Genomic DNA, 54,544 nt, shown 5'->3' on the forward strand with positions numbered 1-54,544 from the left:
GGCGGGGTCAGCTCGACCGGTGCCTGGCGCGCGCTGCCGGAGCAGGACTTCGACCTCACCGTCGGCGAGCAGGACGGCTTCGTGGTCTACACCTGGGTGCTCAAGGCGGGCCGTACGGTCCCCAAGGGTGAGTGGGTCTTCGCCGCGCAGTACAACCACAAGAGCGGCAGCCGGGACACCAAGAACGACAGCTACACGATCAGGGCCACGGCCGACAAGGAGCAGCGCTCGGTGGGCGGCGGCTTCGCGGCTCACGCGGACGACGAGAGTGACTCGTAGGAAATTTCCGCCGCCGCGGCAACCCTTTCCTCACCGGCGGCGACCATGGGGCACAAGGTTTCACGACCATGCCGACCATGTCCCCGTCAGCAGCCAACCTGACGTCCGTTTTCAACGTCACTACCAGTACGTGGCACACGGACGCCTCCTGAACCTGCCGGTCTGAGCCCCCCTCGTCCGGCAGCCGCCGACTGAGCCCCCTCGTCGGCGACAGAGCGCCCCCGCCGGCGACGGCCGGCGGGGGCGCTTCGATGTCCGGTCAGTTCATGGTGGATCCGATCGTGGTGGAACCCGTCGTCAGGAACGTCGTCGCGGGCAGCGAGCCGTCCGGCTTCCGCGCCCCGTACGCGCTCGTCGCGTCCTTCGACCGGAAGTCCGGCGTACTCACCCCGCTGTCCCAGTTGTTCGCGGCGGAGACGGCGGACGGACTCAGCTTGTCCGGGCCGCCCTTGTCGCCCACGGCGGGGTTTCGCGCGAGGCGCGCCCTGCCCGTGGCGAAGTAGAAGCCGGCACCGGTGTCGGCGTACGCGGTGTTGCGGTTCAGCACGATCGCCCCGGTGTTGGAGTTCTCGGTGAGACCGTTCAGCGTGTTGCCCCAGGCGGCGTCGTTGTTGACGACATGCGCGACCGTGACGCCCCCGCCGCCCAGTTTGAAGCCGTTGCCGTTGCCCTCGAAGGCGGAGTCGTTCCAGCGGTTCCTGCCGTTGCCGAAGGCCCAGGAGTGCTCGACGGTGACCGGCGACGAGAACTGCCACAGGTCGAGGCCGTCGTCGGAGTTGTCGTACAGGCGCGCGCCACGGGTACGTCGTGCCAATGAACGACGACATGGTGTCGTACGACGCGACGAAGGTGAAGGACATCACCCCGGACAACTTCCGCGAGGGATCCTTCGTGATCAAGCGCAGGGGCACGTACTACTTCATGTGGTCCGAGGACGACACCCGCAGCGAGAACTACCAGGTCGCCTACGCGACGGGACCGTCCCCCGCTCGGCCCGTGGACCGAGCGGGGGACGATCCTCTCGAAGCGGCCCGAGTACGGGATCCTCGGGACCGGCCACCACTCCGTGGTGAACACCCCCGGCACCGACGACTGGTACATCGTCTATCACCGGTTCGCCCTGAACGGCCCCGGAAGGCCCGGCGGTGACGGCATGCACCGCGAGACGACCGTCGACCGCCTGACGTTCGCGGCGGACGGCACCATCGAGCCGGTGCTGCCGACCCTGGAGTCGGTCGGACCGGTGCGCTCTAGCTGACGAAGTACGTCGGGTTCGGGATCTTGTACGTCCGGTCGGCGTAGCCGCCGTCCAGGTCCGAGTACTGGTCCCCGAAGTTGGCGACGATCTCGTACCCGAGGTCCTTCTCGATGTGCTTGCGCGTGCCGGACTTGTACTGCACGGTCGTGCAGGTCCAGGTGCCCGGAGTGGCGCAGGCGCTCAGGTAGGACGGCGGGTTCGCGGCATCCTTGAGGAACATGTGGCCGGCGTCGAGGTTCACGTCGGCGCCGGTCTTCTTCAGGTTCTCGACCGCCGCGGTGCGCTGCGCCTCGCTGAGGCCGGAGTTGTAGAAGACCTCGACGCCTTTCTTCTGCGCGTACTGGACGAGCCCGGCGCTGCCGAAGACGCCCGGACGGTCCGCCTTGTTGACGTACGCCGCCCAAGTGGCGGAGTTGTACGTGTAGTTGTAGCGCTTCTCGTAGTCGAGGCTGAGCAGCAGGGTGTCGTCGATGTCAAAGACGACCGCGGGCTTCTCACCCCGGTGGTGGGCCTTGCGGGCCGCCTGGTCGATGTACTTGCGGGCGGCGGAGTCGATACGCGCCAGGTCCTTGGCGTACGGGCTGTACTGGGACGCCTGGTACACGCCGTCCGCGTCCGCCGTGGTGCCGTAGTAGGTGTCGATGTCCTTCACCAGGAGCCCGATGTTGTAGGGCTCGTGGGTGGAGTTGGCCGTGGACTGTCCGGCCGTGGCCGCACCGGCGCCGTAGAGAGCAGCGCCGGTGAGGGCACACGCTGCGGTGATCGCCGCGATACGCAGTGGCTTATGCATGACAGGTTTCTACGCGCGTCACCCTCATGTGCGCGAGACCCGTTGCCCGATCGATATCTCTTCCACAGGCAAAAAACGGGTCAAGCGCTCTGGACGGAACGGTTCCGGATCGATACCCGGTCAGTTCATCGTCGCCCCGATGGTCGTGCTGCCCGTCGTCAGGAACGTGGTGGTGGGCAGGGTGCCGCTGGAGCTGCGGGCGTTGTACGTGCTGCTCGCGTCCGTCGACTTGAAGGCGGGCGTCGAGATCCCGGAGTCCCAGTTGTCGCCGGCCGAGGTGACCGAGGAGCCCTTGCTGACGAGGTCGGTCGAGTTGCTGACGACCACGGTCGCGGCCTGCGCCCGGGTGGGGAGGACGGCGAGGCCGGCGCCCAGGGTCAGGGCCGCCAGGGTGGCGAGTGCGGTACGACGAGACATGGAGAGCGGTTCCCTTCTCGTGCGTGCGGGTGGGGGATGGTTCGCAGGGTGGTTCACAGGGTGCGGTTCACAGGACCGTGTCCAGCCGGCTGAAGACCTCGTCCTGCATGCGGTCGACGAAGACGTGGCCCAGGTCGGGCCACGTCTTGAGGTGCAACCGCTCCTCGGCGTGGCGGGGGCGCCAGATCCACGTCGTCCACGGCTGCCCGGCCGGAGTCACCTGGGCGCACGTGCAGAACATGGCGGGCTCCGGCGAAGGCGGAGGCGGGGAGGGAGCGGTGCCGACGGCGACGAGACCGCCGACGATGCCGGTGAGGAGGGTGCGCCGGGCCGGCATCTCAGCAGCCCTCCTGCCATGGCGCCCAGTCGCCGAGGTAGACCGCGCGCGTCGCCGACTCGGCCTGCTCCGCGGTGAGTCGGGGCCTGTTCTCGGAGACGGTGATCACGGCCCCGGGGCCGCCGTTGCGGTACTCGGCGAACCGCTGGCTCTGCCACGGATAGGTGTCCGACATGTTGGTGTAGGGCGCGACCGCGTCGATGCCGGGGCCGAGGCGGGTGTCCCGGACGGTGAGCATCGGGCGGGCGGTGGTGTCCGAGCCGGGCACCCAGGGTCGGGCCAACTTGTAGAAGGCGTCCGGGGCTTCACTGCTCACCCGGCTCCGTGACACCAGGAAACCGAGCGGGTTGACGACCGCCGTTGAGGGCGCGAAGACGAAGCCGTACGGGGCGGCGGCCAGGTCGGTGCGGTTCAGGGTGCGGAAGTGGCACTGCTCGTAGACCGCGGTCGCCCTGCCGAAGACGAAGTCGCCCTCGACATAGCAGTGCGAGTAGTACTGGCGGGCGAAGGTGCCGAGCGCGATCGAGTCGGAGTACAGCGTGTCCTGGTGGCCGAGGAAGCGGCAGTGGGTGAACGCGCTCCGGTCTCCCTGCACCTTGATGGCCACCGCCTGGGTGCCGGTGATGTCCGGGTGGTCGGCACGCAGCCAGTCGTTGGCGAAGGTGATCCAGCGGGCGGTGAAGCCGTCCGCCTGCACGGTCGTGGTGGCGGAACCGGTGGTGCCGTAGGTGCCACCGCCGGGCTTGGAGGTGCCCGCGGCGTTGTCGTAGACGATCACGACGTCCCGCGGGTCCTCCGAGGCTCCGATCCAGGTCGCCTCCGTACGGCTGATGTCGACGGCCACCGTCTCCCGGTAGGTGCCGGGCGCGAGGACCAGTGTCCAGCCGCTGCCTTCCGCCGCGGTCACGGCGGCCTGGACGGTGGTGAAGTCGCCGCGGCCGTACGGGTCGACGTAGAGGGTCCTGAGGTTCGGGCGCGCGGCCGGTGTTCCGTACCGGCCGAACGGGCGGGGGCCGCCGGCAGCGGCCCGTGCGGGGACGGAGGTGAGGCCGAGCGTGGCGGCCGCCCCGGCGCCCGTCAGGAGGAAACCCCTTCTGGACAGGGGGAGTCGGTGGTGGGGCGAGGGCATGCGGCTGCTCCTTCGGGGTTGCGGCTCGGGTGGGTCGTGCGGGTACTTCCTCGGCGTGGGGGTGCGGCCGGGACGAGGTCGGTCGTCCCGGCCCGTTGCGAAGGGGTCGTGTCAGCGCAGGTTGCCCGCGCCGGCGCGGTGGTCGACGATTCCGGGCACCGCCTTGGCCGGATCGACCTTGGTGCGCAGGGTGGGTGTCCAGCCGGCGCCCGACCGCAGGACCTCGGTGGGTACTTCGGCGTTGTGGACGGCGATCAGATCGGTCCTCTCACCGTTGACGTAGTTGTCGTCGGCGGTGAGCGGCGACTCGTTCCACCGCTTGAGGATCCTTCCGGCACCGGCCCCGCCCGGCAGCGTGAACGCGTTGTGCTCCGCGACGAGTTGGGACTCGATGCCGATGCCGTAGCTGTAGGAGTAGCCGTCCTTGGCCACGAAGTGGTTGTTGTACGAGTCGACCTGCCCGAAGCGCACGCGCGGAGCCCGCTCCACCAGGTTCGAGAACAGGTTGTGGTGGAAGGTGACCTTGAGGTGGCCACGGTCGACGGCGGCCGTGGAGGCGCTGTCGCTGTTGCCGATGAGGATCGTCTTGTCGTGGTCCTCGAAGACGTTCCAGGACGCGGTGACGTAGTCGGCGCCCTTGACGACGTCGAGCTCACCGTCGTGCTGTTCGTAGATCCGCCCGTAGTAGGACGGCAGCGTGCTGTCGGGGTGGTCGCCGTCCGTGAACGTGTCGTGGTCCATCCACACATGCGTCGCCCCGTACACGACCGCACTGTCGTACTCGGAGTTCCAGTTGCCGTCGGCGGTGTCGGTCGGGTCCCACTGCGGGAAGCAGTCGAGGGGGCTCTCGAAGGTCAGGTTGCGGACGATGACGTTGTCGACACCCTTGATCTGCAGGCTGGCGCCGTTGAAGCCCGCGTTCCCGCCGACGCCGATGATGGTGGTGTTGGCGGGCACGGTGGCCTTGATGTACGTGTCCTGGTTGGCGGCGGAGGCACGGCGCAGGCCCTCGGGGCTGTCGTCGGGCTCGTCGTCCAGGGTCTTGTCGTGCCCCCAGACGGCGGGGTCGTACTGTGCGAGATAGGCGTCGAAGTCGTATCCGGGCACCTGGAACGACTCACAGCTCGGGCCGTCGGCGTCGATGACGCCCTTCACCTTGATGATCTTCGGTGCGCTGCCGCCGGCGGCGAGGGCGGCCTTGAAGCCGGCCCAGTCGGTGACGGTGTAGAGGTGCGCGGCGTCGGCGGCCGCGCCACCGGTGGTGCCGGTGCCGTGGGCCCCCCAGCCGTCCTGCGCGCCGAGTACCTGCCGGCCGAGGTCCCGGGACCGGGCCTGCGCGGCGGACGTCCCCGTGACACCGAGCACGAGGGCGGTGCAGCCCACAAGGGATGCTATGACGCGTCCATGACATTTCTGTATACGCACTGTGCGGCTCTCCTTGGTTACGCGACCGAGGCGTCGGTCGCCTCGGGCCAGGTGATCCAGGACGTCGGAATGTCGTCGTGCAGCCGGACGACGTCCCGCGGCGCGAGCAGCCGTGCGCGCAGCAGTTCCCGCGCCACGAGCCGCGCCACGGCGATGGCGCCCGGCGGATTGAAGTGCGTGTTGTCCTGCTCGGTCGCGGTCCAGTTGAAATAGACCTTCGTCTTCTCGACGCCGAGCTCCTGCCACAGCGCCAGCGACAACGCCTCGACGTCGAGCAGCGCCACCCGCTCCTCCTCGGCGAGCGCGCGCATCGCCGCCGGATAGTCGCCGTGGGTCGGCACGGCGTTGCCGTCCGCGTCGAATCTGCGGCGCTCGACGGGTGTCGCGAGCACCGGCCGGGCACCGTGCGCGCGGGCGCCGTCGATGTACTGCCGCAGATAGTCCTGGTACGTCGTCCAGGGCTCGGTGTACCGGGTGGGGTCGTCGCTCTTCTCGTCGTTGTGCGCGAACTGGATGAGGAGCAGGTCCCCCGGCCGGATCAGTCCGAGGATGGCATCGAGCCTGCCTTCGTCGATGAAACTCTTCGAACTGCGCCCGTTCACCGCGTGATTGGCGACGGGAAGATCCTTGTGCAGGAAGAACGGCAATGCCATGCCCCACCCGGTCTCGGGAGCGGCGTCGGCGTATTTCTGGGCCGCGGTGGAATCACCGGCGATGTAAAGCGTGCGATGGCGTTGCGTTGCTTGTGCGGTACCGATGCCTGTGAAAGCGAGAGGAACGGCGGCAAGCGCAGCCGCGGTCACCCGTCTGCGGGTTAGTGACAAGACCGTGCACCTTTCAGGCTTTTAGTCTTTTGAGGGCGCGGGGAACCGCACGACCGGCCCCGACCGGCCGGCAGTCCCCCACAACGGAATCCACCCGAGTTCAGTGGTTTTTCTTCCAGTCGGCCTGAGCAGCGTCGAGCTGATCGGCCAACGTGTCCAAGAATTCCTTCGCGCTCATCTTTCCGAGCAGCACCTTCTGGAAGTTCGGCTCGTTGTCGGCCTTGGAAATGGTGTTCCAGTCCGGCAGGTAGTAGGGCAGCTGCACGATCTTGGTGTCGGCCCCGTTCAGCGCGGCAGCGGCGAGCTTCGTGGGCTCGGCCTTCTGGATCCACGCATCCTTCGCGGCTTCCGTGTTCGCCGGAATCTGCCCCGCGGACTCGTTGTACTTGGAGTTCTCCTCGTGCGAGACGGCGAACTCGATGAACTTCCAGGCGGCCGCCTTGTTCTTGCTGGACTTGAACAGGCTCATCCCGTCGACCGGGTTGGAGATCTGCACCCGCGTGCCGTCGTCCTGCGCCGGATTGGGCAGCCCCCGGAACTTGTCGGCGCCCAGCGCCTTCAGATGGTCCTGATACGACCCGAGGTTGTGGCTCAGCATGCCGATCGTGCCGCTGTCCCACTGGGCGACCATCTTGGTGAAGTCGTTGTTGACGTCGGCGGACGGGGTGTCCTTCTTGTAGAGCGCGACGTACTTCTCCAACGCGGCGACGTTCTTCGGGTCGTTGACCGTGGTCTTGTCGCCGTTCCAGAACGAGGTGATGCCGCTCTGGCCGTACGCCGCGTCCAGGGCCGGCGCGATGGAGCCCTCACCGCCGCGGATGGTGAACCCGAACTGGTTCTTGCCCTTGTCCGTGAGCTTGTCGGCGGCCGTGTAGAACTTCGACCAGGTCGTCGGCGCGTCCAGACCCGCCTTCTTGAACAGGTCGGTGCGGTACCACAGGGTGCCGTTGTTGACCGAGGTCGGGATCTGGTACAGCTGGTCGCCGCCGCCCGCGGCCTTGCTGCTGTCCACCAGGTTCTGGCTCAGCTTGCCGTTCAGCGAGCTCTTGCCCAGCCGGCTGCCCAACGGCTCCAGCGCGCCCTGGACCCCGACCTCGGCGAGCATCGCGGTGCCCACGCCGCCGACGTCCGGCAGTCCGCCGCCCTGGATCGCGGTGTCGTACTTGGACTGGGCGCTCGCGGCGGGAATGCCGACGTAGTTGACCTTGATGTCCGGGTTCTTCTTCTCGAAGTCGGCGATGATCTCCTTCCATATGTCGGTACGGACACCACCGTTGTTGTCCCAGAAGGTGATCTCGCCTTTGCCGGACCCCTCGTTGCCCTTGTCCCCCGCGCTTCCGCTGCCGTCGTCGCCGCAGGCGGTGGCGGTCAGCGCGAGCACGGAGCCCAGGGCGACGGCGAGGGCCGCGCGCCTGCTTCTGCGGATGCTGCTCTTCATTGGTCGGCTCTCTTCTTCTGGATCAGGGCGGAGATGTGGAGTTGTGGGGGATCAGTGACTGGCCCAGGGCGCCCAGTTGTCGTTGCCCTTGAGGCAGTTGGCGACGGTGTACGTCTTCGCGTCGGCGCCACTCATCTGTGGCCGGCGGGCCGTCACACCCGCACCCGGCACTGAGTCCAGTACTCGGTGAACCGCGCGTCCTTCCACGAGAACCCGCTCATGTCGCTCCACGGCGACGTCCTGACCGCGGCCGGCAGCTCGGTGTCCCGGATCAGCACCTGTGCGACGGCCTCCGGTTCACCGCCCGGATGCCACGGCCGCCCCAGGTGAAACGACTGCTCCGGCGCATCGCTCACGACCTTCGACCGGCTCCCGGTCTCGGCAAGCGCTTGCTATGAAGGTGCTGCGTCATTGCGGATCCCAACAGGCATACGGGTGCGGTGGGTTACAAGGAGTCGATCCTGAAGTGCGTGAAGGTTGCCGTGCCGGCGGGACCCGAACCGACGGGCGCGAGCGCGAACAGGCCGAGCAGGGCGCCGACCCAGCGCCAGGGCGTGGCGGCGAAGACGGGACCGGAGGGCCGGAAGCCGTCACCGATGTCGTAGCGGAACCGGCAGCGCGCCCCCGTGCCGATCTCGATCCGCAGCCTTACCCGACCCTCGGGTGCGAGCCGCGGAGGGTCGGTGTCCCTTTCGCGTTCGGCGACCCTCTCGGCGAAGCGGTGCACGAGATGGACCGTCCCGTCGGCTTCCCGCTGGAGGCCGATCCAGCTGAACGCGTCCCCGAGCACCGCCAGCCCGGCCCGCGCTCCGGGTTCATCGCTGTGCAGCTTCAGCTCCACCTCGACGGCGGACGGCGTACCCGGCAGCCGCTGGGTGAGCACGTTCGCGAGTCGGCGCAGGTCGTGCGCGTCGGCCGAGCGGACGCAGGTCATCCGCAGGCCGTCGCCGGAGTGCTGGGTGGCCCAGCCGTCCTGGGGGTTGGCGGTCCATGACCACTGGCGGCCGAAGCGGCCGCCGGGGAAGTCGTCGTCGGTGGCGGGCGCGGCGGGCGGCTGCGGCGGCAGGTCGGGACGCCGGTGCACGGCGACGGGGGCGCCGTCGTCCCCGAGCACCGGCCAGCCTCCCCCACCCTCGGCTTCGCCCGAGCGGGAGGCGCCTCCATCGCCCCAGCTCATCGGCTGGAGGTGCACGACGCGGCCGTACGCACCGCGATGCTGGAAGTGCAGGAACCAGTCCTCGCCGGTCGGGGTGCGCACCCAGCCTCCCTGGTGCGGCCCGTTGACGTCGGTGTCCTTCTGCTCCAGGACGATCTTCTCCTCGTAGGGCCCGAAGAAGTCGCGCGAGCGGAAGGCGCCCTGCCAGCCGGTCTCCACTCCCCCGGCGGGCGCGAGGATCCAGAACCAGCCGTCGTGCTGGTAGAGCTTGGGCCCCTCTAGGGTGAACCACCCGGGTATCAGGTCGCCGTCGACGATCAGCTTGCCCTCGTCCAGGAGTTCGAGGCCGTCGGGGCGCATGCGGTGGCCGGTGAGGCGGTTCTTGACGCCGGAGCGGGACCTGGCCCAGGCGTGCACGAGGTAGGCCTCGCCGGTCTCCTCGTCCCACAGGGGGCAGGGGTCGATGAGTCCCCTGCCGGCCTTCACCAGGTGCGGGCGGGCCCAAGGGCCGCGTATCTCCGGGGCGTTGACCTGGAAGATGCCCTGGTCCGGGTCGCCCCAGAAGATCCAGAAGCGGTCGTCGTGATGGCGCAACGAGGGCGCCCATACGCCGCAGTCGTGGCGCGGGGTCCTGAACTCGGCGGCGGGTTCGAGGCGGTGCAGCGCATGGCCGACCAGGGTCCAGTTGACCAGGTCGCGGGAGTGCAGCAGCGGGAGGCCGGGCGCGCGGCCGAAGCTGGAGGCGGTGAGGTAGTAGTCGTCTCCGACGCGGACGACGTCCGGGTCGGACCAGTCGGCGTCGAGGATCGGGTTCGTGTACGTCGTCACTGTCTCACCTCTTTCGGTAGGGCCCAGGTGGCGCCGAGCTCGGAGTAGAGGGCGAGGGTGTCGGCGGCGGCCGCGACGAGGCCGTCGATGCCGGGGACGACCCTGCGCTCCTCGTCGGGGATCAGCCGCCAGGCCTCCCGCGGCATCGGGGCCGGGTCGGGGGCCAGTCGAATCGCTTCAACGACCTTCATGAAGGCGCCGGTCGCGTCGGGAGTGACCAGCAGTTCGGTGCCGTCGGTGAGGTGGTCGGCCAGGTTCTCCAGCAGGTCGGTGCGGCCGTACTCGTACTCCTCGGGACCGTGGCCGGCGCGCTGGAGCAGGACGCGGTCCTGCTTGTACCAGAAGGTGATCCGGCCGCTGGTGCCGTGCACGACGACATACGGCTCGTCGGGGTCCTCGGCGCACAGGGTCGCGGCGACGGTGACCTGGCCGCCGTGGGCGGTGGTGACGCGGACGCAGGAGGTGTCGTCGGACTCGATGTCGTTGGCGCGCAGCAGCTCGGTCTCGATCTCGGTGACGTCCTCGGCACGCGTGGTGCCGTTCAGGGCCAGGGCGGTGGCGACGGCGTGCGCGAGGGGGTTGGTCAGCACTCCGTCGATCACGTCGACGCCGTTCAGGCGCCGCTTGCCCGCCCAGGGCGCCCGCCGGTAGTAGGCCTCGGCGCGCGCCCAGGCACCAGCCCCGCCGACCCCGACGACCTCGCCGATCGCGCCCTCGGCGACCATCCCGTGGATCGCGGGGACGGCGTGCGAGCCGAGCGACTGGAAGCCGATCTGGCACGCCACGCCCGCCTCGGCGACCCCGTCGGCCATCCGGCGGAACGCGGCGTACGACGGAGCGGGCGGCTTCTCCAGCAGCAGGTGCACGCCCTTGCCTGCGGCCGTGAGCGCCAGGTCGGTGTGGGTCGGGATCGGCGTGCAGACGACGGCGATCCGGGCGCCGGTGGAGTCGAGGAGCGCGCCGAAGTCGGCGGACTGCTCGGGCGCGCCGAGGCCGTCCGGGATCTCGTTCCCGCTCAGCGGGGTCAGCTCGCAGATGCCGGCCAGCCGCACGATCCCCTTGTCCTGGAGGCGGCGGATGTTGTCGAGGTGCCAGCGGCCGTGGCCTCGTGCGCCCGCGAGAACGATGGGTACGGTCATGGGATCCTCCCTGCGCCCGCGCCGCGCGCCACCTCACGGTCGGCCACCGCGGCGCTGTCGATCTTTGTGTGCAGGGTAGGCGTCCAGCCGACGTCGGCCGTGAGGTCGCGCTCGCTGCCGGAGTTGTAGGCGTCGTAGATCGCGGCGCAGTCCAGGCGGTGGCCGTCGTCGTCGGTGTTGGCGTCTATGGTCCCGGCGATCTTGATGATCTTCGGGGTGTCGCTGCCGCCGTCGAGGGCGCGGACGAGGCCGGCGCGGTCGGTGACGGTGTGGACGTGGGTGTCGTCGGCGGCCGATCCGCCGGTGGTTCCGGTGCCGTATGCCGCCCAGCCGTCGTCGGGGGCCACGGTGTCGCGACTGATGTCGCGGTCCTCGGCGCCCGCAGGTGTGCCCGGGATCGCCAACAGGCCGACAGTGGCAGCGAGTTGAAGAATCCGTATCCGCCTCATCCCTTCACCGCCCCCGCACTGAAGCCGGTGATCAGCCACTTCTGGATGAAGGCGAACACGATCACGACGGGTACGGCCGCGATGATGCCGCCCGCGGCGAGCGCGCCGAGGTCGACGCTGTCCGCGCTCATCAGGGTGTTGAGGCCGACCGGGATGGTCTGCTTGCCCTGGTCGCTCAGGAACATCAGGGCGAACAGGAAGTGGTTCCAGGCGTGCACGAAGGCGAAGGAGCCGACGGCGATCAACCCGGGCCGCAGCAGCGGGAGTACGACGATCCGGAACGCGGTGAACCGGTTGCAGCCGTCGACCCAGGCGGCCTCCTCCAGAGAGTACGGCACGTTCCGGATGAAGCCGCTGATCAGGATCATCGACAGCGGCAGCTGGAAGACGGTCTCCGCGATGATGACGCCGGCCAGCGAGTTGATCATCTGCAGGTTGGCGAAGATCTCGAAGAGCGGGACCAGGAGCAGGGCGCCCGGCACGAACTGCGTGCAGAGCAGGGCCAGCATGAAGGCCTTCTTGATCCTGAAGTCGAACCGGGCGAGGGCGTAGCCGCCGGCCAGCGCGACCAGGGTCGTCATCACCAGGGTCGCGACGCCGACGAGCACGCTGTTGTGGAAGTAGGTGCCGAAGGCCCGCTCGTTCCAGACCTTTTCGAAGTGGTCGAAGGTCATCGGCCAGGGCACGAGCGAGGTCGACCCGGCCGGGCGCAGGGCGAAGAGCAGGATCCAGTAGAAGGGGATCAGGGTGAAGAGGAGGTAGATCGACAGGGGAACGTAGATCTGCCAGCGGGGGGCCTCGTCCCAGGCGCGGAGCCTGCCGCGGGACGGGGGCGGCTGGGGCTCCGCGCGCTCGGGAGCGGGTGCGATCTCGGTGATCACTTCTCCCCACCTCCGAACTTGCTCAGCCGCAGATAGACGATCGAGCAGAAGAGCAGAATCACGAAGGCCACCGTGGTCAGGGCGGATGCGTAGCCGAAGTTGTGTGCGTCCACGCTGGTGTTGGCGATGTAGAGCGGGAGCGTCGTGGTCTCTCCCGCCGGTCCGCCGCCCGTGAGGGTGTAGAGCAGGTCGACGTTGTTGAACTCCCACACGGCACGCAGCAGCGTCGACAGCACGATCGCGTCCTTCAGGTGCGGCAGCGTGATGTGCCAGAACTGCTTGATGCGACTCGCCCCGTCGACCTCGGCGGCCTCGTACAGATCCTGCGAGACGGACTGCAGGTCGGCGAGGATGAGGATCGCGAAGAAGGGGACCCCTCTCCACAGATCGGCGACGATCGCCGCGGGGAAGACGGTCGACGTGTCGGACAGCCAGCTGGTGCCGTACGAGCCGATGCCCATGTCCGCGAGGTAACGGGTGACACCCGTCTGGGAGTTGTAGAGCAGCACCCAGATCGCGGAGGTCAGCACACCCGACACGGCCCACGGGGAGAAGACGAGCGCGCGGCCCACCGCCCGCCCCACGAAGGTCTGGTTGACGATCAGGGCCAGCGCGAGACCGAAGAGCAGCTGCAGCCCCACCTCGACGACGACCCACTTGGCGCTGAAGGTCAGCGTGTCCCAGAACTGCGGATCGTCGGTGAAGGCGTGGACGAAGTTGTCGAACCCCGCGTAGCCGTTCCGCCACGGCTTGGTGGGGTTGTAGTTCTGCAGGCTGTAGTAGAAGACGCTGATGACCGGGTAGGCGATGAAACCCAGCATGAGCAGGGCCGCCGGGGCGATCAGCAGGTACGGGAGCCTGCGGGGCGTGGCGGAGGCACGGCGTCGCCGGGGTGGCGCGGGCGGTTTCGCCACGGCTGCGGCTTGGGCCATGACTGGTCTCCGTTCTCGGGACGTCGTGCGTACGGTGCGTGGTGCGTACGGTGCGTGGTGCGTACGGTGCGTCGCGCAGCGTCCGGGAAGCGCTTTCTCCGGGTGCGCGGCCGGTTCCTGGCCTTGCCTGGGGTGGTGCGGTGGTTCAGCCCGCGTACGGGTCGGCGGCCTTGCCCGGCCGGGCCAGGAACTCGAAGTCGCAGCCGGTGTCGGCCTGGGTGATCTGCTCGTTGTAGAGCGCTCCGTAGCCGCGCTCGTAACGGGTGGGCGGCGGTGTCCAGTCCGCCCTGCGCCGCTCCAGTTCCTCGTCGTCCACGTGGAGATGCAGGACACGCGCCTCGACGTCGAGGGTGATGAGGTCCCCGGAGCGGACGAGGGCGAGTGGTCCGCCGATGTACGACTCGGGCGCGACGTGCAGCACGCAGGCGCCGTAGCTCGTGCCGCTCATCCGGGCGTCGGAGATCCGCACCATGTCCCGCACCCCCTGCTTGAGCAGGTGGTCGGGGATCGGCAGCATCCCGTACTCGGGCATGCCGGGGCCGCCCTTGGGGCCGGCGTTGCGCAGCACCAGCACGCTGTCCGCGGTGATGTTCAACTCCGGTTCGTTGATGGTGCGTTGCATGGTCCTGTAGTCGTCGAAGACGACCGCGGGACCGGTGTGCCTGAGCAGGTGCTGCTCGGCGGCGATGTGCTTGATGACGGCGCCGTCGGGGCAGAGGTTGCCGCGCAGGACCGCGACCCCGCCCTCGCCGGCGACCGGGTTCTCGCGGGTGCGGATGACGTCGTCGTTGTGGACGACGGCGCCCTCGATCCGCTCCCCCAGGGTGCCGTCCACGGTCGGCCGGTCCAGGTGCAGCAGGTCGGTGATCCGCGAGAGGAAGGCGGGCAGGCCGCCGGCGAAGTGGAAGTCCTCCATGAGGTACGTCTGTCCGCCGGGCCGGACGTTCGCGAGCACCGGCACGGTGCGCGCGATGCGGTCGAAGTCGTCGAGGGTGAGCGGCACTTGGCAGCGTCCCGCCATCGCGACCAGATGGATGACCGCGTTGGTGGAACCGCCGAGCCCGAGCACCGTGGTGACGGCGTCCTCGAAGGCTTCGCGGGTGAGGATCCCGGACGGCTTGGGCCCGGTCCAGGCGAGTTCCACGGCGCGGCGCCCGGAGGCGGCGGCCATCCGCTCGTGCCCGGAGTCGACGGCCGGGATCGATGAGGCGCCCGGCAGCGTCATGCCGAGGGCCTCCGCCGCCGCGGTCATCGTGGAGGCGGTCCCCATGGTCATGCAGTGACCGGGAGAACGCGCCAACCCGCCCTGTAGTTCTCGTAGTTCACAGTCCGTCAGATTGCCCGCGCGGTGCTCGTCCCAGTACTTCCACATGTCGGTACCGGACCCGAGGGTCTCACCGCGCCAGTGTCCCGGCAGCATCGGACCCGCAGGGACGAAGATCGACGGTATGTCGGCCGAGGCTGCGCCCATGAGCAGCGCCGGCGTCGACTTGTCGCAGCCGCCGAGCAGCACCGCCGCGTCGATCGGATAGGAGCGCAGCAGCTCCTCCGTCTCCATCGCGAGCAGGTTGCGGTAGAGCATCGGGGTCGGCTTCTGGTACGTCTCGGAGAGCGTGGAGACCGGGAACTCGAGCGGGAAGCCTCCGGCCTGCCACACCCCGCGCTTGACGGCCTGGGCGCGCTCACGAAGGTGGACGTGGCAGGGGTTGATGTCGGACCAGGTGTTCAGGACCCCGATCACCGGGCGGCCCCGGTACTCCTCCGCCTCGTAGCCGAGCTGGCGCATACGGGCGTTGTGCGACCAGGTGCGCAGCGGGCCCTCGGCGCCGTACCACTGATGGCTTCTGAGTTCTTCGGGGCGCTTTCTGTCGGTCATATCGACCACCCCGCGGCTATGGCGGCGACCTCCGCGCGTTCGTCCTCCGGCAGCGCCCTGCTCGGCGGGCGGACGTCGCGACGGCACAGGCCGAGGGAGGCGAGGGCCTCCTTGACGACGGTGACGTTGTCGGCGGAGCCGCCCGCCGCACGCAGCTCCTCGAAGCGGCGGATCTGCTCCCAGACCTTCATGGCTGCCGCGTAGTCACCGGATCGAAGCGCTTCAATCATGTTCAGCGAGACGGACGGGGCGACGTTCACGAGTCCGGAGGTGAAGCCGGTGGCGCCCGCGGAGAAGTACGAGGGGGCGTACGGCTCGGCGAGCCCGGCGACCCACACGAAGCGGTCGAGCCCGGCGTCGCGCGCGAAGGCGGCGAACCTGGCGGCGTCCGGTACGGCGTACTTGACGCCGATGACGTTCGGGCAGGCGTCGGCGAGTTCGGCCAGGCGGGCACCGGACAGCTGGGCGTTCCGGATGTACGGGACGACGCCCAACTCGGGAACGGACTCGGCGATGGCGCGGTGGTAGTCGACCCAGCCGCCCTGGGAGACGTACGGGTGGACGGGTTGATGGACCATCACCATCTGGGCGCCGAGGTCGCGGGCGTGGCGTGCGGAAGCGACGGCGGTGGGCACGTCGTGACCGACGCCGACGAGGATCGCGGCGCGGTCGCCGGCCTCGTCGATGGTCAACTCCGTCACCAGGCAGCGCTCTTCGGGGGTGAGGGCGTAGAACTCGCCGGTGTTGCCGTTCGGGGTGAGGATCTGGACGCCGCCGTCGAGCAGCCGACGCAGCAGGGCCCGGTGGGCGTCCTGGTCGACGGAGCCGTTCTCGGCGAACGGTGTCACCGGGATCGCCACCACGTCGGCCAGGGCCGCCCGCTGGGCCTCGAACGTCACGCTGCTCATTCCTGGCCTTCCTGTTCCGGCTCCTCGGGGAACGCCCGCTGGACGAAGGACGCGATGTGGGCGTGCAGCGCACGCGCGGCCGCGTCCGCGTCGCCCTCCACGGCGAGCCGCAGGATCTCGCGGTGCTCGGCGGCCTCCCGCTCCCAGGAGGGGTGGGCAGCCCAGGCCACGGCGGCGACGAGGGCCGCCTGGTCGCGGACCTCGTCGAGCATCCGGCCGAGCAGCGGGTTGCCGCACGGCACGTAGAGAGCGCGGTGGAACTCCCGGTTGGCGAGGGAGCGTTCGGCGGCGTCGGTCGCGGCGTCGGCGCGGGTGAGCGCGTCACGCGCGGCGTCGAGAGAGGCGCCGCGCTGCACCGCGCGCCTCAGCGCCTCGGGTTCGAGCAGCTGCCGCACGTCGTAGACCTCGCGCGCCATGTCCGAGTCCACCATGCGCACCGTGACGCCCTTGTACTGGCTCATCACGACCAGCCCGGTGCCCGCCAGGGTCTTGAGCGCCTCGCGCACGGGGGTCTTGGACACCCCGAACTGCGCGGCCAGCTCGGTCTCGACCAGGGCCTGGCCAGGCGTCAACTGCCCGGTGAGGATGCGGTGCTTGATCGCGTCCAGCACGTACTGGGTGCGGGACGGGATGGGCACGGGGATGGGGATGGGCACAGAGGTCATGCGCGCCTCTCCGAAGTCACGTGTCAGATCCCGGGTATCCGACCTCGCGTATCTGATCTCGCGTATCGCGTCTCATATATGACGTATGAAGTCCGACGCGTTGAAGGTAGGAGGGGGCGCAGGGTTCGTCAATGCTTCTGACAAAGAAGGCGCGGCAGGGGCGGGCACGGAAGGCGTTTCGGCGGGCCCTTCGCGACGTGGAGACCTTGCCCGAGCAGCGCCCCGCGCGCGGCACCGGGCGCAGGGGCCGCTGAGCTTCCGCGGCGGGCAGTCACACGTGCCGACGCCCGTACCCGCGGCAACGAGTCGAGCTCCAGGTCGCCAGGGGCACTAGGCTCCCTGGGCTCCCGTCCGCCAGCCGGGGTCCCGTCCGCTCAGGCCCACCGCGCGGTCCAGCAGGGGCGCGTCCGCGGGGACCGGAACCACGGGGCCGAAGATGCCGCCGCCCCGGCTCGGGTCGTTGGCCGCCGCCAGGAGGAAGTCGTGGGAGACCTGGAGGGCGGACGGGTCGGGGTCGTAGGGCTGGCCGGTGGCTCGGGCCAGGTCCCAGCCGTGGATCACCAGCTCGTCGGCCGCGACGGCGCCGGCGACCGCGCCGGGCAGGTCGAGTCCGCCCGCGCGGGTCATCCCGTTCCAGGCGTCGGGGGTGCGCCAGGCGTCGGCCAGTTCGTCGAGAACCTTCGGGAACTCCGCGCGCCAGTCGGGGCCGATGTCGGGTGCGGCGGCGTCCGGGGCGGTATCGGTCGTGGCGCCCAGGTCCTTGCGGGCGGCGTCGCGGAAGGCGACGGACAGGCCGAGCAGATGGCCCAGCATGTTGCGCACCGCGCAGTCGGGGCAGGGCGTCGGCGCCGTCAGCTGCTCCTCGCGCACGCCCTCCACGAGCCGAGCGATCACACGCGTCTGTGGTCCGAGGTCGAGGGTCTTTTCAGTCATCCACAGCACTCCTCACGGTTCTGGTTCTGGTTCTGGTTCTGGGGAGTAGACCGGCCGGCGCCCGAAAACTCATCGCCGTCAGGACATAGGGCAACTGCCCCATCCCCCGGGCAGGGCCTTAGCCCCACGATGACCAGGCATGACGACATCGACCTGGACAGCGCCCCGCGTCCTGCGGGAGCGCAACGCACGGCTGTATCTCACCTGCGTGGTGGTCTCCGGCTTCGGCACCTCGGCGCTGTGGCTGGCCTCCGGTGTGTGGGTCAAGGACCTCACCGGCTCCGACGGCCTGGCCGCGCTGTGCCTGCTCGCCATGTGGGCGCCGGCCCTGGCCGGGCCGGCGCTCGGCACCCTCGCCGACCGCACCCGCCCAAACCCCTCCTGATCTGCTCGAACCTGCTCCTGGCCGCCCTCCTGCTCACCCTCCTCACCGTCGACTCCCCCAAGGCGCTGTGGCTCCTGTACGCGGTCCTGTTCGTCTACGGCGCCACGGGCGTCGTCCATGAGGCGGCCGAGTCCGCTCTCGTCGCCGCGGTGGTCCCCGCGGCCCTGCTCGGCGATTTCAACGGGCTGCGCATGACGGCGACCGAGGGCATGAAGCTGCTGGCACCCCTGGCCGGGGCGGGCCTGTACTCGGCGTACGGCGGCGGCAGCGTCGCCCTCCTGGATGCCGTGACGTTCGTGCTCGCCACGGGTGTGCTCTGCCGCCTCCGCGTCCCCGAGCGCAGGCCTGAGCCGCCCGTCGGCACCTGGCGGGCACGGACGGCGGAAGGCGCCCACCACCTCCGGCACCACCCGCGCCTGCGCCCGCTGGTCCTGGCGGGCGGCGCCATGATGTTCTTCGCGGGCGTCGGCGGCGCGTTGCTCTATGCGGTCGTCGCGGGCCTCGGGCACTCGCCCGCCTACGCCGGTGTGCTGTACGCCGTCCAGGGTGCCGGCTCGGTGGTGGTAGGGCTGCTGTCCGGGCCCGCCCTGCGCCTTCTCGGCGAGCGGCGGTTCGCCGCGTGCGGCATCGCCCTCACCGCCGTCGCCGTGGCGCTGCGTGCCGTCGCCTCCGACCCGGTGACCGTGGCGTGCAGCGCGGCGAGCGGAGTGGGACTGCCGTGCGTTCTGATCGCGGCGCTGACCGCCGTGCAGCGCGAGACTCCGGACGCGCTGCTGGGCCGTACGACCGCCACGGCCAACACGCTGATGTTCACGCCCAACGTGATCGGGCTGGTCGTGGGAGCCCTCCTGGTCGAACTGGCCGACTACCGGCTGCTGTTGCTGATCCTGGGAGCGGGACTGCTGGTTACGGCGGTCCCGCTGTTTCACAGCCCGGCGAGCGCCGACCGCACCGCCTCCAGGTCCCCGTCCGACGCCAACCCGGCGTGATACAGCCGCAGTTCGGTGGCGCCGCGGCCCCGGGCCTCGGCCGCGTCCGCGGCCAGCGTGTCCGGGCTGCCGCCCATCCCGGAGACCACGGGGAAGTTGGCGGCGATGACGGCCTCTTCGAGGCCCTGTTCGGAGAAGGGGCTCAACGGGCCCGTACCGTCGCCGCACGGCACGACGACGCCGTCCGCGACGGACAGGATGTGCTCGGGGTCGACGCCCGGGTTGGCGCCGACGTGATACGTCACCGGGTCGGCGTGCAGCAGTACCTGGAAGCCCTCGGGCGCCGCGTCGCGCACCGCGCGGACCGCCGTCTCCTGGAGGGTGCGGGCGACCGGGTCGCGCCACGCGCGCGTGGCGGCCGCCTTCTCCTCGCCGAGCAGCTTCTCGACCCCGGCCCAGTCCCCGGCGTCGGGTGCGCCCTGCCACAGCGGTTTGAGCGCCTCACGCACGGCGGCCGCCAACTCGTCTGCGTCCAGGCCCTGTTCGCCGTATCCCTGCCGGCAGGCGGGGCAGAAGCAGAGCGCCATCAGGTACATCCCGGCGTCCCCGAGCGGCACCCCGCCGGTCTTGTCGTGGGCGTGCAGATGCTGGAGCCCGTACCAGCCGAGCGACTCCAGTTCGGTGCCGCGCGCTCCCGGTCGTACGGCTGCCTCGGCGGCCAGGTCGACGAGGTAGGCGCGCGTGGCGGGCTGGGCGATGCACGGGGCCCAGGGGTAGCGGTCGCCGTAGGCGTTGACGACAGAAGTGTCCGGATGCTCGGCGCCCAGGCGGGAGTTGTGCGCGAGCACGACCCAGGTGTGCACCTCCAGACCGGCGTCCGCGAGCGCCGTCGCGGCCTCGCCGAAGGCGTCCCCGGGCGCCCAGTCGCCGGCCGCGTACGGCCGCAGCGCACGCCCTTCCCAGCGGCCGTCGGCCGGATACAGCACCGCCGCGTGCTCGGCCGTGACGATGCGGCGTTGCGGGTGGCGGGGCGTCAGCGCGCGCGTGGAGTGGTAGGCGGCGGCGAGGGTCACCTGCCGCACGCCGAGCCCGGCGATGCGCGCGGCGGCCTCGGGGTCCCCGTTGACGTCCCAGGGGTAGACGAAAGTCGACGCCTTCACTTGTCTTCCTCCAGCAGCTCGTATCCGCGGTCGATCAGCTCGGCGAGCTGCTTCACATGGTCCTCGGCCGGCTCGTGCAGGGGCGGCCTGACCTCACCCACGTCCAGTCCGCGCAGCCGTACACCGGCCTTGACCAGGGCGACGGCGTAGCCGCGTCCCTGCGCGCGCAGCTCGACGAACGGGCGGTAGAAGCCGTCGAGGAGGCGGTGCGCGACGGCGTCGTCGCCGGTCTGGAGGGCCTGGTGGAAGGCGAGGGCGATCTCGGGGACGAAGCAGAAGACCGCGGAGGAGTAGAGCGTGATGCCGATGCCGCGGTAGGCGAGCTGGGTCTGTTCGGCGGTCGGCAGGCCGTTGAAGTAGAGGAAGTCGCCGGGGACCTCGGTGCGTACGGCGCTGACGATGCGCTGCATGAGGTCGAGGTCGCCGAGGCCGTCCTTGAAGCCGATGATCCCGTCGGTGCGGGCCAGCTCGACGACGCCCTCCGGAGTGAACACGGCGTTGTCGCGCTGGTAGACGATGACGGGCAGGCCACTCGCCGCGGCCACCGCCCGGTAGTGCCGCACCAGCCCCTCCTGTCCGGCGGCCACGAGGTACGGCGGCAGGGCGAGCAGGCCGTCCGCACCGGCGGCCTCGGCGAGGCGCGCGTACCGCACGGCGAGCGCGGTGCCGTACCCGGCGCCGGCGACGACCGGCACGCGTCCGGCCGTCTCCTCGACGGCCGCCCGCACACAGGCCTCGAACTCCTCCGGCGTGAGCGCGTGGAACTCACCGGTGCCACAGCATGCGAAGACCGCGGCGGCCCCGGCCTCGACCCCGCGGCGCACATGCGCGCGGTACACGTCGACGTCGACCGAGCCGTCGGGACCGTAGGCCGTGACCGGGAAGAACAGCGGTCCGCTGGGGATGCTGAGTCGCTCGGCGAGGGGGGCTGGCGTCACGGGCGCTCCCGGTTCCATGTTTATGATCGGCGTCCATATTTCTGAACACTCACACGCTAAGCCGCCCCCTCACGGCCGGTCAAGCGCGCCAACCCGCATCACACCAGCGGATTTCCGCCGCCCGCGCGTCGCCTGCGGAATACTTGACGGGCCCGGCTCCGGCTCCCTAGCGTGTCCATGGATGTGAATAGCGTGCACACATACAGCCGCTCAACCGAAGGAGAAGCGCGGATGCCAGCCCCACGCACCGTTCTGCTCACCGGCGCCGCCGGCGGGCTCGGCACCCTGATGCGGAACCTGCTCCCGGCCTTCGGCTACGAGCTGCGCCTCCTCGACGTGCGCCCGATCGAGGGCGGCCCGGATGCGGTCACCGCGGATCTCGCCGACAAGAAGGCCCTGCGCGAGGCGGTACGGGGCGTCGACGCGATCATCCACCTCGCCGGCATCTCCCTGGAAGCCCCCTTCGAGAAGATCCTCGCGGCGAACATCGAGGGCACCTACAACCTGTACGAGGCCGCGCGCGAGGAAGGCGTCGGCCGCATCGTCTTCGCCTCCTCCAACCACGCGGTCGGCTTCACCCCGCGCCCCACGGGCGACACACCTCTTGATCCGAGCGTGCTGATCCCCATCGACACCCCGCGCCGCCCGGACACCTTCTACGGCCTGTCCAAGTCCTTCGGCGAGGACCTCGCGCAGCTCTACTGGGACAAGTACGGCCTGGAGACGGTGTCGGTACGCATCGGCTCCTGCTTCCCCGAGCCCACCAGCGTGCGCATGCTGTCGATCTGGATGAGCCCGCCCGACGGCGCCCGCCTCTTCCACGCGGCCCTGACCGCACAGGGCGTCGGCCACACCGTCGTCTACGGCTCCTCCGCCAACACCCGCCTGTGGTGGGACCTGTCGACGGCACGGGCGCTGGGCTACGAGCCGCAGGACGACTCCGAGCCGTACGCCCAGAAGCTGATCGCCGAGCAGGGTGAGCTGGACCCGGAGAACATCGGGCACGCCTACCTGGGCGGCGCCTTCGTGAACGACCCGCCGATCTGGCCGTACTGACGTCCCTCACCGAGGCCGCCGAGCGGCCCGAAACGATCGTTCGCGACGGCGGGCGGGCACCGAACGGGCCCGCCCGCGTCGCATTCGGGCACCACACCTGCCCGATCTCACGCCCCCGCTCACAGTCACGCAGGTCCGAGGCGGGCACTCCGCTCGGCAAACGGACCCACACGGGCAGCATCGGGCCTGCAACAGGCCTGGTCAGTGGTGCACGCCGGGGGTAGAACTTCCCCCGTGGGCCTCACCGGGCCCGAACGGGCAGCGGCAAGGAAGCAGGTGCGGCGATGACGGCGAACACTGCGAAGTCGGCGGAGGAACGCCAGCGGGAGATCGTGCGTGCCGCGCGCACCGCCGGCTCCGTCGACGTCACCGCGCTCGCCACCGAACTGGGCGTGGCCAAGGAGACCGTACGGCGGGATCTGCGCGCCCTGGAGGACCACGGTCTGGTCCGCCGCACCCACGGCGGCGCCTACCCCGTGGAGAGCGCCGGCTTCGAGACGACGCTCGAATTCCGCGCCACCAGCCACGTACCCGAGAAGCGCCGGATCGCGGCCGCCGCGGCCGAGCTGATCGGGGACGCCGAGACGGTCTTCGTCGACGAGGGCTTCACCCCGCAGCTCATCGCCGAGGCACTGCCCGGGAACCGGCCGCTGACCGTGGTCACCGCGTCCCTGCCGGTCGCGGGCTCGCTCGCCGAGGCCGACGGCGTCTCCGTACTGCTGCTCGGCGGCCGGGTACGCCCCGGCACCCTCGCCACCGTCGACCACTGGACGACGAAGATGCTGGCCGGCTTCGTCATCGACCTCGCCTACATCGGCGCCAACGGCATCTCCCGCGAGCACGGCCTGACCACCCCCGACCCCGCGGTCAGCGAGGTCAAGGCGCAGGCGATCCGTGCGGCCCGCCGCACGGTGTTCGCGGGCGTGCACACCAAGTTCGGGGCGGTCAGCTTCTGCCGCTTCGCGGAGATCGGCGCGCTGGAGACGATCGTCACGAGCACGCTGCTCCCCTCGGCCGAGGCCCACCGCTACTCCTTGCTGGGACCACAGGTCATCAGGGTCTGACCTGTCCAACCGGTCCACCCAGATGTCACCCAAGGCATTCCCACACCCAAGAACGCCCCTCATATCCCCGATGTCCAGGAGCGATTCATGCGCACCCAGAGCCGACGACGGCCACCGCGAGCCACGCTCGCCATGGCCGCCGCAGGGACGCTGCTCGCCCCGCTGCTCTCCGGCTGTTGGGTCGGGGCGGGCGGGTCCGGTTCCGGCGGCAACTCCATCAACGTCCTGATGGTCAACAACCCGCAGATGGTGGAGCTGCAGAAGCTCACCAAGGCGCACTTCACCAAGGAGACCGGTATCAGGGTGAACTTCACCGTGCTGCCGGAGAACGACGTCCGCGACAAGATCAGCCAGGACTTCGCCAACCAGGCGGGCCAGTACGACGTGGCGACGCTCAGCAACTACGAGATACCGATCTACGCCAAGAACGGCTGGCTGCACGAGATGAACTCGTACGTGGCCAAGGACCCGGCCTACGACGAGCAGGACGTCCTGGGACCGATGCGGCAGTCCCTGACCGCCGACGACGGAAAGCTCTACGGACAGCCCTTCTACGGCGAGTCGTCCTTCCTGATGTACCGCAAGGACATCCTCGCCGAGAAGAACCTCACGATGCCGGCCCGTCCCACCTGGGACCAGGTGGCGAAGATCGCCGCTGAGGTCGACGGGGCGAAGTCCGGGATGCGCGGCATCTGTCTGCGCGGTCTGCCCGGCTGGGGCGAGCTGATGGCTCCGCTGACCACCGTGGTGAACACCTTCGGCGGCACCTGGTTCGACAAGAACTGGACGGCGCGCCTCGACTCCCCCGAGTTCGAGAAGGCGACGAAGTTCTACGTGGACCTGGTGCGCAAGCACGGTGAGTCGGGTGCCGCCCAGTCCGGCTTCGCCGAGTGCCTGAACAACATGACCCAGGGCAAGGTCGCCATGTGGTACGACGCCACGTCCGCGGCCGGGTCCCTGGAGGCGGCGGGTTCCCCGGTCAAGGGCAAGCTCGGCTACGTCCCCGCCCCGGTCGAGAAGACGGACTCCTCCGGCTGGCTCTACACCTGGGCCTGGGGCATGCAGAAAGCGTCCCGCAACTCCGACAAGGCCTGGAAGTTCGTGTCCTGGGCGTCCGGCAAGCAGTACGAGCAGCTGGTCGGCGAGACCAGCGGCTGGCCCAACGTGCCCGCCGGCAAGCGCGCGTCGACGTACGCGAACGCCGACTACCGCAAGTCGGCCGCCTCCTTCCAGGAGACGACGAAGGAGGCCATCGAGGGCGCGAAGCCCAACGACCCGGGGGTGCAGCCGCGTCCCGCGCCCGGCATCCAGTTCGTCGGCATCCCCGAGTTCACCGATCTCGGCACCAAGGTCTCCCAGGAGATCAGCGCGGCCATCGCCGGACGCCAGTCCGTCGACTCGGCCCTGAAGAAGTCCCAGCAGCTCGCCGAGAAGATCTCGAAGGAGTACGAGGGACGATGAGCGCGACGACGACCGCCCCCATAGCGGCAACTCCCGTACGCACGACCCGCCGGCCCTCCGCCCGGCTGCGCGCCTGGTCCACCCGGGCGCCGCTGCTGCCCGCCCTGGTCTTCATGATCGCGGTGACGCAGCTGCCGTTCGTGGCCACCCTGGTGATCTCGTTCTTCGACTGGAACGCCCTGTATCCAAAGGCCCGCCACTTCACCGGCTTCGACAACTACCGGGAGGTTCTCAGCGACGCGGACCTGCGCCACTCGGTGTGGACGACGGTCCTGCTGACGGCGACGGTGGTCCTGGTCAGCCTGATCCTGGGCCTGGCACTCGCCCTGCTTCTGGACCGCAGGTTCAAGGGCCGCGGCGTGGTCCGCACGCTCCTGATCGCGCCCTTTCTGGTGGTCCCCGTAGCGGCGGCCCTCCTCTGGAAGCATGTGCTCTACAACCCCGAATACGGCCTCCTCAATGGGTTGTTGCACTATGTGGGCGGCCCCCAGCCGGACTGGATCTCCCACACCCCGCTGCTCGCGGTGGAGGCATCCCTGATCTGGCAGTGGACGCCGTTCATGATGCTGATCCTGCTGGCGGGCCTGCAGAGCCGCGACAACGAGCAGCTGGAGGCCGCGCGGGTCGACGGCGCGAACGACTGGCAGATCTTCCGCCATCTGACGCTTCCGCACCTGCGCCGCTACCTCGAACTGGGCGCGCTGCTCGGCTCGATCTACATCGTCCAGAACTTCGACGCGGTCTTCACGATCACGTCCGGCGGCCTGGGCACCGCCAACCTGCCCTACACCGTCTACCAGAGCTTCTACCAGGCCCACGAGAACGGCCTCGCCTCGGCCGCGGGCGTCCTGGTCGTCATCGGCTCGATCATCATCGCGACCTTCGCCCTGCGCGTCGTGTCGTCCCTCTTCCGCGAGGAGGTGTCCCGCGCATGAGCACGGTCGCCGCATCAACCCGATCGACCTCCCCTCGCCGCAAGGGAGCCGGCCTGGGCCTGGTGGCCTGGCTGCTCGGGATCGTCTTCTTCCTGCCCATCGCGTGGATGGCGCTCACGTCCTTCCACTCGGAGTCGGACGCGGCGACCAACCCGCCGTCCTTCGGGGCCGCCCTGACCCTGGACGGCTACCGCGAGTTCTTCGGCACGGGCGGCGGCGCGAGTCCCTGGCCGGCACTGGTCAACTCCGTGGTGGCGTCGGTGGGTTCGACGGTCCTGGTACTGCTGCTGGCCCTCCCGGCCGCGTACGCCCTCTCGATCCGCCCGGTGAAGAAGTGGACGGACGTCCTGTTCTTCTTCCTGTCGACGAAGATGCTCCCCGTGGTGGCCGGCCTGCTGCCGATCTACCTGTTCGCCAAGAACACGGACATGCTGGACAACATCTGGCTGCTGGTCATCCTCTACACCTCCATGAACCTGCCGATCGCGGTGTGGATGATGCAGTCGTTCCTCGCCGAGGTCCCGGTGGCCGTGATCGAGGCGGCGCAGATCGACGGCGCCCGGCTGCCGACGATCCTCGCGCGCGTGGTCGCCCCGATCGCCCTGCCCGGCATCGCCGCGACAGCTCTGATCTGCTTCATCTTCAGCTGGAACGAACTGCTCTTCGCCCGGGTCCTGACGGGCGTGGTCGCGGAGACCGCCCCCGTCTTCCTGACCGGCTTCATCACCAGCCAGGGCCTGTTCCTGGCGAAGGTGTGCGCCGCGTCGCTCGTCGTCTCCCTGCCGGTGCTCGCCGCGGGGTTCGCCGCCCAGGACAAACTGGTCCAGGGCCTGTCGCTCGGAGCCGTGAAATGAAGGCCGCCGTCATCGAGTCCGTGGGCCGTGCCGTCGTCACCGAGGTCCCCGACCCGACGCCCGGTCCCCGCGAGGTCGTCGTCGAGGTCGCCGCCTGCGGGCTGTGCGGCACCGACCTGCACATCCTCCAGGGCGAGTTCGCACCGAAGCTGCCGATCGTGCCGGGACACGAGTTCGCGGGCCAGGTGGTCGGGGTCGGCACCCAGGTGACGGAGATCGAGGTCGGCGACCGGGTGGCGGTGGACCCGTCCCTCTACTGCTACGAGTGCCGCCACTGCCGTACGGGCCACAACAACCTCTGCGAGCGGTGGGCCGCGATCGGTGTCACGACGGCCGGAGGCGCGGCGCAGTTCGCGGTGGCGCCGGTGGCCAACTGCGTGAAGCTGCCCGAGCACGTGCGCACGCAGGACGCGGCGCTGGTGGAACCCCTCTCCTGCGCCGTCCGCGGCTACGACGTGCTGCGCTCCCGCCTGGGCGCCCACGTGCTGATCTACGGCTCGGGGACGATGGGTCTGATGATGCTGGAGCTGGCCAAGCGCACGGGCGCCGCGAGCGTTGACGTGGTCGACCTGAACCCCACCCGCCTGGAGACGGCGCGGCGCCTCGGCGTCTCGGGGTCGGCGGCGAACGCGGACGAGCTGGACCGCCCGCAGGGGTGGGACGTGGTCGTGGACGCCACCGGCAACGCGGCCGCGATCCAGGACGGCCTGGGGCGGGTGGCGAAGGCCGGTACGTTCCTCCAGTTCGGGGTGGCGGACTACGCGACCCGCGTGACGATCGACCCGTACCGGATCTACAACCAGGAGATCACCATCACCGGCTCGATGGCGGTTTTGCACAGCTTCGAACGCGCCGCCGAACTGTTCGCGAACGGCGTCCTCGACCCCGAGATCTTCATCAGCGACCGCATCCCCCTGAACCAGTACCCCCAGGCCCTCGACCAGTTCGCATCGGGGGTGGGCCGCAAGATCGTGGTGGTGCCGTAGGGGGCCAGCCCCGGACGGGCTGAATTGCAGCCCGTCCGGGGTTTGAGGACGAGGCCCTTCAGGCCGAAAGCGTGCCCCTGGGGGCCGCAGCCCCCAGGGGCACGGGCAAGCTCCGGCGAATTGGCCGCTTGGTAAGGGAACGGTAAAGCGGCCTCGCTCGTTCACCCGGCATGACAGCTATGACCCCTGGCTCGAACATCCCTCTCCCCGTCGCGCGCGTGACGGTGGACGTCGCCGCCCCGGTGCGGCTCGACGTGTCGGGCCTGCTGCTCACCGCCGACGGCAAAGTGCGCTCCGACGAGGACTTCATCTTCTACAACCAGCCGGCCGGACCGGGCGTGACCTACCGGTCCGGCGGCGGTACGGCTCCGGACGCGATCGTCGTCGACACCGCCGCGCTCCCCCCGGGCATCGAGAAGATCGTCGTCACCGCCAGCCCGGACGCCACCGGCCAGACCTTCCAGGGCGTCGAACCGACGGCCACCATCCGCGGCGCGGACGACAACAGCGTCCTGGCCACGTTCACGCCCCCGCAGCTCGGCACCGAGACGGCACTCGTGGTCGTCGAGATCTACCAGCGCAACGGCGCCTGGAAAGCCCGTGCGGTAGGCCAGGGCTATGCCGACGGCCTCGCGGGCATCGCCACCGACTTCGGCGTGACGGTGGAGGAGCCGGCCCCGGCCGCCGCCCCGCCCCGGCCGGCCGCTCCGCCGGCGCCCACCCTCCAGACCCCGGTGGCCCCGGCCGCCCCTGCGGCCCCCGCTCCCGGCGCCGGGAAGATCAACCTCGACAAGGGCCGGGTCAGCCTCCAGAAGAACCAGACGGTGTCCCTGGTCAAGGGTGGCCGCCCGCTGCTCACCCAGGTCAAGATGGGCCTCGGCTGGGAGCCGGCCTTCCACGGCAAGGACATCGACCTCGACGCCTCGGTCATCGCCTACGGCCCGCAGCGCAACCACATCGACAGCTGCTACTTCGGCAAGCTGACCATCCTGAACGGCGCGGTCAAGCACTCCGGCGACAACCTCACGGGCGAGGGCGGCGGGGACGACGAGGTGATCGTGGTCGACCTCGGCCGGCTCCCCCAGGAGGTCACGGCCCTCGTCTTCACGGTGAACTCCTTCTCCGGCCAGAAGTTCACCGAGGTCGCCAAGGCCTACTGCCGCCTCATCGACGCGGCGACCGACGAGGAACTGGTCCGCTTCGACCTCACCGGCGCCGAGGCCCAGACCGGCGTTCTGATGGCCAAGCTGATCCGCCAGTTCTCCGGCGAGTGGGACATGACGGCCATGGGCGCCTTCGTCAAGGCCCGCACGGTCCGCAACATGGTGAAGCCGGCCGCCCAGGCGCTCTAGTAGACTGTCGCGACTAAGTGTCGTGCTGGTTGGCAGAGTTGGGGTCGGGCGAGCTTCGCTTGTCGCTTCCGTTCGGCTGGGCAGGGGTGCCGTGTCCTCGCAGAAGAAGTATCCGGTCGCGTTGAGCGCCGAAGATCGTCGGGCGTTGGAGCGTGTGACGACGACGGGGGTCCGCAGCGCGTCGATGATCAGGCGGGCGCGGGTACTGCTCGCGCTGGACACCTCGGTCGGTGAGGTCGATCCGCGGGCGGTGATCGCGGACCGGGTCGGGGTCTCGTGCGATTCGGTCCGCCTGATCTCGAAGCGCTACGCGGAGACCGGCGGCGATGTGTGGGCCACGGTCGGCCGGAAGGAACGCGCACTCCCGCCGGTGCCCTCTGTGGTGACCGGCGAGGTCGAGGCGAGGCTGATCGCGCTGGCCTGCTCGACGCCGCCCAAAGGACACGCCAGGTGGTCGCTGCGCCTGCTGGAGAAGCACGTCGCGCTGGTCGAGGACATCCCGGATCTGGACCACTCCACCATCGGCCGGGTGTTAAAAAAACGGAACTGCGTCCTCACGTGAAGAAGTGCTGGACCATCCCGCCGGCTGCGAACGCGGCCTTCGCCGCGGCGATGGAGGACGTCCTGGCGGTCTACCACCGACCCTTCGATCCGGCGCGCCCGGTGGTGTGCATGGACGAGAAGCCGTACCAGCTCCTCGGCCACGTCCGCGATCCGCTTCCCGCGCAGCCGGGCCGTGACCGGCGCGAGGACAACGAGTACGTCCGCTCGGGGACCTGCTCGATCTTCTGCTGGGTCGAGCCGCTGCGCGGATGGCGGCGCGTCGACGCCCGGCCCCGCCGGACCAGGGTCGACTGGGCGCACCAGGTCGAGCACCTGCTGACCGTGGACTATCCCGACGCCGCCACGGTCGTGCTGGTGATGGACAACCTCAACACCCACACCACCGCCTCGCTCTACGAAGCGTTCGACCCGGCAAAGGCCTTCGCGCTGGCCCAGCGCCTGGAGATCCACCACACCCCCAAACACGGGTCCTGGCTCAACATCGCCGAGATCGAGCTCTCCGCCCTCACCCGCCAGTGCCTGGACCGCCGCATCGACGACCTCACCGTGCTCAACACCGAACTCGCCGCCTGGCAGCAGCACACCAACAGCAACCAGCGCCAAGTCGACTGGCACTTCACCACCGACGACGCACGCGTGAAACTGCGCCACCTCTACCCAACCGCATAGCGAAATTAAGTCGCGACAGTCTACTAGTGCCCCGTACAGGCAACGTTTGCCCGTAAAGGAGCGGCGTCCGGTGCGTGCTCCGGGGGTCCCCGGCCGAAGGCGGGGGAGTGCCGGGTGCGGGCCCTCTTACTGGACGTACCTGGGCTTTCGGCCGGGTGCGGCGAGTGGGGGCACCTGCACCTCCCACGCCCTTGAGGCAGTGGGGGAGCCTGCCGGGCGTCGCGACGGGGCGAACATTGCCTGTGGGGGCTATAGCGCCGGCCGTACGACGGTCATGGGCGCCCCCGGCGAAAGGGGGCGCCCGGCGGTCCGCCGACGCCCGCTCCGGCTCCGGCTCCGGCTCCGGCTCCGGCTCCGAGGTCAGGGGTCAGGACGGCTAGAAGAGCGCGCTGTACGCGTTCAGCGCCGGCTGTCCGCCCAGATGGGCGTAGAGCACGGTGGACTCACGGGCGATCTCTCCCCGCGCGACCAGGTCCGCCATTCCCGCCATCGACTTCCCCTCGTACACGGGGTCGGTGATCATCCCCTCGGTGCGGGCCGCGAGTCGCATCGCCTCAAGGGTGGTCTCGTCGGGGATGCCGTACGTGCCCGCGTGGTAGCGCTCGTCCAGCTCGACATCCGCCTCGGTCAACTCCCGCTTGACACCGATGAGTCGGCCGGTGCCCTGCGCGATCCGGGCGATCTGCTCCCGGGTCCGGACGGGCGCCGCCGAGGCGTCGATGCCCAGCACGCGTCGTGGCCGGGCCCCCGTCTCCTCCAGGGCGGCGAACCCGGCGACCATGCCCGCCTGCGTCGACCCGGTCACCGAGCACACCACCACGGTGTCGAAGAAGACCCCCAACTCCCGCTCCTGCTCAGCGACTTCGTACGCCCACCCGGCGAACCCGAGACCACCGAGGGGATGGTCCGACGCGCCGGCCGGGATCGCGTACGGCTTGCCGCCCGACTCCTCGACCTCCCTGAGCGCCTGCTCCCAGCTCTCCTTGAACCCGATCCCGAACCCGGCCTTCACCAGCCGTACGTCCGCTCCGGCCAGCCTGCTGATCAGGATGTTGCCGACCTTGTCGTAGACGGAGTCAGGCCACTCCACCCAACTCTCCTGAACCAGCACGCACTTGAGCCCCGCACGGGCGGCGACCGCGGCGACCTGACGGGTGTGGTTGGACTGGACCCCGCCGATCGACACGAGCGTGTCGCAGCCCTGGGCGAGCGCGTCGGCGACCAGGTACTCCAGCTTGCGGGTCTTGTTCCCGCCGTAGGCGACACCGGAGTTGCAGTCCTCGCGCTTGGCCCAGAGCGAGGCGCCGCCGAGGTGGGCCGTGAGCCGCTCCAGTGGATGCACCGGTGAGGGGCCGAAGAGAAGGGGGTAACGGTCGTACGAGGAAAGGGACATGGGTCCTCCCGGAGGTCGGGATCAGTCGCCGTCGGCGAGGTCGGCGAGGGTGCGCCAGATCTCCGCGGTGATGCGGACCGCTTCGTCCGCGCTTCCCGCCGCGCAGGCGTCGATCAACTGCTCGTGGAGTCCTGCCGAACGGCAGGTGCTCTCCCCGAAGCGGCGGCGCTCCAGGCGTCGGATGAGGGGGGTGTAGCGGGCGATGGTGGCGGCGGCCGCGTGATTTCCGGCGACGCGGAGGAGGATGTCGTGCAGGTCGTCGTCGGCGCGCAGGGCCCCGTCGACGTCACCCGCGCCGACGGCGGCGGCGAACCGCTCGTTGGCCGCGCGCATCGCCTGGACGTCCGCGGCGAACATCCGGGGCACGGCGACCCGTGCGGCCAGCTCGTGCATGGCGCCGACCACGGCGGCGGCGTCCCGCACATCGGCGGCGACGACCGGGGTGACCCGCGTGTAACTCTGCGGCTTGCTCTCCAGCAGGCCCTCGTCCACCAGCCGCGAGAAGGCATCGCGCACCGGCGCCCGGGACAGCCCCAGCCGCTCGGCGAGATCACCGTCGCGCACGACCGCGCCGGGTTCCAGCTCGCCGGCCACGATGGCGTCCCGGATCACTTCGTAGGCACGGTCCCTCAGGAGGGTGCGCTGGACGGGTCGCATCGACTCCACGACTGAAATGTTAGATGTCAATCACGGCGACGGGCAAGGGCGGCGGACAAGAGTGTGGCCCGCTCCCCCGAAGAGTGCGGGCCACGGCGGAGCCTCAGCCGCGCTTCTGGCGCTTCCAGGGGCCGGTGATCGCCAGCATGATGCCCGGCGTCTGGATGTTGGCGAACAGCGTCCTGCCGTCGGGGGAGAACGTGACGCCGGTGAACTCGCTGTACTCGGGGGCCTCTTGCGTACCGATGTTCAGTTCGTTGCGGGCGATGGGGTACGTGCGGCCGCTGTCGGTGGCGCCGAACAGGTGCTGGACACCCTCGCCGTCCTCGGCGATGACCAGGCCGCCGTAGGGAGAGACGGTGATGTTGTCGGGGCCGTCGAAGGCACCGTCCTTGGACGGGTCGGGGTTCACACCCAGCAGGACCTTCAGCGTCAGGGTGCGGCGCTTGGGGTCGTAGAACCAGACCTGGCCGTCGTGGTGGACGGGGCTCTCGTCACGGGCGTAGGAGGAGACGACGTAGGTGCCGCCGTCGCCCCACCACATGCCTTCGAGCTTGCGGGCGCGGGTGACCTGGCCGTCGCTGAACTGCTTGCGGACGGGGGTGGCCTTGGCGTCGCGGTCGGGGACGTCGACCCAGTCGACGCCGTAGACCGTGCCGATCTTCGTCGCCCGGGAGAGGTCGTCGACGAACTTGCCGCCGGAGTCGAAGCACTTGAAGGCCTGGAGGACGCCGGCGTCGTCGGCGAGGGTGCGGAGCTTGCCGCGGCCATGGTGGAAGTGCTCCGGCGGGGTCCAGCGGTACAGCAGGCCGTTGGGACCGGCGGCGTCCTCGGTGAGGTAGGCGTGGCCGCGCCTGGGGTCGATGACGACGGCCTCGTGGGCGTACCGGCCGAACGCCTTGACGGGCTTCGGGTCGCGGTTGGCGCGGCGGTCGGCGGGGTCGACCTCGAAGATGTAGCCGTGGTCCTTGGTCATGCCGTTCTGGCCGGCCTTGTCCTCGGTCTCCTCACCGGATAGCCAGGTGCCCCACGGGGTGGCGCCGCCCGCGCAGTTGGTGGAGGTGCCGGCGATGCCGACCCACTCGGCGACATGGCCACCGGGGCGTACCTCGACGACCGTGCAGCCGCCGGCGGCGGCCGGGTCGTAGACATGGTCCTCGGTGAGGGGCACGGGGTACTGCCAGTCGGCGCGCGGGCCCTTGAGTTCGTGGTTGTTGACGAGCAGGGTCACGTCGCGCGGTCCGCAGAAGGCGGCGGTGCCGTCGTGGTTGGACGGGGTGATCTCGCCGGACTCCAGCTTGGTGCGGCCGCTGTAGGTGACGACGCGGTACTTGAAGCCGGCGGGGAGCGCGAGGATGCCGTCGGGGTCGGGGACGAGCGGCCCGTACCCGACGCCGCCGTGTCCGTGCCCGTGCGCCGAGGTCTCGGCTGCGCCCTCGACGTCTTCGGTCTCCGTGGACGCAAGGGCGTTCGGGGCGGTGGCCAGGGCGCCGACGCTGCCCGCCAGCGCGACACCGGCACCGGTGACCGCGGATTTTCTGGCGAAGTCCCTGCGAGTGAGCGACATGGTGTCTCCTGTGACGGTGGGTGTGCCGTGGAGGGTGGCGGCCTCGGGTCGGCGCCACCGTCCCGCCCGCGTCTGAACGGGAGTTGAATACCGGGCGACGCACACAGACACGCTTCCAAGAATTCGTACGCACCAGACCACGGGACTCAAAAAATACTCATGTCCCGGTAATTGGCCGGACGAATCTTCGCGAATGAGACCAAACTACACCAAATAGCCCCAATCACCTGAGGCCCGGAGGCGGCGGACCCGAGGAGGTGGAACCCAGGAGGCGGCCCCGAGGAGGCGCGCCGGAGTGACCGCACGTCGCGCCCGCACCTGCACCCGCACCCGCACCCGCACCCGCACCCGCACCCGCACCCGCAAGGACACCGGCCCGTGCCCCACGCCGAGCGCGGGTCACGGGCCGAGTACAGGTCGCGGACCGAACGCGGGTCGCGGACCGAACGGAGGTGGTCAACTGCCTTGCTGCGAACGCGCCTTGAAAGCGGCCTTCCGTGCTTCCTTCGCGATCCGCTTGTCCGGGTGCAGCCGCCCCATGGCCTCCAGCACATCCGCGGTGGCGGGATGGTCGACGCGCCAGGCGGCCTCGAAGAACCCGCCGTGCTGGGCGGCCAACCCCTGGACCAGCCCCCGCAGTTCCTCGGAGTTGCCCTCGGCGGCCAGCTGTGCGGCGATCGTGTCGATGGTCAGCCAGAAGATCATCGCCTGGGACGGCGCCGGCACGTCGGGCGCCCCGTGCTCGGTCAGCCAGACCCGGGCGAGTCCGCCGAGCTCCGCGTCATCGAGGACCTCCCGCAACGCGGGCTCGGCCTCCGCGCCGACGAGCGACAGCGCCTGCTGGCAGCGCAGCCGGCGCAGCGGCGCCCCGGCGTCCGCGCCGCGTGCCGCCGCCAGCAACTCCCGTGCCGCGGCGAGGACTTCACGCCGGGCGAGCCACTGTTCGGTCTCGGCCTGCGCCGCCGCCTGGGGAAAGGTCGCCGCCCCGTCGAGCAGCGCGTCGGCCCCCTTGTCCGCGAGGTCGCCGACCGCGGGCGCCGTGAACCCGGCCTCCAGCAGCCGCGCCCGCAGCCCGTACAGGCCGAGCGGGGTCAGCCGCACCATGCCGTAGCGCGAGACGTCGGTGTCGTCCGGCAGCGCCGCGGGCTCCTCGTCGGCGTCCGCCATCAGCGCCTCGTCCACCGGCTGGTACTCCACGATTCCCGTCGGCTCCAGCAGCCGGAACTGGTCGTCGAGCCGCATCATCGCGTCGGAGACCTGCTCCAGGACGTCGTTGGTGGGCTCCCCCATGTCGCTGGGCACGATCATCGACGCGGCCAGGGCGGGCAGCGGCACGGGCGAGTCGGCGGGGCCGTCCTCGCTGACCGTGAGCAGGTACAGGTTGCCGAGGACGCCGTCGAGGAACTCGGCCTCCGCCTCCGGATCCCACTCCAGCCGGGAGAAGTCGATCTCGCCGCCCTCGTCCAGCGCCCCTTCCAGGTCGTCCAGGTCGGGCACGCTCGCGTCGGCGAGCACGGTCTCCAGGGCCCCCTGCCACACGGCCAGTACGTCGTGCGGCGAACCGGAGACGAGCAGCGCCAGGTCCTCTCCGGGGGCGACGGTGCCCTCGTCCTCGTCGACGATCTCGACGAGTCCGGTGTCCACGGCGACCCGCCAGGCCTCGCTCGCGAAGGCCGCGGCGTCGTTGCCGCTCAGCCCGAGCACCTCGGCGGCGGCCGGCAACTGTTCGTCGGCGAGCCCGCCCCCGGCGTCGACCCGGATGTCCGGGCCGGCCCAGCGGGCCAGCCGCGCGGCCCGCGAGAGCAGGGGCGTGGACAGCGCGTCCCGCGCCAGCTCCGCTTCGGGGTGCAGCCGCACCGGCGGCAGGGGGGAGCTGTCTGACATCGGCTGATTCTCCTCGGGCGTGTCGTACCACTCAGCCGCTCAGCCTAGACGGATTTCCACCCATGCCGCCCGGTTCATCTCTCCGACGGTCGCCGTACATGGCCGAAACCTTGACAACTGGCCGGACCAGGCTGGAGATTGACGCGCGTAGAAATCGAGCGGACAGCCGTTCACTGTGTTTTCTACGCGCGTCGCCTCCGCCCCACAGGTCGCGGCCTCCGACCGTCCCACGCACCACCCTCGTCCCGGCGCCCAAGCACGTCCCCGGAGGGATTTCCGTTGCCGAGCAAGTCTTCCGCGCGTCTCGCCGCGCTCACCGTCGCTGCCGTATGTTCCGCGGCCTCCGCCGTCGCCCTGACCTCTCCCGCGCACGCGGACTCCGTGCGCATCCATGACATCCAGGGCAGCACGCGCACTTCTCCGTACGCCGGCCAGAAGGTCACCGACGTGGCCGGAATCGTCACCGGCGTGCGCGCCTACGGTTCCTCCAAAGGCTTCTGGATCCAGGACCCGAACCCGGACGACAGTCCGGCGACCAGTGAGGGCGTCTTCGTCTTCACCAGCTCCGCCCCGAAGGTCGCCGTCGGTGACTCCGTCACAGTCACCGGCACGGTCTCGGAGTTCGTCCCCGGCGGCACCTCGACCGGCAACCAGTCGCTGACCGAGATCACCAAGCCGACGATCACCGTCGTCTCCAGCGGCAACGCGGTCCCGGCCGCCACGGTGATCGACGCGAAGTCGGTGCCGAGCCGGTACACCCCGGCCGGCGACTCGGCCGCGAGCAACTCGGTCAACGGCCTGACGCTGCAGCCGAAGAAGTACGCCCTGGACTTCTACGAGTCCCTGGAGGGTATGAACGTCCAGGTCAAGGACACCCGTGTGGTCACCGCGACCGACCCGTACACCGAGCTGTGGGTCACGGTGAAGCCGCACGAGAACCCCACCCGCCGCGGCGGCACGCTGTACGGCTCGTACGACTCGCAGAACACCGGCCGGCTGCAGATCCAGTCGCTGGGTTCCACGGCCGCCTTCCCGGTGGCCAACGTCGGCGACACGCTGACCGGCACCACGACCGGCCCGATGGACTACAACCAGTTCGGCGGCTACACCCTCGTCGCGAACGAGATCGGCACGCTCAAGAGCGGCGGCCTCAAGCGTGAGACCACGAAGAAGCAGTCGCGGAGCGAGCTGGCGGTCGCGACGTACAACGTCGAGAACCTCGACCCGTCCGACAACACCTTCGCGGCGCACGCCGCCGCGATCGTGAACAACCTGCAGTCACCCGACATCGTGTCCCTGGAGGAGATCCAGGACAACAACGGCGCCACGGACGACGGTACGGTCGCCGCCGACGTGACGGTGAACAAGCTGATCGACGCGATCGTGGCGGCGGGCGGCCCCAAGTACGACTGGCGCTCGATCGACCCGGTCAACGACCAGGACGGCGGCGAGCCCGGGGGCAACATCCGCCAGGTCTTCCTGTTCAACCCGGAGCGGGTGTCCTTCACGGACCGCGCAGGCGGCGACTCCACCACCGCGGTCGGCGTCACCAGGGTTCACGGCAAGGCGCAGCTGACGGCCTCGCCCGGCCGCGTCGCCCCGGCGAACGACGCCTGGAAGTCCAGCCGCAAGCCGCTGGCCGCCGAGTTCGTCTTCCACGGCAAGACCGTCTTCGTGATCTCCAACCACCTCAACTCCAAGGGTGGCGACCAGGGGCTGACCTCGCAGTTCCAGCCGGCAGTGCGCAGCTCGGAGATCCAGCGCCACGCGCAGGCGACGCTGGTCAACGCCTTCGTCAAGAACATCCTGGACGTCCAGAAGAACGCGGACGTCATAGCGCTCGGCGACATGAACGACTTCGAGTTCTCCGGCACCGCCAGGATCCTGGAGGGTGACGGCGCGCTCTGGTCCGCGATCAAGTCGCTGCCGAAGAGCGAGCGTTACACCTACGACTACCAGGGCAACCAGCAGGTCCTCGACCAGATCCTGATCAGCCCGGCGATCCGGCGCGGCTGTGACTTCGCGTACGACAGCGTGCACGTCAACTCGGAGTTCAACGACCAGATCAGCGACCACGACCCGCAGGTGCTGCGCTTCAGGCCGTGACTCGGACTCGTAGCCCGGGCTCGTAGCGCAGGCCGGCAGCTCCTGTTCGTAACTCCCGTTTGGTCAGGGCTGGTTGAACACTCCGTTCAGCCAGCCCTGCCAGGCGGCTTCGCACTCCTTGATGTCGCCGCCCGGCGTGAAGTCGTGCAAGGAGATGCCGACCGGGTGGCCCCAGTGGTTGCGCCCGAAGACGCGGGTGAGGCCCCGGTCCGTCCGCAGTCCGATGAAGTACGGGTTCCGGAAGTCGACCACGGCGTCGAAATCATCGGGCCCGTGGACCGTGACTCGCGTGCCGGCGGTCACGTCCTCGCCGACTCCCAGCGCACGCCCGACGACAGCGAGCGCGTCCGCGGCCTTCGACGCCTCGGGCCCGTCGAACGTGGCGAAGGCCGCCGGCCGGGGCGCGAAGTGGACCAGGTACTCGCGCAGGGTGTGCAGATAGAAGTCGGTGTGCTTGGCCGCACCGTCGTACTGGTTGTCCCAGTCGTCGACGAAGATTCCGCTGTGCACGTACCGCACCCAGGCCCGGCGTCCGTCGTCGCGGGGTTCCACCGTGTAGTCGAGCTGGTTGAGGGTCTGCTCGGAGATGCCTTCGACGTCCTCGACGCGGTTGGTGTAGCGGTGCGGCGGGTCCCAGGCGGTGACCTTTGACCCGAAGGGCCCCTTGCCGCCGACCCGGGGCTCAGGCGGCTCCATCGGCCACAGATATCCTCCGGTGCCTGCGGTGACCGCCTCCCACACCTCCTCGGGGGTGGCGTCGACCTCGAACTCCCGGGCGATCTCGAACTCTTTGGACATGATCTACTCCAACTCGGTCTGCTTGAGCGTGGGATGGACGGCCACGACGATCCGGTGATCACGGCCCCCCTCGGCGTCCGGGGCGTCGTACTTGCGGATCAGGCCGGTCACGCCGGCCGTCAACTCCTCGATGAACGCGGCCCGTTCGGCGGCCGAGGCGAAGCGCACCTCGCCGTCCAGCGCGTACGTCGCCAGCCGTTTGCGGGCCTTCGCGGCGCCGGTGATCAGTGAGCCCACGTCCCGCACCAGACGGGCACCGAGCGCGAGCAGCCAGCGCGCGGACAGCTGGTCGCGGAAGCGGTCCGGGTCCGGCTGCACGGCAGCGAGCGCGAGCGGCGAGATGACGTACGACGCCGCGGTCGCCCGCATCAGCCGCTCGGTGACGTTGCCCTTGCGGCGCTCCCCTGCCAGCTCGACCAGGCCGTGCCGCTCCAGCGCCTTGAGGTGGTAGTTCACCTTCTGCCGCGGAAGGCCGACCCGGCCGGCCAGCATCGCCGCCGACGCCGGGCCGGCCCCCAGCTCGGCGAGCAGCCTCGCCCTTATCGGGTCCAGGGACACGGCGGCGGCCTCGGGGTCCTCGATCACGGTGACGTCCAACATGTGTCCACCGTCCCACCGAAAACTTTTTTTGTCCAGACTGCTCTGGTTTTCGGTGGGGAGCGTCGGCACGGGATGAGGTGGGTCCTCGACGAGGCGGGTCCCGGACGAGGCGGATCCGGGATGAGGCGGGTCCCGGACGAGGCGGATCCGGGATGGGACGGGTCCCGGACGAGGCAGGTCCGGGTCACGGCAGGATGCGCAGCGCATGGTCGTAGCGGCTGACCGTGCTGCTCTTCAGTCCGGGCCGGGGTCTGTACGCGCTCCCACTGGGCCGTGGCCGACCCGACGCCGTCTCCGGATGCGGCGAGGGGTGTCGACGTGGGCATGGGCGTGGGCGCGCACCCGGCCTCCGGGTGTGCGCCCACACTCAGCGTGACGTGCCTGCGCCTGGCACCTCTCGGCTGCGGCTCGGCTGCCTCTCGCCTACTTCTTGGGGTACCTCCACGCCACCACCACGGCCACGGCGAACGCCGCGCCGACGACGAGCACCGGCCGCGGATGCCGCGCAACCGCCCTCACGACGGAACGGGCGGGCCGCGGCACGCTGTGCTCCGCCTCGTGCTCCAGTTCGTGTCCCGTCCCCGACGTCGCGTCCTGGGCGGAGTGACCTGCCTGCAGCGCCCGGTCATGGGCCTTGTGTCCGGCCTGCAGCGCCCGGTCATGCGCCTTGTGACCGGCCCTGGTCGCCTCGTCCTGGAACCGGTGTCCGGCCTTGGTCGCTCCGTCGTGAACCCTGTGCCCGGCTTTGGTGGCCCTCTCTTGCGCCATGTGCCCGGCTTTGGTGGCCCTCTCCTGCGCCATGTGCCCGGCCTGCGCGGCGGAGCTGCGCAGCTGCACGGTCATCGCACCCGCCTTGTCCCGAAGGTCGGCCGTCCGGGCCCGCGCGCGTCCTTTCACATCCATTTTTCCCGCCAGCTCCTCTACAGTTCGGCCGAGTTGGCTGCGCGTCCGCTCGATCTGCCGTCGCAGCTCATCGGGTCCCTCGGCGCCTGACGCCGCTGCCCTGTCCGTCATCGGTGCGCCCTTTCCCTGATCTCCTCGACATCGGCCCTGACGCTGCCGAGGGTCTCCTCGGGCGTGGGGGGTGCGGCGCGGCGCAGCTGAACGCGGCCGGTCGCGGCGAGCACGGCCGCGATCGCGAACAGCACGCCCGTCACGATGAGCGCCGCGGCCCAGACCGACAGCGTCAGCGACAGAGCGGCGACGGCCGTGCCGGCCAGGGCGAGCAGACCGGCGTAAGCGAACGCGCCCGCGGCACCGAGAAGTCCGCCGCCGCGCCCGGCGCGCCGGCCCTTGGCGGCCAGCTCCTCCTTGGCGAGGGCCACTTCCTGTCGTACGAGCCGGGAAAGTTGTTCGGTGGCCTGCCCGACAAGCTCGCCCACCGAATGGTGCTCGTCGCGCACCGGCCCGGGGTGCATGGTCCCGGTCACGGTGTCGCCTCCTCTCATGTCCTCTTGAGTTCCTCTCGTCCGGAACATCCCGGGTACCCCTGCCCGCCCCCGCTACCCCTGCCGGCCGCCGCCCGGCCCGGGGCTCGCCGAGGCGGCGAAGCCTGTCCGCAACCGGCCACGCCGATCCTTCAACAGACCTGCCCCCACGACGAGTTCGAGTACGCCGAGCCCCTCGACCGCCGAAAGGCGGACCGTCGACGACGGGCAGCGGATCACCGTTGCCGGCCGCCGCCCCCGCCAAGGCGGCCGAGCTGGGTCTGGAACCAGTCGAGGCGGGCCTGCAGCAGAGCCGCCTCCGCGATGAGCTCGGGCACGCCGAGCCCCTCGGCCGCTCCGAGGCCCACCGGTGTCCGCGCGCCACCGCTGTCGGCCACCACCCTCAGCCCCTCCCCGGCCACCACTCGCAGCCCCTCCCCGGCGAGCCGTGCGAAGGCGGCGAGCGAGAGGGACGGGCGGCCGTCGACGCAGCCCGCGCAGGAGGGAGCCAGGGCGAGCCAGCCGGGGCGGCCCCAGCCGGCGTCGGCCAGTGCCGCGGCGACAGTGCCGCAGGCGCAGGAGCCGACCGTGACGGTCCGTACCCGCTGGCGGGCGTAGCGGAAGCCGCGCTCGAAGCGGATATAGGCGCCGAGCACGGAGACCTCAAGGAGGACCGCCGCACGGTGTTCGGCCGTGCACAGCAGCGCCTCGGCCGCCACCCGGTCATGCACACAGTGGAAGCCGCAGTCGCAGCGGCGGTGCGGTGCCCTGTGGCGCAGGCCGTAGACGCAGGACGCGTCGGCCAGCACCCCGTACGGGAGCGCGCCGCCGAGCGACACACCGGTGAACCCGGCCCGGGTGCCGTCCTGGGACAGCACCGGGTGGGCGATCTTGTATCCGGTCGGCGGCTCCGTCGGGCGTTCCTCCGGAAGCCGCAGCCTCATCGGGCCGCCGGAACCTCTTCGGGAGCGGACGCCTCGGCGTTCCCGGCGTTCCCGGCGTTCTCGATCTCCTCGGGCAGTTCGAACTCTTCCTCGTGGATACGCGGCTGCTCCTCCGCGACTCCGGTGGCCAGTGCCTTGCCGAGCTTCATGACGCCTCCATGGACTGATGCCGGTCACCGTCCTGGCCATGGTGACTCATGACGGGCGAAATGGACATAGGGCCTGGTCAGCCCGCCATGCCGAACCAGTGCTTATCAATATCTCGTAGAAGATTTAAGTGGAGCTTCACTGTCGTGTGGCCGAAACTGAGAGCATGACGACGACCGCGCCCTCGGTGCCACCCTTCGGCCGCGCCCTGTGCGCGATGATCACGCCCTTCTCCGAGGGCGGCGCCCTCGATCTGGACGGGGCGCAGCGGCTCGCCGACCACCTGGTCTCCCGGGGCTGCGACGGGCTCGTGCTGTCCGGTACGACGGGCGAGTCGCCGACCACCACGGACGCCGAGAAGGCGGCACTGGTCGAGGCCGTACGGGAGGCGGTGGGCGACCGGGCGTCGGTCGTGGCGGGCGTCGGCACCTTCGACACCCGGCACACCCTGGAGCTCGCCCGTGAGGCCGAAAAGGCGGGCGCGGACGGCCTGTTGGTGGTCAGCCCGTACTACAGCAAGCCTCCGCAGGACGCGCTGGAGGCACATTTCCTGGCCGTCGCCGACGCGGTCGGCCTGCCGGTCACGCTGTACGACATCCCGGGCCGCACCGGCACCCGCATCGAGCCCGACACGATCATCCGCCTCGCCGAGCACCCCCGGATCGTGGCGGTGAAGGACTGTTCCCACGACTTCCTCGCCGCCCAGAAGGTGCTCGCCCGCACGGACCTGGCGTACTACGCGGGCTGCGACGAGCACAACCTCGCCCTGTACGCGGTGGGCGGCGCGGGCTACATCAGCACGGTCGCGAACGTTGTACCGGAGCAACTCCGCGCGGTCCTCGACGCGTTCGAGGTGGGCGACACTCCCGTGTCCGCCCACCTCCAGCAACGCGCCACGCCCCTCATCGAGTCGATGATGTCGGCGGGCCTGCCCGGCTCGGTCACCGTCAAGGCCCTCCTGGGCGAACTCGGCCTGCCCGCCGGCCCGGTCCGCGCCCCGCTGCAGCCGGCCGGCCGCGAGGCGGTCGACGGGCTGCTGGGGGCGTACGAGCAGCTCATGGCGGGCTGACCGATCAGGGCTGGGCGAAGACCGGCTCCCAGCGTCCGGCGGCTCCGTCGTTGCCCTCGCGGAAGCCGCTGAGCGGCACCTCCTTGTTGCTGCCGATGGTGACCATCTCTTGTGACGCGTGCGGCCGCCCGCGGTCTATGCCTGTGCCGGCGAAGAATTTTCCAGCGGCCTCGCACCCGTCGTGCCGTACGTTGGTGCCGTGAGCCGCCCTCTGCTCTTCCTCGACGTCGACGGCCCTCTCAACCCGTATGCCGCAAAGCCCGAGCGACGCCCCGAGGGCTATACGACGATCAGGGTGGCCCTGCATCCCGGCCGCGCGCTGCGGGTGTGGCTGAGCCCCTCCCACGGACCGGCACTGCTGGCCCTCGACTACGACCTGTGCTGGGCCACGACGTGGATGGACGCCGCCAACCGCTGGATCGGCCCCGTCGTCGGCCTGCCCGAGCTGCCGTATGTCGACTTCGGTGAGGGCCTGTTCGCCTTCCGCCCCGACGGGGTGTACTGGAAGACGGAGGCCATCGTGCGGTACGCGGAGGGGCGGCCGTTCGCCTGGGTCGACGACGAGCAGGGCCCGGCGGACCAGGAGTACGTGGCCGCCCACCATTCGGGGCCCACTCTGCTCCACCATGTGAGCCCGCGCCTGGGCCTGCGCGAGGGCGACTTCACGGCCCTGGCCCGGTTCGCGGCAGAGCTGCGGACATGACCGGGCGCCCTCCCGCCTGTCGGCAGAAGGGCGCCCGTGGTCGTCGTACCGCTCAGTTGTGGCTGTGCAGGATCTCGTTCAGACCGCCCCAGACCGCGTTGTTCGGGCGGGCCTCGACCGTGCCGGTGACCGAGTTGCGGCGGAAGAGGATGTGGGAGGCGCCGGAGAGTTCACGGGCCTTGACGATCTGCCCGTCGGGCATGGTCACACGGGTGCCGGCCGTGACGTACAGGCCGGCCTCGATCACGCACTCGTCGCCGAGCGCGATGCCGACGCCCGCCTCGGCGCCGACCAGGCAGCGCTCGCCGATCGTGATGCGGACGTTGCCGCCGCCGGAGAGCGTGCCCATCGTGGAGGCGCCGCCGCCGATGTCCGAACCGTCACCCACGACGACGCCCGCGGAGATACGGCCCTCGACCATGGACGTGCCGAGCGTGCCCGCGTTGAAGTTGACGAAGCCCTCGTGCATGACGGTGGTGCCCTCGGCCAGGTGCGCGCCGAGCCGTACGCGGTCGGCGTCGGCGATCCGGACGCCCTTGGGGGCGACGTAGTCCGTCATGCGCGGGAACTTGTCGACGGACGTCACCTGGAGGTGCAGCCCCTCAGCGCGGGCGTTGAGCCGCACCTTCTCGATGTCGTCGACGGCGACCGGGCCGAGCGAGGTCCAGGCGACGTTGGCGAGGAGACCGAAGATGCCGTCCAGGCTCTGGCCGTGCGGCCTGACCAGGCGGTGCGAGAGCAGGTGCAGGCGCAGGTAGGTGTCGTGCGTGTCGATCGGCTTCTCGTCGAGGGAGGAGATGACTGTGCGCACCGCGACGACCTCGACGCCCCGGCGGGCGTCCGGCCCGATCGCCTTGGCCGCGCCCTCGCCGAGCAGCTCCACGGCCTTCTCGGCGGACAGCCGCTCGGTGCCCGACGGTCCGGGCTGTTCGCTCAGCTCGGGCGCGGGGAACCAGGTGTCGAGAACAGTGCCGTCGGCGGCGATCGTGGCGAGTCCGGTGGCCACGGCGCCGGTGGTGCGAGGAGCAGTCGTGTCGGTCATGAGGGAATCTTAAGGCCTGTCGCTGGGGGTCTATGGAGTCCACCCAGTCTGTGCAAGTCCACGTCAGCGCCAGTTTTTCCGTCTCGCTCCGTACAGTCCGTGAGATCTGTGTGAGACCGCGTGAGACGACGAAGCCCCGCCCGGCAGCACGCCAGGCGGGGCTTCGGCTTGTTCAGATCAGGACCGGCGCCAGGTACGCCACGGGCGGGTGATCACCTCGCGGAAGGTGTGGTGGGACGGGTTCTTTCCGCAGTGCTTCAGCACCCAGAACTGCCCCTCTGCGAAGTCCACTGAGGCTTCCGAGGACTCCCCGCACACCGCGCACTTCATCGCGTACGTGGTCGGCTCCGCGTCCGGCTCACGGTCCGGCTCCAAGGTCCATGTCTCGTGCCGAATCACTGCGCGCACGCTCATCCCCGTTCCGTCTCGCGAAGCTCGGCCCATACCCGTTTTCCCCATGGCAGCGCGTCCGTGCCCCAGCGGTGGGTCATGGCGTCCACGAGCCACAGGCCACGTCCCCCGGCGGCGTCGTCATCGTCTTCGTCTTCGTCGTCGGGATTCCGCAAGGTCGGGAACACCTGGGATCGGTCGACGACGCCGATACGAACTAGCCCAGGGGCGGGCTGAGTGACCGTGACCCTGATGACGCTGGCTCTCGCGTGCCGCACGGCGTTCCCCACCAGCTCGGAGACGATCAGAGCGCCATCGTCGGCCAGATCGTCAAGACCCCAGACGCCGAACGCGACGCGGACCAGGTTCCGGGCGGTGGCGGCGCTCTCCGGCTTGCGCGGCATGGTCTCGGAGTATCCGGGGCGCCCGGTAGGGCGTGCTGTGGTGGTCATCAGGCCTCATTGGGGAGCGGGAGAGCGGCGGACCGTCAACCCATGCAACCGAAGGGTGGAAAGAGGCGGAGGAGCCACGCAGGGGGCCAGGGAGGGGCCAGACTGGATATCGAAGGGGGCCAGCATGACGAGCACGGAGCGGCGTAAGCAGTTCGGCGCCTACCTCGCGAGCCTTCGGCGGCGCTCTGGCCGCTCGCAGCGGCAGCTTGCTGGCGCGCTCTGCGCAGCTTCCGGCACACAGTCGATCACCCGCAACGAGGTCTCCCGGTGGGAGCGCGGGGACCGCGTCCCGGACGTCTGGCTTCCCGCCCTCGCGCAGGTGCTCGGGGTGCCGCTGACCGAGCTGGAACAGGCCGCCACGTACGCCCGAGGGGACAGCCTGGCGAGGCTTCCAGGCATCACAATGACCCTCGCGGACCTGCTGCCCAACGGGGACGCGCTGGAGGCTCTGGCGGCCCCCGGAGGGCGCCGGATCAGCACCACCACCGTGGAGGGTCTGGCGGCCCGCGTCCACGGCCTCCGGCTTGCCGATGACGTGCTGTCCGGTGGTGACCTGATCGGGCCCGCCTTCCGTGAACTACGGTGCGCCGTCCGGCTGTTCCAGGAATCCGGCCACTCCGAGGACACCGGCCGCGCGCTGCTGGTGCAGATCGGGGAGCTGGGACAGATCGCCGGTTGGATCGCCTCGGACGCCGGGCACGCCGAGGACTCGGAACGGGCGTACCGGCTGGGGATTTCGGCCGCCCGGCAGGCGGGCGATGCGGTGCTCGTGGCGCAGCTCGCGGGCAGTCTCGGCTACCACCTGTCGAACACCGGCCGCGAGCGCGAGGGTCTGGAGTTGGCGAAGGCTGCTGTGATGGAGGCCGGGCCGGACGCTCCGGCCGTGACGCGCGCCTTGTTCATGGATCGCGTGGCGTGGGCCCACACACGTGCAGGCGAGCCGCAACCGGCCCTTCGGGCACTCGGGGAGGCCCACGCAGCCCTGAGCGCCACAGACGGCGCTCCGGCGCCCTCGTGGGCGTATTGGGTCAGCCGCGAAGAGCTGGAGGTCATGGACGCCCGCGTGTTCACCGAGCTGCGCCGCCCGCTGCGCGCGGTGCCGCTGCTACAGGACGTGTTGGGACGCTACGACGCCACTCACGCCCGTGAGGTGGCGCTGTATCGCTCGTGGCTGTCGGTGGCCCTGGCGGACGCCAACGAGCCTGAGCAGGCCGCCGAAGAAGCCCGGCAAGTCATTGACGCGTCCGGCGACTTGTCCTCGGAGCGGACGGCGGAGCGTACCCGTACGGTGCTGCGCCGCCTGAAGGAGTACGAGGACGTGCCCGAGGCGCGTGAAGTGCTCACGGACTACGGTCACCTGCTGCTCGTGTGACCGGTGGGAGGTCGCGGATTCGCTAGTCCGGCTCGTTCGCATAGAGCGCTCGTAGGTGATCGCCCAACCTCTCCTGGATCGGCCTCAGAGCAGCACTCATAGCGGCGTCGTTCTCGAATGTGCGGTCCGTCCATTCCCGAGCGTCAGACGCCAACTGCCGGTCTTCCAGCCGCGCGAGCAGGGCATGCATCTGAATCGTTGACGCCATCCCTTCTCGGCGGGCCTCGTCGCTCAGCCGCGTGGTCCTTGGCACGCGCCGGATATTGGCGTACACCTCCAGCGCCCGCTGGAGATCCATGTAGGTCTCACGTCGAAGCGTCACCCACTCCGCCCGATAGCGAGCCTTGGCTTCTTGCTCGGCAAGGAATCGGTCACGCCTGAGCGCACGGCCGTCCGAGAACTTCTGAGCCAGCAAGGTGCCAAAACTGCCGAGTATCACGCCAACGAGGGGCGCGATCGTCTTCCACCATTCCATCGGCGGATGGTAGCTAGAGCCGGACGTCGCAGTTGGCGCTTCTTCGACATCTGCAGAAATCGGCAGCTCACGTGAACTGCCGCTTCATTGTGTCCAGGTTAGGTGGTCGTGCCGGGGTCGTGGTCACCATCGGTGAGTTCAGGGGAAGGCAGAAGTTCGGGAGTCCCCTCGGAACTGGGTGGCACTCCGAACTGATACAGGGCCGCTGTACCTAGGATGTTGTCTCTCGTCGCGGGATCCTTGACCTGCTCTACCAGCCAACTCGCCTTCTCGAACTGATCATCGGCGTTGACTTGCGCTTCGACACGTTTCACATGTTCCGACACCTTGTCGCGGGCCTGTCGCGCCTGTCGATGCCACGCGCCACCGGCGATCGCCACGGCTGTAGAGATGATGCTCGTAACCCACTTGGCGCCCTGACCGCTTCCATGGAAAAGCGCAAGCACTGCCGCAGCCAAGGCAATGACGGCCGCCACCGCTGCCACCCCGAGGCTCAGCCAATAAGCGAAGTTGGCCTGGGTCCGCTCTTCCTGTAGCGCACCAAATACGAACTCCGCACGCTTGTCTGCGACGGTAGAGGACTTGGCACCCCGCTCTGACCCTTGCTGCTCGAAGACGAGCCCTTGGTTCTCAGCGACGACATGCCCCGTGTTGAATACGGCATGCGAACCACCAGTCACAACGATGCTCTGGGCTGACACATAGTCTGTGAATGACAGCCTGCTGACCAGGCGTTCTTGCATTCCCGTCAGGCTATGCATTTCGCGCTCGACGTGTTCCCGTTCATCGACTGTCAGTGACGGGTCGTCGAAGAGCGCCTGTTGCCTCTGCAAGCGCTCGTCGATCCTGCGAAGCTCTTGCCGTATGCCCGCCGCCTCGTCCGCTGACGCCTGCATTGCCTCGGCACTGCTCGTCTCGTCGTCCGCCATGATCGCCCGATTCCCCGCTACCTGCCACGTGTTGAGCTTTCAAGGGTAGCGTCGGCAGCGTGGTATCGCTCCGGCTCACGAATGGCACAGTAGCGAGCCGCAGCCCCGGAAGTACGCGGCTCTCGCCCCGGCCTGATCAGGAGCCACCGGCCGCGAGTTCCGACCGCTCCTCGGCGGCCAGGCCCCGGAGAAGACCGGCCATCACGTCCGGCACACGCGCCCGCTGAGCAGCCGTCAACTCCAGCGCGTCCAGAGCCCGGTTCATGGCCTCGAACATGATCTTCGTCTGTACCTCGGCGATCGTCACCAGGCGCTCGTTTACACCCATGCGGGCCGCGAGGTCGCACATCTTCAGCAGCCGGTCCCGCTCCTCGCCGTACAGACGCACCCAGCCGTTCACGGCCGCGCTGTACGTGGTGTCCACACCGGGGAACTCCCCGCCCTGCCGCTCCACTTCGGAGGTCATGCCCCACACCAGGGCCTCGGCCTCGGTCTCCTGGACACGCTCCAGCAGCCACGCCACATGGCCGGACGCCTGCCGGATGAGCCGGGAGACGACGACCGCCGGGTCTTCGGCCGGACCATCCACGTCGCCGTAGGTGCGCAGGAACTCGGCCGTAGCTTCCCGGCGTTGCGCGGCGGCCCGCACCTGCGGCGCTGCACCACCGTGCATCCGGCACACCGTGGCCCCGGTGACCGCCATACCCCGGCACCGGCCACCCGACCGCGTACGTGCCGTGCAGCGGCCGTCGCCGGGCGCCTCCGGGCCGCTTGCGCCGCTGTTGGCCGCCGGGACGCGCGCATGGGGTTGATCGCCTCACTCACGATCTTGCTCCTCTGCTTCTCGTCGGTCCCCAGTGCGAGGACCGCAGTTCGGGGTTCGGGGGACCTGTTCACCTGTTCACTCCTGCGGAGTGTGAACAGGTTGAACAGGTAGGTCCCCGGCTGTTCTGAACAGGGCTGAACAGGTTGAACAGGTGGTCACCTGACCTGCGGTGATACCTGTTCAGACGCTTGAACAGGTCGGAGTCTCAGACCTGTTCAGAACAGGGGTCGGATCCCAAGATCGTCTGAACAGGTCCGGCGGCCTTCTCAGCGTCCCCGAGCACGTAGCCCTTGACCCCGAGGCGGACGATCCGCCCGGCCTTCTCCAACTCCCCGAAGGCCGCCGATACGGCGGTGTTGTGGGTCTTCTCCGGCTTGTACGTCCCCGCGCGGAACCGGGCCTGCGATACCGGCTCGGGGTCGGACTGGCGGAGGTGCGCGAGGATCGCGGCCTTCAGCGGCGCCGTCTTGTCCGGGTCGCGCGGCGCGTGCTTCAGCGGCACCAAGACCACGGACGTGAGCAGGTCACCGTCCTCGTCAGCCAAGCCGTCCAAGACCACCTGGAAGGGCTGGAACACCTTGTCCGGCAGCTCCTCGGTGTCCTTCTGCTTCTCCACCCCGAGCGTCACCGTCGTCTCGTTCAACTCCTTGCCGTCCCGCTTCACGGACAACTCGGTATCCATCGCGCCCTTCACCGCCGATGCGCCCCGCGAGCGGTCGGCGTTGTGCCCGGTGTGGTGCACCAGCCAGACGCACGCCCCGGTGGCGGCCTTCAACCGGTCCACCAGGGCCACGACTTCGCCCATGTCGGTGTTGCTGTTCTCGTCCACACCGACCGTGATGCGAGCCTGCGTGTCCAGAACCACCAGCACGGGGCGCAGCCGCTCGCAGGCCACCACCAGCGCGTCCCACTCGGAGCCGGTGACCTGGACAGGGCGGGGCAGGAACTTCAGGTCCGGGCCGATCTTCTTGCCGTGGTGCTGCTGCCAGGCGGCGCCGCGCTTCCACACACCGGCCGCGCCCTCGGCCACGATGTAGACCACCGGACCGGCCTCAACGCGGTGCCCGTGCCAGTCCCAGCCGTTCGCCACATGGATAGCAACGTCCAGCGCCAGGAAGGACTTCATGGAGCCGGAGGCGCCGTACATGCGCGCCACGGTGTCCCGGTACAGGTAGCCCTTCAGCACAGGCCGGGCCGGAGGGAAAGCCGCCAGATCGTCCAGCGTCAGCAGTTCGTCCAAGAGAGCGGCAGCCCGGTCCTCCACGGCCTCCGCGTCGGCCTGCTCGTGCTGTCGGGCCTCGGTGTCCCAGATGGACCGCATGGTCTTGGTCAGGACGGCTTCACCGATCGGGTCGGCGGACGTCGCATTGGCGGCACGCACCATGTCCGAGTACCAAGACCAGCCGCGCGGCGGGGCGAACTTCCAAGCGTCGGCCGCGTAGTGCCCGGCGACCGCCGTAAGCCAGTCATTCCCGCGCCCAGGATCGTCGGCGGGGAGAGACAGCAGGTCGGAGAGCTGTGACCCCCAGCCGGCGAGTACCACGCTGCCAGCCGTACCGGACCCCGTAGCGGGCTCAGCCGAACGGGCCTTCTCCGCCACCCAGCCGGGGAGCGGCGCCGGGTAAGCGTCGTGAAGAACCGTGTAAACGCTCTCGGTCTTCGACCCCGGCACCATCACGTACGAGTTCGGACCCGTCTTGAAGTCCACGGCCTCTCCGAGGGAGTTGGCGTACCCGTCCGCCTTCCCACCCACCTCCCCGTCCGGAAGCTGGAAGACCATCTGGAGCCCTCCCCGGCCCGTCCGGTACGTCCGGGTGCTCGGGGTGTCCTGAGCGGCGCTCAGTGCCTCCCAGGTGGCCTCTCCGGGCTTCCCTTCGGCCACGTCCACGTCAACCACGGCGCGGCCGGTGAGGGTCTGCCCGAAGTTCAGCCGTCCGTGCTGCCCCCACTTGATCCACCACATGCGAATCGCGTCCGGGTCAGTGGTGGCGTCCTTCGAGCCGTGGTCGTTGCGCGGGTGCTTGCCGGGCGACTTGCAGCCGTAGTTACCGCAGGTGCACCCGTCCTCGGTCACCCGGTGGCAGGGGAAGACCTTCACGCCTTCCGCCGCGAGCGCCAGGGCCGCCGCCAGCAGGCCGTCAGGGTCCGACAGGGCGCCGTTCCCAGCATCGGCGGACTCGGGTGCCAGCGGGGGCAGTTCGGGGTGCTTGGCGCCCTTCACGTACTTCACGACCGGCCCCCTGCCTGAGCCTCGAACAGCTCCAGCAGACGGCGCCAGAAGACGGCCCACGGGTCATCAGGGGTCTCTACCGGCTCGGGCGGGGTCACTTCCACGGCGACCCCTCCTCGGTCTTGCGGGTGGCGATGGCGACCGTCAGCGCGGTCATGGACTGGCCGGTGGCAATGGCGACCGCACGCAAGTCGTCATAGGACTCGCGGATCAGCTTCGCCTGGTACTCCTCATCCGTGATCGACGGTTTCCAGGCGTGCCCCTCGCGAGCGCTGGACTTGATCATTTCGATCTCCCTTGAAAGTCGATGTGACTCGCGTGCCGGGCGAGAGGGGGATCGGTTTCGCGGACCGGGAGACCAAGCGGGAGGGGCGGTATCCTGAAAGGGCTACCGGGCTCTCGATCGGGTCAGGTCTGCACTTCGTCAGTCGGAGCGGTGTCCCTTGGGCGGACACCGCTTCGGTGTTTCCGGGGTCAGGACAGCGGGAGGATCAGACAGTCGCGGGCGTGCTCCCGAGCCGCCGTCAGCGGGTCGGCGTCGGCGTACCCGCCGCCGCATCCCTCGCAGTGGAACCGGTCGTCTTCGACCCTCACGCGCGCCCCGGTGTGCCGGGCACGGACGACGATCTGGACTTCAGTCTGCTTCGTCATGTCAGGCGCCCACGTTCCGGACGACGGTCCCCGCGCGGCAGGCCGCCGCGTGGTCGTTGGCGTCGGCGTAGGACTTCTCCTGCCAGCCGAAAGAGCGGTCCTGCCGGGTCTGGCACCCGAAGCAGAAGACGAACGTCCCGCCGTCGTCGGGCGACTCGAAGACCGAGACGAGATTCCCGCCCACGCTCTGATAGTTGCGGAGCAGAGCGTCCGCGCGGCCGGGTGCCGCGTCCTCGTCCCGGACAAGCGAGACCTCGTGGAACCGCACGGGCCGGTTGCCATCACCGAGCCCGGTGACCACCTCGTTCGCGAGGCTGGTGATGAGCTGGTCCGCCATCGGGTCGCCCGTGTTGGGCACGCCTCCGACGATCGTCGGAGCTTCGTCCCGGTCGTGAGAGTGATACGCGAACTGCATGATCGTCTCCTAGCTGAAGTGATCGGGGGCGAACAGGCCGGTCCTGCTCGCGGTGGTGTGGCTGGTCGCGTGCTTGCGGCCGTGGTCCTCGCCCTCACCGCGTGCGGTGCACGCGGAGCAGGACCAGACGCGTTCGCCGGTGTCCGGATGCGTCGCCGTCTCCACCCGGCCGCCGCCATCGGCGGTGAGGTAGAAACGGCTATCCAGGGCCGTCATGTCAGGCCGCCACGAGGGCGGAGACCGGGGCGGGCGGCTGGGGGTCGGGCTCGCCAGACAGCACCCGCACGAGCGAGGCGGTCAGGAAGACCTTCCGGCCGCTGCCCAAGGCCAGGAACTTGACCGGGCACGCGCCCTGCTTCAGCAGCTCATAGATGTGCGCCCGCGAGATCCCGAGCGCTCGGGCGCACTGCTCGGCGCTGATGGTGGCGGGCCAGTCTTTGACCTCTGCGAGCGTCGGCGCGACCTTCTTACGTACAGAAGTCTGCATCCGTCTATCCCCCTCGGATTGAGTGCGGGAATTCTTTCTCTATCCATAAGAGTCTCACGTTCCGAGAGGTGCTCTTCGCCTGAAAGTCGCAGCTCAGAGGTAGCGTAGGTAGCTTTGTACGCCTGGTACTTCATCACCGACCTGCACCTTTTCGGCGACCTGTAGGAATGCACAGACTTTCAGATAATGCATGGCGCGTTTAAACGACACTATTCAGCAGCTATGCGTCTGACGCAGGTCGCAGTACTATGCTGCTATGCCATCCCAGAAACGTCCGCCGGGGCCGTACACCCGGCACGTGGCCGAAACCATCCGTGACCTGCGTGAACAGGCAGGGCTCAGCACCACTGAAGTGGCACGACGCCTCACCGAAGCAGGGCGGCCCACGCACCAGACCACCATGACGCGGCTGGAGTCCGGCAATCGCGCCATCACCGTGGACGACGTGGCCGCCCTCGCGGCCGTGTTGGGTGTCCGGCCTGCCGCCCTGCTCCCCGGCATGCCGCAAGACCCGGACTGCGCCTGCCGACTGAACGGCCACAGCTACGACAGCCGCGAAATCACCGGCCCCGGCCCTCGCGTCTGCAACGACTGCCAAGCAATCGAGGAGAACTGATCATGCCCACGATTAAGAAGCTCCCGCCCAACAAGTCGGGGCAGGTCAGATACCGCGCCGTGGTGGACATCGGCGACGACGCCGAGACGGGGAAGCGGCGCCAGATCACGGTCACGCGCAACACTTCGAAAGAGGTCAAGAACGAAATAGCGCGGCTCACGAATGAGCGCAGCAACGGCACGCTCGTGGCCCCGAGCAAGATGACCCTGAACGAGTGGCTGGACAAGTGGCTGGAGCGGCGCGCCCCGGACATCGAAGCGAGCACGCTCAACGGGTACCGCAACGCCCTCATGCACGCTCGCGAACGGCTAGGCTGCCTGCCGTTGCAGGACATCACGGAAGAGGACGTGATCGCGTTCGCGTCCTGGCTGCTCGCGGGTGCCCGCCGCCGTGGTGGCCCGGCCGGAACCGGCTTGCGGGCGTCCAGCGCGGCGGGCGCACTTCAGAGGTTCCGAGAAGCACTCGACTACGCAGCGGTGCGCAAGATGATCAACGCGAATCCCGCGATGTACGTGCACCTGCCCAAGTTGGCCGTCAACGCCGACCAGCAGGCGCACCCGCCCGTGCTCCCCTGGGACGAGACCGAGATCCGGGCGTTCCTCGTCGGCGTGCGCAGTGAGCGCCTGTACGCGCCGTTCCTGCTGTCCCTGATGGGCCTGCGGCCCGCAGAGGTCTGCGGCCTGCGGTGGTCGGACATCGATCTGGACGCGGGCACCCTGGCGATCACGAACACGCGAACCATGATCGGCAATGCCGTCACCATCGAGAAGGGCACCAAGACCGCAGCGGGCACGCGTACCCTCCCGCTCCCCGATCCCGTGCTGCACGCCCTCATGGCGTTCCAGTTGCGGCAGAGCACGGAACAGCATGACGCGGGCGAGGCGTACACCCCGAGCGCGTACATGTTCGTGGACGAGTTGGGGCAGCCGCTGACCACCCGGCACCTGCGGTACTACACGTACAGGCCGTGCGCACTCTCGGGCTGCGTCGCGTACGGCTGTACGACGCCCGTGCGGCATGCCTGACGCTGCTGGCCGTCTCGGGCGTGCCGGACATCGTCATCGCGGCGTGGGCGGGCCACGCTGCCGTTGAGGTCACGCGGAAGCACTACCTGAAGCCTGGGGTGGATGCGCTGCGGCAGCATTCGGGCCCGCTATCGGCGGCTTTCACCTTCGATGTGTGACGAGTGTGAGAGATGATCTCTCAACACCGTCTCCGACCTGGCAAAAGACCCTTTTGGTTAGAACATGAGGGCAACCTAACCGGCAGGAGGGCACGGAGGCCAACCGCCGGGGACGGTGTCTCAGGTACCGGGCCGCCGCGCCGGGCGGGGGCCGCCTCGACGGC

54 protein-coding genes and 7 pseudogenes (1 of these 61 only partly in view) are annotated in these 54,544 nt (G+C 69.7%); 19 read left to right on the forward strand and 42 right to left on the reverse strand.

Annotation, left to right across the window (positions count from 1 at the left end):
• A protein-coding gene (locus tag OOK07_RS09550) for a hypothetical protein (protein ID WP_266795915.1) crosses the window boundary here: on the forward strand, positions 1–279 show its 3' end. The gene continues 549 nt to the left of window position 1, outside the view; the window shows 279 of its 828 coding nt (coding positions 550–828); its start codon lies beyond the left edge, outside the window; the stop codon is at positions 277–279.
• A gap of 259 nt (positions 280–538) precedes the next feature.
• Here OOK07_RS09550 and OOK07_RS09555 read toward each other — a convergent pair.
• Positions 539–1,084 (reverse strand): annotated as a pseudogene (locus tag OOK07_RS09555) (right-handed parallel beta-helix repeat-containing protein); the annotation flags it as partial.
• Between OOK07_RS09555 and OOK07_RS09560 the strand changes: the two are divergent.
• Positions 1,066–1,537 (forward strand): annotated as a pseudogene (locus OOK07_RS09560) (family 43 glycosylhydrolase); the annotation flags it as partial. The pseudogenes OOK07_RS09555 and OOK07_RS09560 sit on opposite strands and share 19 nt — an antisense overlap.
• Here OOK07_RS09560 and OOK07_RS09565 read toward each other — a convergent pair.
• From OOK07_RS09565 to OOK07_RS09645, 17 genes and pseudogenes are all read right to left on the reverse strand, one after another.
• A complete protein-coding gene (locus tag OOK07_RS09565) occupies positions 1,530–2,327 on the reverse strand; it encodes an HAD family acid phosphatase (protein ID WP_266678765.1) in 798 nt (265 codons plus the stop codon). The pseudogene OOK07_RS09560 and the gene OOK07_RS09565 sit on opposite strands and share 8 nt — an antisense overlap.
• A gap of 120 nt (positions 2,328–2,447) precedes the next feature.
• A pseudogene (locus OOK07_RS09570) lies at positions 2,448–2,654 on the reverse strand (right-handed parallel beta-helix repeat-containing protein); the annotation flags it as partial.
• Positions 2,655–2,811: 157 nt separating this feature from the next.
• On the reverse strand, positions 2,812–3,081 hold the full coding sequence (locus OOK07_RS43645; protein WP_406311429.1) for a hypothetical protein: 270 nt from the start codon (positions 3,079–3,081) through the stop codon (positions 2,812–2,814).
• Between the two features lies 1 nt (position 3,082).
• Positions 3,083–4,210, reverse strand: a complete 1,128-nt coding sequence (locus OOK07_RS09580) for a pectinesterase family protein (RefSeq protein ID WP_266795917.1) — start codon at positions 4,208–4,210, stop codon at positions 3,083–3,085.
• A gap of 111 nt (positions 4,211–4,321) precedes the next feature.
• Positions 4,322–5,635, reverse strand: coding sequence for a pectate lyase family protein (locus OOK07_RS09585; protein ID WP_524540312.1), 1,314 nt, complete (start codon positions 5,633–5,635; stop codon positions 4,322–4,324).
• Positions 5,636–5,652: 17 nt separating this feature from the next.
• A complete protein-coding gene (locus tag OOK07_RS09590; RefSeq protein WP_266795919.1) occupies positions 5,653–6,459 on the reverse strand; it encodes a rhamnogalacturonan acetylesterase in 807 nt (268 codons plus the stop codon).
• Positions 6,460–6,559: 100 nt separating this feature from the next.
• On the reverse strand, positions 6,560–7,897 hold the full coding sequence (locus tag OOK07_RS09595) for an ABC transporter substrate-binding protein (protein WP_266795921.1): 1,338 nt from the start codon (positions 7,895–7,897) through the stop codon (positions 6,560–6,562).
• A gap of 51 nt (positions 7,898–7,948) precedes the next feature.
• Positions 7,949–8,268, reverse strand: a pseudogene (locus OOK07_RS09600) (pectinesterase family protein); the annotation flags it as partial.
• Positions 8,269–8,342: 74 nt separating this feature from the next.
• On the reverse strand, positions 8,343–9,881 hold the full coding sequence (locus OOK07_RS09605; RefSeq protein ID WP_266795923.1) for a glycoside hydrolase family 43 protein: 1,539 nt from the start codon (positions 9,879–9,881) through the stop codon (positions 8,343–8,345).
• Entirely contained in the window at positions 9,878–11,020 is a 1,143-nt protein-coding gene (locus OOK07_RS09610; protein WP_266795925.1) for a Gfo/Idh/MocA family protein, read from the reverse strand. The genes OOK07_RS09605 and OOK07_RS09610 overlap by 4 nt, the downstream gene beginning before the upstream one ends.
• A 143-nt stretch (positions 11,021–11,163) precedes the next feature.
• Positions 11,164–11,469 (reverse strand): annotated as a pseudogene (locus OOK07_RS09615) (pectate lyase family protein); the annotation flags it as partial.
• Entirely contained in the window at positions 11,466–12,350 is an 885-nt protein-coding gene (locus OOK07_RS09620; RefSeq protein ID WP_405672503.1) for a carbohydrate ABC transporter permease, read from the reverse strand. The gene OOK07_RS09620 and the pseudogene OOK07_RS09615, both read right to left, overlap by 4 nt.
• A complete protein-coding gene (locus OOK07_RS09625) occupies positions 12,347–13,282 on the reverse strand; it encodes a carbohydrate ABC transporter permease (protein WP_266795926.1) in 936 nt (311 codons plus the stop codon). Before OOK07_RS09625 ends, OOK07_RS09620 begins: the two co-directional genes overlap by 4 nt.
• A 145-nt stretch (positions 13,283–13,427) precedes the next feature.
• A complete protein-coding gene (gene araD, locus OOK07_RS09630) occupies positions 13,428–15,158 on the reverse strand; it encodes an L-arabinonate dehydratase (RefSeq protein WP_266795928.1) in 1,731 nt (576 codons plus the stop codon).
• Positions 15,155–16,066: a dihydrodipicolinate synthase family protein gene (locus OOK07_RS09635; protein ID WP_266678781.1), complete on the reverse strand. Its 912-nt coding sequence runs from the start codon at positions 16,064–16,066 to the stop codon at positions 15,155–15,157. Before OOK07_RS09635 ends, araD begins: the two co-directional genes overlap by 4 nt.
• Entirely contained in the window at positions 16,063–16,731 is a 669-nt protein-coding gene (locus OOK07_RS09640) for a GntR family transcriptional regulator (RefSeq protein ID WP_266678783.1), read from the reverse strand. Before OOK07_RS09640 ends, OOK07_RS09635 begins: the two co-directional genes overlap by 4 nt.
• 330 nt (positions 16,732–17,061) lie before the next feature.
• Positions 17,062–17,664 (reverse strand): TIGR03086 family metal-binding protein, encoded by a 603-nt coding sequence (locus tag OOK07_RS09645; RefSeq protein ID WP_266678785.1) that lies wholly within the window; start codon positions 17,662–17,664, stop codon positions 17,062–17,064.
• 139 nt (positions 17,665–17,803) lie between these two features.
• Here OOK07_RS09645 and OOK07_RS09650 point away from each other — a divergent pair.
• Positions 17,804–19,038: pseudogene (locus tag OOK07_RS09650) on the forward strand (MFS transporter).
• Here OOK07_RS09650 and OOK07_RS09655 read toward each other — a convergent pair.
• Together OOK07_RS09655 and OOK07_RS09660 are read right to left on the reverse strand one after the other, a co-directional pair.
• Positions 18,975–20,138 carry a hypothetical protein gene (locus OOK07_RS09655; RefSeq protein ID WP_266795930.1) on the reverse strand — a complete coding sequence of 388 codons (1,164 nt, stop codon included), beginning with the start codon at positions 20,136–20,138 and terminating at the stop codon, positions 18,975–18,977. The pseudogene OOK07_RS09650 and the gene OOK07_RS09655 sit on opposite strands and share 64 nt — an antisense overlap.
• Positions 20,135–21,076 carry a 5-dehydro-4-deoxyglucarate dehydratase gene (locus OOK07_RS09660; RefSeq protein ID WP_266678796.1) on the reverse strand — a complete coding sequence of 314 codons (942 nt, stop codon included), beginning with the start codon at positions 21,074–21,076 and terminating at the stop codon, positions 20,135–20,137. Before OOK07_RS09660 ends, OOK07_RS09655 begins: the two co-directional genes overlap by 4 nt.
• Before the next feature lie 231 nt (positions 21,077–21,307).
• Here OOK07_RS09660 and OOK07_RS09665 point away from each other — a divergent pair, with 231 nt between their 5' ends.
• The 9 genes from OOK07_RS09665 (at position 21,308) to OOK07_RS09705 (ending at position 30,017) form a co-directional block, all read left to right on the forward strand.
• Positions 21,308–22,132 (forward strand): NAD-dependent epimerase/dehydratase family protein, encoded by an 825-nt coding sequence (locus OOK07_RS09665; protein WP_266678798.1) that lies wholly within the window; start codon positions 21,308–21,310, stop codon positions 22,130–22,132.
• A 284-nt stretch (positions 22,133–22,416) separates the two neighbouring features.
• Positions 22,417–23,196: a DeoR/GlpR family DNA-binding transcription regulator gene (locus tag OOK07_RS09670; protein WP_266678800.1), complete on the forward strand. Its 780-nt coding sequence runs from the start codon at positions 22,417–22,419 to the stop codon at positions 23,194–23,196.
• A gap of 87 nt (positions 23,197–23,283) precedes the next feature.
• Complete coding sequence (locus tag OOK07_RS09675) at positions 23,284–24,657, forward strand: ABC transporter substrate-binding protein (RefSeq protein ID WP_266795932.1); 1,374 nt, start codon at positions 23,284–23,286, stop codon at positions 24,655–24,657.
• Positions 24,654–25,592, forward strand: a complete 939-nt coding sequence (locus OOK07_RS09680; protein ID WP_266795934.1) for a carbohydrate ABC transporter permease — start codon at positions 24,654–24,656, stop codon at positions 25,590–25,592. The genes OOK07_RS09675 and OOK07_RS09680 overlap by 4 nt, the downstream gene beginning before the upstream one ends.
• Complete coding sequence (locus tag OOK07_RS09685) at positions 25,589–26,446, forward strand: carbohydrate ABC transporter permease (RefSeq protein WP_266678806.1); 858 nt, start codon at positions 25,589–25,591, stop codon at positions 26,444–26,446. Before OOK07_RS09680 ends, OOK07_RS09685 begins: the two co-directional genes overlap by 4 nt.
• The gene (locus tag OOK07_RS09690; RefSeq protein WP_266678808.1) at positions 26,443–27,432 is read left to right on the forward strand and encodes a zinc-dependent alcohol dehydrogenase family protein; all 990 of its coding nucleotides are present in this window, start codon (positions 26,443–26,445) and stop codon (positions 27,430–27,432) included. The genes OOK07_RS09685 and OOK07_RS09690 overlap by 4 nt, the downstream gene beginning before the upstream one ends.
• A 179-nt stretch (positions 27,433–27,611) precedes the next feature.
• Positions 27,612–28,784, forward strand: coding sequence for a TerD family protein (locus OOK07_RS09695; RefSeq protein WP_266795936.1), 1,173 nt, complete (start codon positions 27,612–27,614; stop codon positions 28,782–28,784).
• Between the two features lie 91 nt (positions 28,785–28,875).
• The gene (locus OOK07_RS09700; protein ID WP_266676793.1) at positions 28,876–29,346 is read left to right on the forward strand and encodes a helix-turn-helix domain-containing protein; all 471 of its coding nucleotides are present in this window, start codon (positions 28,876–28,878) and stop codon (positions 29,344–29,346) included.
• On the forward strand, positions 29,343–30,017 hold the full coding sequence (locus OOK07_RS09705) for an IS630 family transposase (RefSeq protein ID WP_266795937.1): 675 nt from the start codon (positions 29,343–29,345) through the stop codon (positions 30,015–30,017). Before OOK07_RS09700 ends, OOK07_RS09705 begins: the two co-directional genes overlap by 4 nt.
• Before the next feature lie 376 nt (positions 30,018–30,393).
• On the opposite strand, the gene OOK07_RS09710 is transcribed toward OOK07_RS09705, so the two are convergent.
• The 4 genes from OOK07_RS09710 to OOK07_RS09725 all read right to left on the reverse strand — a co-directional run bounded on the left by OOK07_RS09710 (position 30,394) and on the right by OOK07_RS09725 (position 35,518).
• Positions 30,394–31,410 carry a 1-aminocyclopropane-1-carboxylate deaminase gene (locus tag OOK07_RS09710; protein WP_266795939.1) on the reverse strand — a complete coding sequence of 339 codons (1,017 nt, stop codon included), beginning with the start codon at positions 31,408–31,410 and terminating at the stop codon, positions 30,394–30,396.
• 21 nt (positions 31,411–31,431) lie between these two features.
• The gene (locus OOK07_RS09715; RefSeq protein WP_266795940.1) at positions 31,432–32,076 is read right to left on the reverse strand and encodes a GntR family transcriptional regulator; all 645 of its coding nucleotides are present in this window, start codon (positions 32,074–32,076) and stop codon (positions 31,432–31,434) included.
• A gap of 94 nt (positions 32,077–32,170) precedes the next feature.
• Entirely contained in the window at positions 32,171–33,634 is a 1,464-nt protein-coding gene (locus tag OOK07_RS09720) for an alkaline phosphatase PhoX (protein ID WP_266795942.1), read from the reverse strand.
• Positions 33,635–34,090: 456 nt separating this feature from the next.
• Positions 34,091–35,518: a hypothetical protein gene (locus OOK07_RS09725; RefSeq protein ID WP_266795943.1), complete on the reverse strand. Its 1,428-nt coding sequence runs from the start codon at positions 35,516–35,518 to the stop codon at positions 34,091–34,093.
• Between the two features lie 279 nt (positions 35,519–35,797).
• On the opposite strand from OOK07_RS09725, the gene OOK07_RS09730 reads away from it, so the two are divergent.
• Positions 35,798–37,624: a DUF8508 domain-containing protein gene (locus OOK07_RS09730; RefSeq protein ID WP_266678821.1), complete on the forward strand. Its 1,827-nt coding sequence runs from the start codon at positions 35,798–35,800 to the stop codon at positions 37,622–37,624.
• Between the two features lie 63 nt (positions 37,625–37,687).
• On the opposite strand, the gene OOK07_RS09735 is transcribed toward OOK07_RS09730, so the two are convergent.
• The 6 genes from OOK07_RS09735 to OOK07_RS09760 form a co-directional block, all read right to left on the reverse strand.
• On the reverse strand, positions 37,688–38,422 hold the full coding sequence (locus OOK07_RS09735) for an SRPBCC family protein (protein WP_266678823.1): 735 nt from the start codon (positions 38,420–38,422) through the stop codon (positions 37,688–37,690).
• A 3-nt stretch (positions 38,423–38,425) separates the two neighbouring features.
• Positions 38,426–39,022: an ArsR/SmtB family transcription factor gene (locus OOK07_RS09740; protein ID WP_266678825.1), complete on the reverse strand. Its 597-nt coding sequence runs from the start codon at positions 39,020–39,022 to the stop codon at positions 38,426–38,428.
• Positions 39,023–39,445: 423 nt separating this feature from the next.
• Positions 39,446–40,036, reverse strand: a complete 591-nt coding sequence (locus OOK07_RS09745; protein WP_266795944.1) for a DUF3618 domain-containing protein — start codon at positions 40,034–40,036, stop codon at positions 39,446–39,448.
• On the reverse strand, positions 40,033–40,452 hold the full coding sequence (locus OOK07_RS09750) for a phage holin family protein (protein WP_266795946.1): 420 nt from the start codon (positions 40,450–40,452) through the stop codon (positions 40,033–40,035). The genes OOK07_RS09745 and OOK07_RS09750 overlap by 4 nt, the downstream gene beginning before the upstream one ends.
• Before the next feature lie 233 nt (positions 40,453–40,685).
• Positions 40,686–41,393: a hypothetical protein gene (locus OOK07_RS09755; protein WP_266795947.1), complete on the reverse strand. Its 708-nt coding sequence runs from the start codon at positions 41,391–41,393 to the stop codon at positions 40,686–40,688.
• On the reverse strand, positions 41,390–41,542 hold the full coding sequence (locus tag OOK07_RS09760) for a hypothetical protein (RefSeq protein ID WP_266795949.1): 153 nt from the start codon (positions 41,540–41,542) through the stop codon (positions 41,390–41,392). The genes OOK07_RS09755 and OOK07_RS09760 overlap by 4 nt, the downstream gene beginning before the upstream one ends.
• A 164-nt stretch (positions 41,543–41,706) precedes the next feature.
• Here OOK07_RS09760 and dapA point away from each other — a divergent pair, with 164 nt between their 5' ends.
• Together dapA and OOK07_RS09770 are read left to right on the forward strand one after the other, a co-directional pair.
• The gene (gene dapA, locus OOK07_RS09765) at positions 41,707–42,609 is read left to right on the forward strand and encodes a 4-hydroxy-tetrahydrodipicolinate synthase (protein WP_266795950.1); all 903 of its coding nucleotides are present in this window, start codon (positions 41,707–41,709) and stop codon (positions 42,607–42,609) included.
• Positions 42,610–42,808: 199 nt separating this feature from the next.
• Positions 42,809–43,312: a hypothetical protein gene (locus OOK07_RS09770; RefSeq protein ID WP_266795952.1), complete on the forward strand. Its 504-nt coding sequence runs from the start codon at positions 42,809–42,811 to the stop codon at positions 43,310–43,312.
• 52 nt (positions 43,313–43,364) lie between these two features.
• Here OOK07_RS09770 and dapD read toward each other — a convergent pair whose 3' ends face one another.
• The 3 genes from dapD to OOK07_RS09785 form a co-directional block, all read right to left on the reverse strand.
• The gene (dapD, locus tag OOK07_RS09775; protein WP_266678836.1) at positions 43,365–44,354 is read right to left on the reverse strand and encodes a 2,3,4,5-tetrahydropyridine-2,6-dicarboxylate N-succinyltransferase; all 990 of its coding nucleotides are present in this window, start codon (positions 44,352–44,354) and stop codon (positions 43,365–43,367) included.
• 177 nt (positions 44,355–44,531) lie between these two features.
• Positions 44,532–44,768 (reverse strand): DUF7848 domain-containing protein, encoded by a 237-nt coding sequence (locus OOK07_RS09780; RefSeq protein ID WP_266795954.1) that lies wholly within the window; start codon positions 44,766–44,768, stop codon positions 44,532–44,534.
• Entirely contained in the window at positions 44,765–45,196 is a 432-nt protein-coding gene (locus tag OOK07_RS09785; RefSeq protein ID WP_266795955.1) for an ATP-binding protein, read from the reverse strand. The genes OOK07_RS09780 and OOK07_RS09785 overlap by 4 nt, the downstream gene beginning before the upstream one ends.
• Positions 45,197–45,320: 124 nt before the next feature.
• On the opposite strand from OOK07_RS09785, the gene OOK07_RS09790 reads away from it, so the two are divergent.
• A complete protein-coding gene (locus OOK07_RS09790; RefSeq protein WP_266795956.1) occupies positions 45,321–46,568 on the forward strand; it encodes a helix-turn-helix domain-containing protein in 1,248 nt (415 codons plus the stop codon).
• A gap of 22 nt (positions 46,569–46,590) precedes the next feature.
• Here the strand turns inward: OOK07_RS09790 and OOK07_RS09795 are convergent, their stop codons facing one another.
• The 9 genes and pseudogenes from OOK07_RS09795 to OOK07_RS09835 form a co-directional block, all read right to left on the reverse strand.
• On the reverse strand, positions 46,591–47,043 hold the full coding sequence (locus OOK07_RS09795; protein ID WP_266795957.1) for a hypothetical protein: 453 nt from the start codon (positions 47,041–47,043) through the stop codon (positions 46,591–46,593).
• A 98-nt stretch (positions 47,044–47,141) separates the two neighbouring features.
• The gene (locus OOK07_RS09800) at positions 47,142–47,972 is read right to left on the reverse strand and encodes a TRADD-N-associated membrane domain-containing protein (protein WP_266795958.1); all 831 of its coding nucleotides are present in this window, start codon (positions 47,970–47,972) and stop codon (positions 47,142–47,144) included.
• A gap of 136 nt (positions 47,973–48,108) precedes the next feature.
• Positions 48,109–48,702: pseudogene (locus OOK07_RS09805) on the reverse strand (putative phage terminase small subunit); the annotation flags it as partial.
• 301 nt (positions 48,703–49,003) lie between these two features.
• Complete coding sequence (locus OOK07_RS09810; protein WP_266795960.1) at positions 49,004–51,028, reverse strand: AAA family ATPase; 2,025 nt, start codon at positions 51,026–51,028, stop codon at positions 49,004–49,006.
• Positions 51,029–51,122: 94 nt separating this feature from the next.
• The gene (locus OOK07_RS09815; RefSeq protein WP_266795962.1) at positions 51,123–51,314 is read right to left on the reverse strand and encodes a hypothetical protein; all 192 of its coding nucleotides are present in this window, start codon (positions 51,312–51,314) and stop codon (positions 51,123–51,125) included.
• A 188-nt stretch (positions 51,315–51,502) separates the two neighbouring features.
• On the reverse strand, positions 51,503–51,679 hold the full coding sequence (locus tag OOK07_RS09820; protein ID WP_266795964.1) for a hypothetical protein: 177 nt from the start codon (positions 51,677–51,679) through the stop codon (positions 51,503–51,505).
• A 1-nt stretch (position 51,680) separates the two neighbouring features.
• Positions 51,681–52,094: a hypothetical protein gene (locus tag OOK07_RS09825; protein WP_266795965.1), complete on the reverse strand. Its 414-nt coding sequence runs from the start codon at positions 52,092–52,094 to the stop codon at positions 51,681–51,683.
• Positions 52,095–52,103: 9 nt separating this feature from the next.
• The gene (locus tag OOK07_RS09830) at positions 52,104–52,310 is read right to left on the reverse strand and encodes a hypothetical protein (protein ID WP_266795967.1); all 207 of its coding nucleotides are present in this window, start codon (positions 52,308–52,310) and stop codon (positions 52,104–52,106) included.
• A gap of 1 nt (position 52,311) precedes the next feature.
• Positions 52,312–52,581: a helix-turn-helix transcriptional regulator gene (locus OOK07_RS09835; RefSeq protein ID WP_266795969.1), complete on the reverse strand. Its 270-nt coding sequence runs from the start codon at positions 52,579–52,581 to the stop codon at positions 52,312–52,314.
• Between the two features lie 298 nt (positions 52,582–52,879).
• On the opposite strand from OOK07_RS09835, the gene OOK07_RS09840 reads away from it, so the two are divergent.
• From OOK07_RS09840 to OOK07_RS09850, 3 genes are read left to right on the forward strand one after another with little or no spacing between them, the layout of a single operon-like run.
• Positions 52,880–53,197 (forward strand): helix-turn-helix domain-containing protein, encoded by a 318-nt coding sequence (locus OOK07_RS09840; RefSeq protein ID WP_266795970.1) that lies wholly within the window; start codon positions 52,880–52,882, stop codon positions 53,195–53,197.
• A gap of 2 nt (positions 53,198–53,199) precedes the next feature.
• Positions 53,200–54,222, forward strand: coding sequence for a tyrosine-type recombinase/integrase (locus OOK07_RS09845; protein ID WP_266795972.1), 1,023 nt, complete (start codon positions 53,200–53,202; stop codon positions 54,220–54,222).
• A gap of 20 nt (positions 54,223–54,242) precedes the next feature.
• Positions 54,243–54,380 carry a hypothetical protein gene (locus OOK07_RS09850; protein ID WP_266795973.1) on the forward strand — a complete coding sequence of 46 codons (138 nt, stop codon included), beginning with the start codon at positions 54,243–54,245 and terminating at the stop codon, positions 54,378–54,380.
• The last annotated feature ends 164 nt before the right edge of the window (positions 54,381–54,544 follow it).

This window comes from Streptomyces sp. NBC_00078 (assembly GCF_026343335.1).
Taxonomy (GTDB): Bacteria; Actinomycetota; Actinomycetes; order Streptomycetales; family Streptomycetaceae; genus Streptomyces.

Bases quoted from the DNA above. Each gene is read 5' to 3' on its own strand.
- OOK07_RS09565 (WP_266678765.1), bottom strand. From the start codon at position 2,327: ATGCATAAGCCACTGCGTATCGCGGCGATCACCGCAGCGTGTGCCCTC.
- OOK07_RS43645 (WP_406311429.1), bottom strand. From the start codon at position 3,081: ATGCCGGCCCGGCGCACCCTCCTCACCGGCATCGTCGGCGGTCTCGTC.
- OOK07_RS09580 (WP_266795917.1), bottom strand. From the start codon at position 4,210: ATGCCCTCGCCCCACCACCGACTCCCCCTGTCCAGAAGGGGTTTCCTC.
- OOK07_RS09595 (WP_266795921.1), bottom strand. From the start codon at position 7,897: ATGAAGAGCAGCATCCGCAGAAGCAGGCGCGCGGCCCTCGCCGTCGCC.
- OOK07_RS09610 (WP_266795925.1), bottom strand. From the start codon at position 11,020: ATGACCGTACCCATCGTTCTCGCGGGCGCACGAGGCCACGGCCGCTGG.
- OOK07_RS09625 (WP_266795926.1), bottom strand. From the start codon at position 13,282: ATGGCCCAAGCCGCAGCCGTGGCGAAACCGCCCGCGCCACCCCGGCGA.
- araD (WP_266795928.1), bottom strand. From the start codon at position 15,158: ATGACCGACAGAAAGCGCCCCGAAGAACTCAGAAGCCATCAGTGGTAC.
- OOK07_RS09635 (WP_266678781.1), bottom strand. From the start codon at position 16,066: ATGAGCAGCGTGACGTTCGAGGCCCAGCGGGCGGCCCTGGCCGACGTG.
- OOK07_RS09640 (WP_266678783.1), bottom strand. From the start codon at position 16,731: ATGACCTCTGTGCCCATCCCCATCCCCGTGCCCATCCCGTCCCGCACC.
- OOK07_RS09645 (WP_266678785.1), bottom strand. From the start codon at position 17,664: ATGACTGAAAAGACCCTCGACCTCGGACCACAGACGCGTGTGATCGCT.
- OOK07_RS09665 (WP_266678798.1), top strand. From the start codon at position 21,308: ATGCCAGCCCCACGCACCGTTCTGCTCACCGGCGCCGCCGGCGGGCTC.
- OOK07_RS09670 (WP_266678800.1), top strand. From the start codon at position 22,417: ATGACGGCGAACACTGCGAAGTCGGCGGAGGAACGCCAGCGGGAGATC.
- OOK07_RS09675 (WP_266795932.1), top strand. From the start codon at position 23,284: ATGCGCACCCAGAGCCGACGACGGCCACCGCGAGCCACGCTCGCCATG.
- OOK07_RS09680 (WP_266795934.1), top strand. From the start codon at position 24,654: ATGAGCGCGACGACGACCGCCCCCATAGCGGCAACTCCCGTACGCACG.
- OOK07_RS09685 (WP_266678806.1), top strand. From the start codon at position 25,589: ATGAGCACGGTCGCCGCATCAACCCGATCGACCTCCCCTCGCCGCAAG.
- OOK07_RS09690 (WP_266678808.1), top strand. From the start codon at position 26,443: ATGAAGGCCGCCGTCATCGAGTCCGTGGGCCGTGCCGTCGTCACCGAG.
- OOK07_RS09695 (WP_266795936.1), top strand. From the start codon at position 27,612: ATGACCCCTGGCTCGAACATCCCTCTCCCCGTCGCGCGCGTGACGGTG.
- OOK07_RS09710 (WP_266795939.1), bottom strand. From the start codon at position 31,410: ATGTCCCTTTCCTCGTACGACCGTTACCCCCTTCTCTTCGGCCCCTCA.
- OOK07_RS09720 (WP_266795942.1), bottom strand. From the start codon at position 33,634: ATGTCGCTCACTCGCAGGGACTTCGCCAGAAAATCCGCGGTCACCGGT.
- OOK07_RS09725 (WP_266795943.1), bottom strand. From the start codon at position 35,518: ATGTCAGACAGCTCCCCCCTGCCGCCGGTGCGGCTGCACCCCGAAGCG.
- OOK07_RS09735 (WP_266678823.1), bottom strand. From the start codon at position 38,422: ATGTCCAAAGAGTTCGAGATCGCCCGGGAGTTCGAGGTCGACGCCACC.
- OOK07_RS09740 (WP_266678825.1), bottom strand. From the start codon at position 39,022: ATGTTGGACGTCACCGTGATCGAGGACCCCGAGGCCGCCGCCGTGTCC.
- OOK07_RS09745 (WP_266795944.1), bottom strand. From the start codon at position 40,036: ATGACGGACAGGGCAGCGGCGTCAGGCGCCGAGGGACCCGATGAGCTG.
- OOK07_RS09755 (WP_266795947.1), bottom strand. From the start codon at position 41,393: ATGAGGCTGCGGCTTCCGGAGGAACGCCCGACGGAGCCGCCGACCGGA.
- OOK07_RS09760 (WP_266795949.1), bottom strand. From the start codon at position 41,542: ATGAAGCTCGGCAAGGCACTGGCCACCGGAGTCGCGGAGGAGCAGCCG.
- dapA (WP_266795950.1), top strand. From the start codon at position 41,707: ATGACGACGACCGCGCCCTCGGTGCCACCCTTCGGCCGCGCCCTGTGC.
- dapD (WP_266678836.1), bottom strand. From the start codon at position 44,354: ATGACCGACACGACTGCTCCTCGCACCACCGGCGCCGTGGCCACCGGA.
- OOK07_RS09780 (WP_266795954.1), bottom strand. From the start codon at position 44,768: ATGAGCGTGCGCGCAGTGATTCGGCACGAGACATGGACCTTGGAGCCG.
- OOK07_RS09785 (WP_266795955.1), bottom strand. From the start codon at position 45,196: ATGACCACCACAGCACGCCCTACCGGGCGCCCCGGATACTCCGAGACC.
- OOK07_RS09790 (WP_266795956.1), top strand. From the start codon at position 45,321: ATGACGAGCACGGAGCGGCGTAAGCAGTTCGGCGCCTACCTCGCGAGC.
- OOK07_RS09795 (WP_266795957.1), bottom strand. From the start codon at position 47,043: ATGGAATGGTGGAAGACGATCGCGCCCCTCGTTGGCGTGATACTCGGC.
- OOK07_RS09800 (WP_266795958.1), bottom strand. From the start codon at position 47,972: ATGGCGGACGACGAGACGAGCAGTGCCGAGGCAATGCAGGCGTCAGCG.
- OOK07_RS09815 (WP_266795962.1), bottom strand. From the start codon at position 51,314: ATGATCAAGTCCAGCGCTCGCGAGGGGCACGCCTGGAAACCGTCGATC.
- OOK07_RS09820 (WP_266795964.1), bottom strand. From the start codon at position 51,679: ATGACGAAGCAGACTGAAGTCCAGATCGTCGTCCGTGCCCGGCACACC.
- OOK07_RS09825 (WP_266795965.1), bottom strand. From the start codon at position 52,094: ATGCAGTTCGCGTATCACTCTCACGACCGGGACGAAGCTCCGACGATC.
- OOK07_RS09830 (WP_266795967.1), bottom strand. From the start codon at position 52,310: ATGACGGCCCTGGATAGCCGTTTCTACCTCACCGCCGATGGCGGCGGC.
- OOK07_RS09835 (WP_266795969.1), bottom strand. From the start codon at position 52,581: ATGCAGACTTCTGTACGTAAGAAGGTCGCGCCGACGCTCGCAGAGGTC.
- OOK07_RS09845 (WP_266795972.1), top strand. From the start codon at position 53,200: ATGCCCACGATTAAGAAGCTCCCGCCCAACAAGTCGGGGCAGGTCAGA.